Source organism: Streptomyces sp. PA03-6a (genome assembly GCF_033792765.1).
Classification (GTDB): Bacteria; Actinomycetota; Actinomycetes; order Streptomycetales; family Streptomycetaceae; genus Actinacidiphila.
Genome location: NZ_JARAVK010000009.1, coordinates 1 through 56,084, shown reverse-complemented (window position 1 = coordinate 56,084; position 56,084 = coordinate 1). Strand labels below are relative to the sequence as shown.

Sequence of the window (56,084 nt, the reverse complement as noted above, 5' to 3'; positions counted from 1 at the left end):
CGAACAGCATCACCACGTCGAGCTCGATCTCGGGGTGCGCACGGTGGAAGCCGCGCATCAGGCCCGACGCCGCGCCACGCGAGGCGATGATGTCGACGCGCAGCGGACGGCGGCCGGTGCGCACCGACGCGACCGCGCGCTCGGCGACGCGCAGCAGCTCGCGCGCGTGGGGCAGGAACGCCTGCCCGTCGATGGTGAGCTCGGCGCCGCGCGCCGTGCGGGTGAACAGCCGCACGCCGAGGCTGCGCTCCAGCGCGGCGATGCGCTTGGAGACGGCCTGCTGGGTGACCGCCAGCTCGGCGGCGGCCTCCTGGAACCGCCCCGCGTCGGCGGCGGCGACGAAGGTCCGGACGGTCTCGATGTCCATGCCCGACACCCTACGGCCACAACCATTGGTTGTGGCCGCCGGTTCTGCGGTTGTTTGATCCCAGGCCGCGGGTCTCGCTTTGATGAGTCCGATCGCGGACCGGTTGTGCAGGGTGAGTGGCGAGGGGCGTCGGGCATGGGGAGCGGGCACCGGCTGGGACGGCGGTTCGGGTGGCTGTGGGCAGCGTACGGGACCAGCGCGCTCGGCACGTGGCTCGCCTTCGGCGCGTTCCCCCTGATCGCCATCCAGGTGCTGCACGCCGGACCGGCCGAGGTCGCCGCGCTCGCCTCCGTGGGGTCCGCGGTGGGCGCGGCCGTGGCGGTGCCGCTCGGCCCGTGGGTGGAGTTCCGCCGCAAGCGGCACGTGCTGATCTCGATGGACCTGGTGCGGTTCGCGGCGCTGCTGACCATCCCCGCCGCGTTCGCGCTCGGCGTCCTCACCTTCCTCCAGCTCCTGCTGGTCTCGGTCGCCGTCGCGGCGGCCGACATCACCTTCCGCGCCGCCTCCGGCGCCTACGTGAAGACCCTGCTGCCGGCCGAGGACCTGCTCGTCGCCAACGCCCGCTTCGAGTCCACGGCATGGACGACCACGATCATCGGACCACCGCTGGGCGGCGCGGCGATCGGGCTGCTCGGCCCGGTGGCGACGGTGGTGGCCGACGCGGTCAGCTACCTGCTCTCGGCCCTCGGCATCCGCGCGACGGGCGGGCACGAGCCGCGGCCCGAGCGCCGGGAGGCCACGCGCATGCGGAGCCGGGACCTGCTCGACGGCTGGCGGTACATCCTCGCCGACCGGGCACTGCGTCCGTTGTTCTTCAACACCGCCCTGTTCAACGGCCTGGTGATGGCCGTCCAGCCGTTGCTCGCCGTCCTGATGCTCGGCAAGCTCGGGTTCACAGCATGGGAGTACGGCCTCGCCTTCGCGGCGCCCTCGATCGGCGGGCTGCTCGGTTCGCGGCTGGCCCGGCCGCTCGTCACCCGGTTCGGACAGCGCCAGGTCCTGGTCGTCACGGGGGCGCTGCGCGCGCTCTGGCCCGTCGGCCTGGCCTTCCTGGGGCCGGGCACCGGAGGGCTGCTGCTGGTGATGGGCGTCGAACTGGGGCTCATCTTCTGCTGCGGGATCTTCAACCCCGTCCACGCCACCTACCGCCTCGAGCGCACCGCGACCGACCGGGTCGCCCGCACGCTGTCCGCCTGGGCGGTGACGACCAAGGCCTCGACGGCGCTCCTGACGGCCGTCTGGGGCGTGCTGGGAGGTCTGCTCGGGGCGCGCACCGCCATCGGCCTGGCCGGCGTACTCCTGCTGGCGACCCCGCTGCTGCTCCCCCGCCGCGCGGCAGCGCACCCGCGAGAGCCGGAGCCGGCACCGAGCCGCCCCTGACGGAGTGCGCGGTCCCGACCGGCATCCCGCACACGGTGATCGTTTCAGACGGTACGTCAATGTGTCGTACACGGGTGCTTGTTGTGGACATGATCCATAGAACAGACTGGCGTCGATTCGCACAAAGAATCGAATCGCGGTGACGTGATCACCGCGGCCGCGTCCGACCGCCCGGACCGCCGCGCCGGTGGCGGTCCGCCGTACGCACCACACCAACGAGGGGGAACCATGTCCGTACGTCCGTCGCGCAGGTCGCTGACCAGCGCCGCAGGCGCTTTCGCCTTAGCCCTGGGCTCGACGCTCGCGGGCGCCGCCGTCGCGCCGACCACCGCCGCCGCCGACACGGGCGACCGCACGTCGACCGTGGCCTGCGCGTCCCTGTGGGTCAACGACTCCGGTGGCACGACTCACGCCAGGCTCCGGAACTGCTCCGTCACCTGGGGCAAGAACATCTTCGACGGCTCCTACTGGCAGACGGTGAAGTTCGAGCTGTACGACGCCCTCACCGACGGCGTCTGCGCCAAGTCGAACGTGATCCTGTCGCCCACCGGGGCGAGCTCGCAGGCGAGCGAGTGCAACGGCGTCTACACCGCGAAGTCGGCGACCTTCAGCGGCCGGGCCACCAACATCTTCATCAGGATCGCCTACGGCTCCAACTCGACCTACGGCAAGATCAGCACGAACGTCGCACCGCCGTCCGGTTTCTGACAGCCGCCGCCGGCGGGTTCGCCTCCACCGGAACCACGCCGGCGCCAACGGGAGGGGATCAAGCATGCGATCGACACGCAAGGCGAAATGGGCGGCACTGGCCGCCGGAGTGCTCGCCGTGCCGGCGGCCCTGGTCGTGAGCACCGCGGGGCCGGCGACGGCCAACGCGTCCTGCGGTCAGGGCGCCTGGGGCACGGACGGCACGGACGTGCGCATGCCGCCGGGCGTCAGCGCCAACATGCGCAGCGGCTCCAGCACGGCGTGCGGGGTCGTCGGCTGGGCCGACAACCAGGACGTCCTGATCTACTACTGCTGGACGTCCGGCCAGAACGGCACCTGGACATACCTCTACAACCAGCACGACGACCGCACCGGATGGGTGAAGGACTCACTGCTGCCCTACAACGGGTCCAACCAGTACTGCGGCTTCTGACAGCCGACCCGGCACCCCGGCCCCCGGCGGCGCCGGCCCGCACCGCGCACGACGCATCGGTGCGGGCCGGCGCCGCATCGCGGATCGTCAACCCTTGCGCCGCTCGTCGGTGTGGTCCGCCTCCCGCTCCGCTGCGGTGGCGGACCAGTTGGCGAGGATCGTCAGGGCGTCCTCGGCGGCGGACCCGGAGGGCGCGCTGTAGACGACCACGCTCAGACCGCTTTCGTCGGGCAGGCTCATGGTCTCCTGGTCGAGTTCCAGGTCGCCCACGAGCGGGTGGTTGAGGCGCTTGGTGGTGTCGCGGAAGACATGCACGTCGTGGGATCCCCACAGCATGCGGAAGGCGTCGCTGCGGGTGGACAGTTCACCGACCAGGTCCGTCAGTTCCCGGTCGTAAGGGTGCCTCCCCGCCTCGACACGCAGGGCGCCGACGGCGAAACGGGCCATGCGTTCCCAGTCGGCGTAGAACCGACCGGCCGCGGGATGGAAGAAGGCGAACCGGGCGACGTTCGCTCCGCAGGTCGGGTCGGCGTACATCTCCGCGTACAGGGCCCGGCCCAAGGGGTTGGCGGTCAGCGTGTCGAGGCGGTTGTTCATCACGAACGCCGGCATCCGCGGCATCCCCTCGACGATCCGCGCCACGCTCGGCCGCACCGCGGGCCGGCTCTGCTGCGGTACCCGTGCCCGTACCCGCGCCGCGGGCGCCGGTCCCGCGGCACGGGCGAGGTCGTACAGGTACATGCGCTCGGTGGCGTCGAGCCGCAACGCCCGGGCGAGGGCGTCCAGCACGCTGTCGGAGACACCTTTGAGGTTGCCGCGCTCCAGGCGCGTGTAGTACTCGACGCTGACCCCGGCGAGCGTGGCCACCTCACCCCTGCGCAGCCCGGGCACCCTCCGCTGACCGTACGTCGGCAGTCCGGCCTGCTCGGGGGTGATCCTGTCGCGTCTGGAGCGGAGGAAGGCACTGACGGCGTCCCGGTTGTCCATACGGACAGGGTAGGCAGGCCGCGCGAAGCGTGGGGGACCCTGGCAGTACCCCTCACGGCAGGGACTCCCCCGCCCCGGCCGTCCGGCGTTGCATGGTCTGTGCCCCGACCCCTCGGGGCACCACCCCCATGGGTGGACAGGACCGGAAGGACACAGACGATGAACAAGGCGACCGAGACGGTGATTGAGAGCCCCGCGGATGTCGTGCGGGGGCTGTACGCCGCGCTGAGCAGGGGCGACGTACCGGGTCTCCTGGAAAGGCTCGCCCCTGAAGTGATCGTCGACGAGCCGAACCAGCTCCCGTACGGCGGTGTGCACCAGGGCCGCGAGGTGTTCGTGCAGTCGGTCCTCGGCGCGATGATGGGCTACGCCGCCGTCGCCATCACCGCGGCCGAGGTGTACGAGGGCCCGGCGGGCGTCGTCGGCACGCTCACCGGAACGCTCACGGCCCGCACCACCGGTGAGGAGTTCCCGCTGACCATGGTGGAGATCCACCAGGTCGAGGACGGCACGGTGCGCAAGATCGACGTCTACACCAAGAACCCCCAGGAACTCGCCGCGTTCTACGCGCGGGCCGAGGCCGGAATCCGCTGACGACCGCCCCGAGCGGTCGGCAGACCGTCCGCCCGGTCTCTGCCGGTCCACGCGGCCCGAGCGGCCCTCCTGGTCAGGGCTGAGCAGACCGGCGCAGACCGCTTTTGCGCCCGCGGAGGCTGCCGGGCGTGCCAGTCTGTGCGGCATGGAGAAAAGTGCGGTGTGGATCGATCTGTCCGAACTCGACCCGGGCAGCCTGTCCGCTGCCCGGTGCACCTGGCACGGCGACCGTGCCCACCCGTGTACGGCCGACCCCGTGACCGGGGTGGTCGACCGCGCCGGGAAGCGGTTCTCGGCCTGCGCCCAAGCGGCCCGCGCCGTCGCCGCGGACCGTGGTGTCCCTCTCCCGGCGGCGGCGCTGTAGAGAAGCAGGGGGCAGGGACACGGTCGTGCTCTGCGACCCGGGTGGTGTGGGGGTGCGCAAGCGCGAACGATCCTCAAGGGTGCACGCGGTACTCGGTGATCAGGTAGTCGGCCTCGTCGTCCACGGAGTTCGTCTCCCAGTCGAGGTGGATCTCGGTGGGGTGTCCGTCGGGAGCGAACACCGCGTCCGCGACATCGGCCTCGTCCGCCCGGGCCTGTCGCAGCTCGGTGAGGAGGTCGCGCAGGGTCCGCACGTTCTGCGGCTCGCGGGCGATGGTCCGCCGGGCCGCCTCGTCGAGACCTACCGCCTCGGCCACCTTCCCGTCCGCCACGGTGATCCGGTACTTGCCCAGGCCACCGCGCTCGCCGCCTTCGGAGAGCAGCGTGAAGGAGTACCGCGCCGGCTCGGCCCATCGGGGCTCCGGGGCCGCTTCGGTATCGGAGCCGCAGGCGGTCGCGGCCAGCGCGAGCGCTGACACCGCGGTGAGCAGGAGTGCGTGAGGTCTCGGCATCGGCGTGCCCTTCCGTGGTCGGCTGTCGCTCCGACGCGACGGGCGGCGATCCCGGTCCGCGCCGAGGTGCGCGGTACGGGTGTCGGCGGCGCTGTGCCAACTCAGTCCTCGATCAGAGCCTTTCCGTAGTGGGCCATGGAGCGGTTGTACCGCGGCAGATGCTTGGCCAGGGCGATCAGGACGAGCGACAGCCCTTCGCGCTCGCGGCCGAGTGAGGCGAGGCACAGCGCGGTGACGGCATCGAGAGCGTCGTCGAGGTGGTCCGAGCCGTGGGCGCGCTCGGCCTCCAGCATCGCCAGGCCCGCGGCCGCATCGCCGGTGTTGCGCAGGGAGCTGGACATCTGGATCACGGCGCGGCGGCGGTTCTCGCCGGTCAGGCCGCCGCGTTCGAGCGCCTCGCGGTAGAGCGGGACGGCCAGGCCGGAATGGCCCCAGGAGTCGCGGGCGCAGGCCCTGTGGAACAGGCCGTCGGCATCTCCTTCGGGCAGTTCGGCCACGAGCGCGTCGATCTGCGCGAGGAACGCGGCCTCCTCGTGGTCGTCGATGACGGCGAACAGCGCGGCGGCGCGGCGGTTGACCTCGGCATACCGGCCGCCCGGCCCGGCTTGGTCGGTGACGTCGTGCATTGCCGTACTCCCTTGATTCTCCGGTGGGTTCGACCGGTGCCGGCCGAGGTGATCAATCCTGGCCAGGCGGTTAGGATCACCACCAGTGATTCGGTACGGGCCGAATCACCGTCGCCGGCGTACGACGCTCGGGACACGGAACCCACGGGGGTGTGCGTGGCCATCAGCCTCGGCTTCGGGCCGTCCGACCTGGCCCGCTGCCGGTTCGCCTACTCCCCGGTCTTCGAGACCCTCGCCGCAGTACGGATCACGACCGGACCGCAGGGCCCCGGGCCCGGTCCGCATCACCGTCGGTGGCTGCAGGAGGCGCTGCCCCGTCTTCAGGCGGTCGACCTGCGGCCGCTCACTCTGCTGCAGCCACGTCGCGGCTACACCCCGGACTTCCTCTCCCTGCCCCCGCTCACCTCCTCCCCGGACTTCGACGGCGAGCTCACCCGGATGGCAGCCACGCCCGCTTCCGTCGTGCGCCGCGAGATCGAGATGTCACTGCTCGACACCCCGGGCGCCCAGGCCGACGGACGCGGACGGCTGCTGCTCGGCGACCCGGCCGACGTGCTCGGGCTCCTGACACAGTTGGTGCGCGCGGCGTGGCAGGCGCTCGTCGAGCCGGTGTGGCCGCAGGTGCGCGCAGCGCTGGAGGCCGACATCGCCTACCGCTCGCGGCGACTTGCCGAAGGCGGTCTGGACGGCCTGTTCGCCGATCTCGACCGGACGTTGCACTGGACGGGCGACACCCTCGTACGCGACCCCGGCGGCAACGAGCACGTCGCGCTCGCCGGGCGAGGCGTGCTGCTCATGCCCAGCGTGTTCAAGTGGGACGAGGCGATCGTGATCACGCAGCCGCCGTGGCAGCCGGCGGTCGCCTACCGGGCCCGGGGCCTGGGCAACCTCTGGCAGCCGACGCGTGAACTCCCGAGCGCCGCCCTGGCACGACTCATCGGGGGAACCCGTGCCGCCCTGCTGACGGCGCTCGACGAGCCGGCGTCGACAACACGGCTGGCACAACGGCACCAGCTGGCACCCGCCACGGTCTCCGAGCACCTGAGGGTGCTGCGGGACAGCGGGCTGGTCGTCGGGGCGCGACACCGTCACGAGATCCGTTACCGGCGTACACCGTTGGGGTCGGCGCTCGTCCACGGCAACGAATAGCCGATCAGCACAGTCCCCTCGTCACGCGCTCAACCCCTACCGCCGTTCGCCCTGTGCCGCCACCGGTTTCATCCCCTGTTCGGGACCGGTGGCGGCGCATCTCAGGCGACGGCGCCCTCGTCCGGCGGAACGGACACCGCCGGGCACCGGCTCACTGAAGGGGGTATCCGCCCGGACCGGCGAAGACCGCGTCGGCGACGGCACGTTCCTTCCCGTCCGACGGGGTGTTGGCGAGCGCGTTCTGCCACACCAGGGTGGTCGAGCCGCCACCGTCCATGTTCAGGGCGTCCACCGCGCCGAGGTCGCGGAGCAGGTTGGCCATCTCCAGGCGGGTCGCGCCCTTGCTGGCGCTGCCCCGGTCGACCGTCACGAGCATCATCCGACCGTAGCCGTCGGTGCCGATGGCCGTGCGCGCCACGGCGGAGTCGGTGGTCCCCGCCGGCTGGACGTACTCGACCGCGGTGTTGCGTACCAGCAGGTCACCGCCGGCGGTCGCGTTCAGCGAGGGGCTGAGGGGGATGTCGTCGCCGAAGCGTGTGTCGACGAGCGTCTCGGACACCTTCAGCTGGGAGCCGACGGCAGCGTTCGCGCGGAGCCAGACGGCTCCCTCGCCGATGCCCTGGAGGATGCGGCCGCCGACGGGGACGGCGCGGCCGCCGCGAGGCTCGTAACGAGCGAGGACCGTGTCGTTCGCGTCCAGCACGACTTCGATGCCGCCATCGAGGCTGATCGTTCCGGGCTCGTTCGGATGGTCCGGGTCGTTCCCCAGGGCCTTGGCGGCGGTGGTGGGCGTGTTCGCGCCGTATTCGGGGGTGAAGGACACGATCTCGCTCGGATCGGTGCAGACGCCGTTCTCGTAGGTCTCGTCGGCGTCGGCTTCCGCGGCCCCCTCGCAATGGGCGTTGCGACCGGGGAAGCGGTTGATGCCGTCGAGTTGCCGCGGCGGGACGGAGCCGTCCTTCGGCTGCACCGTGAGCGTGGTGTTCAGCTCGGTGATGTACACCCGGCCGTGCTGCAGTACCAGCGCGGAGCCCACCGGCTTGTCGCCCTTGCCCCTGACGGCCTCGCTGAGCAGCCGCCCGTTGCGGATCACGACGCCGGCGACGTCGCCGCTGTAGGGCGGAGCGGACGGATCGGTGGCGTCGATGTCGAAGAAGCCCCCGTTGACCCCGGCCCGGGGGCGGCGCAGCAGGTTGGTGGACACGCCCTGGAGCATCGAGGTGGTGGTCTGGGCGGCAGCCATGCCGCTGCCGTACGTCCCCTTGAGGGTCAGCGGCGCCTTGTCCGGGTCGACGAGCACCACGTTGACCTTGTAAGGGCCCGAAGTGCCAGTGTAGGCATAGGTCGTTCGGGTGACCCCGGGTACGCCCGTGTCGTCGTCGTGTGTGCCCGAGTTCAGCAGGTCGAGGGTGAGGATCGTCTCCGCCTGGGCGCCCGAAGTCTGGGCTCCGGCGGGTGCGGCCACCGTCGAGGAGGCCAGGATGAGCGCGGCGGCACCCAGGCCGGCCACCCGGCTCGCGTTCAGTCGTCCGCGGTTCAGCATGCGCTCGTCCCTTCGACCAGCTTGTGGGCGGAGAAGCTGCCCGCGTACGGCTGCGGTATCACGGTGGCGTCGGTCTTGAGCACCACGTAGGTCCGGTACGTCGTGCCCGCGTCGGTCCACGAGCCCCCGTAGCCAGGATCGCGGTAGAAGCACACGTGCAGGTTGGTGTAGTTGGCGACGGACACCACGCGGTTGTCCCACGAGGCGTCGTACCGGTCGACGTCGCCCTGGGAGGTCGTCATGGCGCCCCGGCCGCTGGGCTGCGTGAAAAGGCAGAGGTTTCCGTCGGGGCACCGCTCGAAGCCCGTGAAGCAGCCGCTCTTGGACTTCGCCGACTTCTGCGAACTGACCCGGTCATCGAGCTGGGTGCTGGTGTCGGCCAGGTTGCCCTGGAAGCCGGGACGGATCGCCTGGACAACGCTGCCGTAGTAGGTGTCCTCGTAAAGACAGGCCCAGTACGGCGAGTTGTTGTGCACGGAGCTGATCTGGTTGTCCCACTGTGCGGTGTGGACCTGGATCGCGGCGTCCGGTGCCGAAGGGAGTTCCCGCCCCTGGCCGTCGGTGTCGGTGTAGACGCACACTCGGCCGTCGGGGCAGTCCTGCCATTCGGCAGCGCTTGCCTGGAAGCCCGCCAGCGCGGTCAGGAGCAGGGCCACGAGGGAGACCCCGAGACCTGCTCGGGTCAGGGTTGGTTTCACAGGAAAGGCACTCTTCCTTCGTCGGTGGGATGCGTAGGACGCTCGCCGGTGAGACCGTCCGGGCAGCCGACGACCACCTGGCGGCGGAGAGCGTCAGGACATGGCACCGCTTCCCGGCATGATCACAGAACGAGTGTTCGGGCCGCACCTTACCGTGCGGGGCGGGGCGCTGACGGAGCGAAGTCCCCTACGTGGGCGCCGGCATGGGCGAGTGCACGAGGCCCTTCGGGGCCACCCCCGCCCGGCGGATGCGTCCCGCCCTCCTGGAAGGGAAGCGCAGGGTGCGGCGATGCACCCCGGTCACCGGTGCCGCGGCTCTCCGCAGGCTCGTCTCCCCTGGGGCGCGGGCATGCTTTCCCGCGTCCTGAAGTCCTCCAAGACGCGGGCCGTCGCCCCTGAAAAGACCGGCGGTCCCGGTTCGTCGAGCGCCGATATGCTCGCGGGCGTGACGCATCAGGGATCGCCGGGCACGGGCGACGGTCCGCCCACCACAGCGCGGCTGCGGGCAGTGCTGGCCCGCGCCGCTCGCGTCGAGATCGTCGAGGGACCGCCCCACCAGACCGACTCCGCCGACCTGCCGCGACTCGTGGTGACCGGTGGCGAGATCGCCGACCTCGCTCGGGTGCTGTCCATCGTCGACGGTGGGACCGGCGACCTGTGCCGGTGCATCGGCTGGCCGACGATCCTGATTCACGACCCGAGCGGCAGACTGATCGCGCGCTGGTCCCTGCACCACCGGACCGGTCTCCGAGGGCTCGGTGATTGCGACGCCGACCTGGAGGACGGACCGGCACTCACCGCATGGCTGGCGGAGCGAGGCCTGACCGGATCACAAAGGGTCCAGGCCGAACTGGCCGTCCAGGAGAACGAGGCCGAGCAGCGCCGGATGCGGTGGATACACGCCGCGCCGGCAGGGCTGTCCGATGCGGCCGCGGACGTGGCCGAGGCGCCGGGTGACGACCTTCTGGCCTGGTCAAGCCGACTGCGGGAGGCGGAGAAGCGGCTCGTCATGCGTACCCGCCGTCACTACCCTGACGCGATCGAACGGATTCGCGTCCTACTGGCCTGGGCGGGGGTTCGGTCCAGGGAGTCCTCCGGCGGCTCCATGTGGTACGACCTGGCGGTGCTACGCCAATTGCTGGCCGAGGACGCCCCGCCCACATCCTGCTCGCCGCACTCACCGTGCACCCGCCAGACCCGGCTCAGCTCGACGGTGCCGCCGAACTGTTCGGCTCACTTGAGTGGACGAACGCCCACGGCCGGAAGCTTCCCGAGCCCCTGAAGTCGATACTGATCGGACACATCAAAGCCTTCGGTACCGACGCGATGAGATTCCGCATGGACCACGGCACCTACGGTGCCCAACGGTCCGTCTGACGGCTTCCCGCGGTGACGTGCCGCGGCGTGGTCCGGACGCAACGCTCACCGATTGACCCGGGGACGGAACAACTGGAAGCGGCGTGCCGAAATAGAAGCAGCGTGCCACCGTCCATATCTCCGGCCTGTCGTGCGGTATGCGGCCATGAAAGAAAAGTGCAGTGCTCCGTGAAGGTATCCTGCACTCTCGCAGCGAACCCCCGTATGACTGTTGACCTGCAGATATGCAATATGCGGGCGCCAGACGGGCGGAGCGCGGGAAGAGGTGCCTTCGCCATGGCGCAGGATTCCTCCGTTGACCGTCATTTGGCCCAGGCTTAATGTTCCGGCATGCCTGATCGCCCCCACTCCGCAATCGTCGATGATATGGACCGCCGCATCATCGCGGCGCTCCAGCTCAACGGCCGTGCCCCGTGGAGTGCGATCGCCCATTGGGCGGGCGCCAGCGAGACCACCGTGCAGCGCCGGTACCAGAGCCTGCGCGAGCGGGGGCTCGTCCGCGTCGTGGCGACCCTGGAACTCGACCGCACCATGTCCGGTTCGTCCATGCTCGTCCGTGTCCAGGCGCGTCCGGGGAAGGGCCTGGAACTGGCGCGGTTGCTGGCCGAGTGCCCGGAGGTGCGTTTCCTGGCGGTGGTCACCGGCGCGGCGGACCTCATCGTGGATTTCGTCGCCCAGGACAACGACCAGTTGATGCGCCTGCTGTACACCGATCTGCCGGGCGCCCACCTGATCACGGGTACGGAGTGCGTCGCCGCCATCCGCAGCTTCACGTCACCGGCCCACTGGGACACGGGCCTGCTGCCCCCGCAGGCCCGCGACGCGCTGCGTCCCGTAGCGCTGGCGGCGCCCTTCGAACGCACCGGGTGGGACGAGGCGCCACAAGCGCTGTCCGATCTGGAACGGGAGGTCGCCGGGTCCCTGTCCTCGGACGGGCGGCTGCAGATGAGCACGCTCGCACGGCAGTTGGGGCGCAGCGAGTCCAGTGTGTCCCGGGCCCTGGAACGGATGGTCAACCGGGGGGTGCTGTACTTCCGCACCTTGGTCGACCCGGCGCTGCTGGGTTTCGAGGCCGAGTTCATGGTCTGGTTGTCGGTCGAGCCGGACCGGCTCGACGCGGCCGGACGGCAGCTCGCCCGCCATGCCGGGACGAAGTTCCTGTCCGCCGCCACCGGCAGGTTCAACCTGGTCGGGCACGTCGTCCTGCCCCACCGCACCGACGTGTTCCGCTACACGGCCGAGGTCGTCGGCGCCCTGCCCGGCCTGGTCGCCTCCGAGATCACCCTGCATCTGGCCACCCTCAAGCACGCCTGGACCAAGATGACGATCCCGGCCTGACCTGCTCGGGTCCGGGCTCTCCGGCGGTCCGACCGCCGCCTTCCCCGCCAGGGCACGCCGCTTCGGCGTCGCGCTCCTCGCGGATCTCTTCCTCCTGTCGTTCCCGACGAAGTGGAGACCTCCCATGCCCGAAACGGACAGCACCCCGCCCGCGGAGAGTTGGCGGTGGCCCGAGAGCGAATGGCGCCGGCACGTCGACGCGGTGCGCGCCGGACGGCGCCTCACCCCCGCCCAGTGGCCCGGCGGGGCTCGCGTCGCCGTCGCCGTGTCCTTCGATCCCGACCACGAGACGATCCCGCTGCGTGACGGAGAGACGAGCCCCGGCCGGCTCGCCCAGGGCGAGTACGGCGCTCGCGTGGGCGCACCCCGCATCCTGGCGCTGCTGGAGAAGTACGGCGTGCCGGCGACGTTCTTCATGCCGGCCGTGTCCGCCCTGCTCCACCCGGAGGAGGCCCGTTCCTACACCCGGACCGGCCATGAACTGGCCGTGCACGGCTGGATCCACGAACGCAACACGCTCTTGTCGGCGGCCGACGAGCGCGCCCTGGTCGAGAGGTCCGTGGACACGCTGACCCGGCTGACGGGTCAGCGACCGGTCGGTGTCCGCACCCCCTCCTGGGACTTCTCGCCGAGCACGCTGGAGACCCTCCTCGGCTTGGGGTTCAGTTACGACTCCTCGTTGATGGCCGACGACGAGCCGTACGAGATCCTCGCAGCCGGGCAGCCCACGGGGCTGGTGGAGATCCCCGTCGACTGGATCCGCGACGACGCCCCCTATTTCACGATGGACCGCTACGGCTCCGTCCGGCCGTACACCCGCCCCCGCGACGTCCTGGAGATCTGGACGGACGAGTTCGACGCCGCCTACCGGGACGGCGGGGTCTTCCAGCTCACCCTGCACCCCCACGTGATCGGCCACCGTTCGCGCCTGGTCGTCCTGCGTGAACTGCTCGACCACATCGCAGCCCACCCCGGCGTCTGGTACGCCACCCACGCACAGCTGGCGGAAGCGGTGCGCCACGACATCCCGTCTCGCGGAACGGAGAGCAGAGCATGACCGCACAGCAGGACCGGACCGCCCCAACGGGCGCCGAGCCCGCCGCGCGCCTGAACGCGCGTCAGGTGAAGGCCATCGCCGCGGGCGCCGTCGGCAACACCATCGAGTGGGTCGACTGGGCCCTCTACGCGATCTTCGCGAAGATCATCTCCACCGAGTTCTTCCCCTCCGGCGCCGACGACGTCGCCTTGCTGTCCACGCTGGCGATCTTCGCCGTCGGCTTCGTCATGCGCCCGGTCGGTGCCGCGGCACTCGGCGTCTACGCGGACCGCAACGGCCGCAAGAAGGGCCTGACGCTGACCGTGGGTCTGATGGCGGGCGCGTCGTTCGTCATCGCGCTGACCCCGTCGTACGGCAGCATCGGCGTCGCCGCCCCCCTCGTGCTCCTGCTGGCCCGGCTGGTCCAGGGGTTCTCCGCCGGAGGCGAGTTCGGGTCCTCCTCGGCGTTCCTGGTCGAATCCGGGGTCCGGGGCGGCCGCGCGTTCGCCGGCTCCTGGCAGCAGGTGTCCGTCGGCGGCGGCGCACTGATCGCCTCGCTGCTCGGCACCCTGACGACATCCACGCTGGACGACGCGGCCCTGCACTCCTGGGGCTGGCGGGTGGCCTTCGCCGCCGGCGGCCTGCTGGGACTGGCCGGCCTGTGGCTGAGGATCTCGGTGGAGGACACCGACTCCTTCCACCGGGCACGGAGCGCGGGCCTCACCCGTTCGAACCCCCTGCGCATCATGGTCACCGAGCATCCCCGCGCGGCCCTGCGCGTCGCCGGCATCACCATCGCCGGCACCCTGACCTACTACATCTGGGTCAACTACCTGCCCACGTACGCCAACCTGACCACCGGCATACCCCTGAGCAAGGCACTGCTCTCGCAGAGCCTGTGCCTGGCCGTCTTCATCACCTTGCTGCCCCTGGTCGGCCGGCTGTCCGACCGCATCGGCCGCAAGCCCACGCTCGCCGGATTCGCCGCCGGGTTCATCGTGCTGAGCTGGCCCCTGCTCCACTTCCTCGACGCCAGCTTCACCCGCCTGTTCCTGGTGCAGCTGACGGGCATGCTGCTGATCCTGGGCTACTCCGCCAACTGCGCGGTCATCATGGCCGAGCAGTTCCCTCCCGAGATCCGCGCCACCGGCATCGCCCTCCCGTACGCCTTGGCGGTGGCCCTCTTCGGCGGCACCGCGCCCTACGTGACCACCTGGATGCACGACCACGACTACGGCGGCTGGTTGTGGCTCTACGTCTCCGCCGCCTCGCTCGTCTCCCTCGTCGTCTACCTCACCATGCCCGAGACCAAGGACAAGGAGTTCGCCTGATGCCCCACGCCGTCATCACCGGCGCCGCCGGCGGGATCGGGCGGGCGGTCGCCCGGCGGTTCGCGCAAGGAGGCTTCCGCCTGACGCTCGCCGACCTCCCGGGCGACGCGCTGGAGGACACCGCCGCAGCGCTGGGGGCCCATCCCGTTCCCGGGGACCTCACGGAGCCCGACACCGCCGGCGCTCTGGTCGAAGGGGCCCGGGCGGCCGGAGGCCCGATCGCCGTCCTGGTCAACGCCGCCGGTGTCTACCCCTCCCTGGACATGGCCGACGTCACCGCGCGGACCTGGGACCGCTTGTTCGACCTGAACCTGCGCGCGCCGGTGCTGGCCACCGCCGCGTACGCGAGGCAGGCACGGCAGGACGGGGCCGGGGGCTGCGTCGTCAACATCTCGTCCGGATCGGCGCTGCGTTCCCGCCTCGGCGGCGGCCCCTACGCGACGTCGAAGGCCGCGCTGGAGATGGCCACACGCGCCGCCGCCCTGGAACTCGGTGCCGAGGGCATCCGCGTCAACGCCGTCAGCCCGGGATTCGTCCCGGTCGGCAGCAGCATCAATCCCGTCTCCGCGGAGTACGCCGCCGCCATCTCGGTCAACCCGCTCGGACGTGCGGGAACGCCGTCCGACATCGCCGAGGCCGTCTACTGGCTCAGCACACCGGAGGCCTCCTGGATCACGGGAGAGGTCCTGCGGGTGGACGGCGGCTCCAGCGCGGGAACCCTGCACCTGCCCCGCATCCAGGAGGGACACACCGCATGACCGAGGGCACCTACACCGTGGTCGGGGGCGGCGCCATCGGCGGCGTCCTCGCCCACCGCCTGGTACGGGCGGGACAGCGCGTCCGGCTCGTCGACACCGATCGTGCTCACGTCGAGGCCATCCGCGCGCACGGGCTCGCGCTGGCCCGTGACGGCCGGGAACCCGAGGTCGCGCACGTCGAGGCGCTGCTGCCGGAGGAGTACGAGGGCCCGCTGCACCACGTGCTGCTGGCCGTGAAGGCACAGGCGACCGACACGGCACTCGACTGGATCGCCCCGCGCCTCCGCCCGGACGGATGGGTCGCCTCCCTGCAGAACGGGTTCAACGAGGATCGCATCGCCGAGCGGGTGGGACCGGACCGGACGATCGCCGCCTTCATCAACGTCTTCGCCGACGTGACCGAACCCGGCGTGGTGCGCGACGGCGGCACCGGCGCCCTCGTCCTGGGCGAGATGCGTGGCAGGCCGGTCTCCGCGCGGGTCCGCCGACTGGTGGCCCACCTCTCGGTGGGCGCCGACGCGGTGGCCAGCAGCAACGTGGACGGCTATCTCTGGGCCAAAGCGGGCTTCGGCGCCATGCTGGCCGCCACGGCGCTGGCGGACGCGCCGATGGCGGACCTGATCGACCGGCACACCACGGTCATGGCCGCGGTCGCCGCCGAGGTCTTCGCGGTCGCCGACACCCTCGGCGTCACCCTGGAACCCTTCGACGCCTTCGAGCCCGACGCCTTCCGCGCCGGCGCGTCCCCGCAGCGGGGACGCGCCGCGGCAGACCGGCTGACGCGGTGGCTGCGCACCCAGCCCAAGAACCGCAGCGGCATCTGGCGCGACCTGGCCGTCCGTGGCCATCCCGTCGAGGTGACCACGCACTACGCCGAGGTGTTCGCCCGGGCCGACCGGCACGGCATCCCCACACCGGTGCTGCGCGCGGTGGTCGACGGCCTGAAGGAGCTCGAGAAGGACCCCGCCACCATGTCCGAGGAGCGGCTCGAAGCCCTGCGGCCCCTGGCCGCCAGGGGTGACGACGCGACCCGGCCCCCCGGGCGGGACGTGCCGCACCTGCCCGCGGCCGGCCCCGGGGACGCCGAGCGCATCCGGTCGTGGCTCGCCGGCCGGCACGAGGAGATCGTGGCGGACCTGGCCGCCTACACTGGGCTGGAGAGCCCCAGCGACGACCGGGAGCTCCTGGGCACGTGCCTCGACTGGCTGCGGCGGTGGCTCGACGAGCGCCTGGGGACCGACTGCGAGCAGGAAGTCCTGCGCCGCCCTGACGCGGGCGACATCCTGATCCGCCGCCACGCCGGCACCGGGGGCGCCCCCGTACTGCTCCTCGCGCACTACGACACCGTCTGGCCCGCGGGCACCCTGGCGGCACGCCCCTTCCACGTCGACGGTGACCGCATCACCGGGCCCGGCGTCTTCGACATGAAGGCCGGCCTCGTCCAGGCCGTCTGGGCGCTGAAGGCCCTGGACGCGCTCGGCCTGCCCCGGCCGGCCGTCACCCTGCTCCTCAACGGTGACGAGGAGACGGGGAGCCGGGCATCGCGGGACGTCATCGTCGACGAGGCCCGGCACAGCCGCGCCACCCTGGTCTTCGAGGCGTCCGCCCCCGGCGGAGCCCTGAAGACGGCACGCAAAGGCGTCGGCCTGTTCCGTGTCACCGTCACCGGGGAGGAAGCACACGCCGGTCTGGACCCGGAGCGCGGAGCCAGCGCGGTGGACGAACTGGCCCGCCAGATCCTGGATCTCGCCGGTCTGCGGAACCACGACGCCGGCACGAGCCTCAACGTCGGCGTCGTCACCGGCGGCACCCGGCCCAACGTCACCGCCGGCCACGCGGTCGCCGACATCGACGTCCGCGTCTCCACACAAGCCGAGGCGCAGCGCATCACCGCAGCCCTGGACGGCCTGCGGCCCCACGATCCCCGCACCACCGTCACCGTCACCGGCGACTGGAACCGGCCGGTCTTCACCCGCACCACCGACGTGGCCGCCCTGGCCGGACTGGCACGGCGCTGCGCCGGGCTGCTCGGCGAGCGGCTCGACGAGGCGGGTGTCGGGGGCGCGAGCGACGGCAACCTCGCCGCAGCCGCGGGCAGCCCCGTCCTGGACGGACTGGGCGCGGTCGGCGACGGCGCCCACGCCGTGTCCGAATACGTCGACGCCGGCCGCATCGTGCCACGCGCGGCGCTTTCCGCGCTGATCCTCACGTCTTTCGCCTGAAAGACGCGGCAGCACCACGGCGAACGTGTGTGGGCGCCGCCATGGCGGCGCCCACACACACCTTCGTCATGGGGAGGGCATCGGTGGATTCCCCCTCCCGCACCTCATTTCCCACTGTTCTCACGTATTGAGGAGACACCTTCGTGAGCACGCTCTTCGAGCCTTTCACCCTCCGGTCGCTGACCATTCCGAACCGGATCTGGATGGCCGCGATGTGCCAGTACAGCGCCGCGCCGGACGGCGACCAGGCGGGCGTGCCGAACGACTGGCACTTCACACACCTGGCGGCCCGGGCCACCGGCGGCACCGGACTCATCATCACCGAGGCCACCGCGGTCAGCCCCGAGGGCCGGATCAGCCCGTACGACCTCGGCATCTGGAACGACACCCAGGCCGAGGCCTTCCGCCGGATCACCGCCTTCCTGAAGTCCCAGGGCACCGTGCCCGGCATCCAGCTCGCCCACGCCGGCCGCAAGGCCTCCACCGAACGCACCTGGATCGACCGTGGCGCCCCCATCACCCCCGACGCCCAGCACGGCTGGACACCCGTCGCACCGAGCGCGACCGCCTTCAAGGAGGGCGCGACGACTCCCGAAGAGCTCTCGGCCGATGAAATCGCCGCCGTCGTCGAGGCGTTCGCCGACGCCGCCCGGCGGGCCCTGGACGCCGGGTTCCAGGTCGCCGAAGTCCACGGGGCCCACGGGTACCTGATCCACCAGTTCCTGTCCCCGCACAGCAACCGCCGCACCGACGCCTACGGCGGCGACTTCGCCGGCCGCACCCGCTTCGCCCTGGAGGTCGTCGACGCCGTACGCGAGGTCTGGCCTGCCGGCCTGCCGGTCTTCTTCCGGGTCTCCGCCACCGACTGGCTGCAGGAGAACGACGATGCGCGCGACGGTTGGACCGCGGAGGAGACCGTCCGCCTCGCCAAGGAGCTCCGCTCCCGCGGCGTCGACCTCCTCGACGTCTCCACCGGAGGCAATGTGCCCGATGTGAACATCCCGGTCGGCCCCGACTACCAGGTGCCCTACGCGCAGCGCGTACGCGAGGGGGCCGGCATGCCCGTGGCCGCCGTCGGCATGATCACCGAGCCCGGTCAGGCGCAGGCCATCGTCGGCTCCGGTGGTGCGGACGCCGTCCTCCTCGGCCGCGAGCTGCTGCGCGACCCGTACTGGGCGCGCCACGCGGCCACGGCACTGGGCGGGCAGGTCACGACCCCCGTCCAGTACCACCGCGCTTGACGCTGGCGGCCCGGCGGCAGGGGGCCCGTGGTGTCTCCTGCGGTGAGGCGGGCAACGCAGTCCGGCCGGCAGGCGTGTCCCTGCCGGCCGGGCCGTCGTGCCGGTGCGGGTCTCAGCCGTTGGCCGCGGCCTCGAACTGACGGCGGACGCTTTCCGAGATACGGCCGCGGTCGCTGATCTCCACGCCGTTCGACTTCGCCCAGGCGCGCACCGCAGCATTGTCGGCACCGACCTGCGTCCGCTGCTGCGGCACTCCCCTGCCACGGCTGCGCGACTGCTTGCGGGCAGCCTTCTGGAACGGAGCGAGCGCATCGCGCAACGCAGCCGCATTGTCGTCGCTGAGGTCGATCTCGTACTCACGCCCGTCGAGGCCGAAGTTCACCGTCTCGTGAGCGGTACCGCCGTCGATGTCATCGACCAGCAGAGTCTGCACGCGCTGCGCCATTTTTCTTGTTCCTTTCCCGAACAACCAACGTGACCCTACACGCAATCGGGATAGGTGACCTGGGCGAGTTGCGTGACGGTTGTTGATGCGTTTGGAAGGCTCACTCCCCGGCAGGTCAGCGTCATTTCCGATCCGCTCGGCACCGGAAGTGCCGAGGGGCACGTTCTCGTGAATCCGGAAGGACCGCGGGATCGGACATCCCTCGGCGACGCGCCGGGCGAAGGCCGGTCGTTCGAGACAACACGTGTGCCCGCCGCGTTCACCGCCCGCAAGGCAGGGGGCGAAATATTCGGTGAGCATGCGGTCGGCCGACGCCGTCGCTGCACCGTACCCGACAAATCCCGGTCCGGACGGTGAGAAGTCACCCCTGCGGCGCATCACGGGCGGCCGGCGCCGTCATCTCTTCGACCACGGTTCGTTAGCCGGGAAGACCCAGGACATCACCTGTTGGTCCGCCACCGTCGGTGCCGCCCGAACTCAAGTGACCGGCGTCCTGCCGGAAGGGAGCTTCCCGTGGTCCTCACCAGGCCTGCCGGCCGCCGCGTCGGCGTGCTGCTGGCGACGGGTGCCGTCTGTGCTGCGACGGCCCTCCCGGGCTGCTCGTACGCCACGCGCAGCACGGGGGCTGCGGCCCCCTCTCGCTCGGCGTCCACCGTCACCGTCGACACCATGACATCCGACTTTCCCGCCCGGGCGAATGATCGCCTTTCCGCGGGACCAGGGCCGTGCACCGAACTCGAGGCCCATCTGGGCAACAGCCAGGTCGACGCGGGACATCAGCGGGATCTCATCGTCCTCATCAACACCTCGACCCGGCCATGCGCGCTGTGGGGCTATCCTCCCGTTGCCGTGGCAGGCAGGAATGGCAGTCGCGTCGCGATCAGGATCACGCACGATGGCGGCGACGCCTTCTACACCGAACCCGCTCGCCGCCTTGTCGTGCAGCCTTCGGGTGAAGCCTCGTTCAACGTCGCGTGGCAACGCGTGCCGGAAGGGGTGAGCGACGTCTGCCGCGCCGGCTCCGCATACGTCGTGGGCGCTCCGATCGCCGCCCGCACGGCGTACCTCCCCATCGACGTTTCACCCTGCTCGCGCGGCCTCCTGGCAGTGTCGGCTTTCGTCCCCGGCAACGTGGGAATCAACGCCTAGCCGGTCGGTGGAGGCCGATTGCCCGGCCTTTCCCGTGGATGCCGGCTCAGACGCATATGGGTCCCGCTTCGTCCGTCCACGGGGCCTGTCACCGTCCTGACCTTCGCACCGTCTACAGCAGTCAGACCTGGCGCGCCGTCACCCGTCGAGCCGAATGCAAGCTGACACGCCGTGCACGCACCGGACTCGGCTCGTATGGTCGGTACGCAGGCAGGACCGACCCTGAAGATGCGCAGACAGGGTTGTACCAATGAGGTACGGCCGCTTCCCGAGTGGGGGCGGCCGTCCGCATCAGGGGCGCGGGGCGCACTGCCGTCAGTAGCGTCGGCCTCACCTTCGGGCGTACCCGACCGGGAGCTCTGGCCCTGCTGCCAGGGTACGAAGCCGCAGTTCAGGGGCACCTGGCACGGACATTCCCACGCCCCGAGCACGGACCGGGCCCGCCACGCTCGTGCGGGTCGGGTCCGTCCACGGCTTCAGTCAGATCCGCGGAAGACCCCCTCGGAATCATCGTGGGCCCATGCCGCGTACTCCTCGAATCCCAGGTTGGCGATACTCAGGTTCGCGTGGACCTCGTGGACCCCCGCTGGGGTGGTGCGGAATTCCCGGCCGAACTCGATCAGCTGCTCGTAGTCCTCATCGTCCTCGCAGTCCTCTCGCCTCAACGTCGTGACCGCCAGGAGCGAGTGGCTTTCGGCCTGCATGGTCGTCCGGTCGGCGAGGAATACGACGGACAGGTCCTCCGCAGCGCGGACCGCCTCCAGCACCTCGCCAACGGCCGCTCCTGCCCAGGCCGGATCGTTGATGACGTGGACCTGAGCGTCGTACTGCTCGTCTCCCCAGGGTTTCACCAGTGCCGCTGCCACGTCCTGCCACGCCGATTCGTCGTCGTAGTCGGTCCTGACGACGAGGGCCTCGAACTCATCCCGTCCGGTCATGGCGGGAAGTGGTCGCATGAAGGCTCCTCCTCGGTGGCGATCCGCAAACTGCGTCCGACCCTCTCATGCGCCTTTCATCGACCGGGAACTCGGTTACAGAAGAGTGCGAACGAGACCCGGGCACCATGGCCCGCTCGAGCGTTCTCACCCGGTTTACGTGACCCTCGGCCACACCGGAACTCCTCGGGAGGGCGGGCACCGTGTTGCCCACCCTCCGTCAGAGCGCGCCGTGCGCCCGGCGCTTGACCGGCGCCGATTCAGGTCGTCCCGCGGCGCTGCCGGGCCGCTCGCGACTGCCGACCGAGGCGGATGGCGAGGGCGGCCACGCCCGTCAGGCTCGCAGTCTTCGCCCACAGCGTCCCGGAGGCGTAGGCCAGCATGAGCGGCGCGAAGAAGGTGAACAGGTGCATCGGGTCCGCGCGCCCGGACTCGGTCACCCCGGGGCCGGCCGGCGCCTGGAAGGCGGTGACCGATCCCACGACCATCGGCACGCCCAGCGGCCTGCGAGAAGGCACCCCAGGACGACCGGCCACGGTGCATGGGCGAGCGGCGCATAGGTGCGCTCGCCGTCCCAGGGCAGCGGATCGCGCGGCCACACCGCCGGCAGCGCCGCCGGCAGCGAGGCCGCCACCGCGACGATGCAGGGGATCAGCGCGGCCAGCACCCGCCCCGCCGGGCGGGCCGAGTCCAGGCCCGTCCGCATCCGCAGCGCGTGCCCTGCCACGGCCGCCGTCTCGCGCAGCGCCTCCAACCGGCCCACGCCACTGGTGACGTCCAGGGTCGCCGCGATCTCCGCACCGTGCTGCCGGCGGTACGCGGCCGGATACAGGCCGATCACCGGGTGCCGTCCGCCCACCGGGCGCTCCCCCGCCTCGACCTCACGGTCGCTCATGCGCTAGCTCCGCCCTGCACCGGCCCGGGGCGGCCCAGCCCGATGCGGCGGGCGGCCTCGCGCGCCGTCGCGCGCAGTCCCTTGACTCCTCCGACCGCTCATTTACCTTGCCTGCAATCGACTTGTGCACAAGTCAATCTGGCGCTAGATTTCTCGGTGTCGGCGGCGCCCCAGCGGCGCACCGGCGAAGGACACGACCCGCACTGCCCAAGGAGAAGAACCACCATGAACGACACCTCCGCCCGCCCCGCCCCGCACAAGCCCACGGTCGTCCTGGTGCACGGCGCGTTCGCGGACTCCTCCAGCTGGAACGGCGTCATCGAGCACCTGCGTCAGGCGGGACTTCCAGTCCTCGCGCCGGCCAACCCGCTGCGGGGCCTGGCCGGTGACGCCGCGTACCTCGCCAGCGTGCTGAAGAGCGTCGACGGACCCGTCGTGCTCGCCGGGCACTCCTACGGCGGCGCCGTGATCAGCCAGGCCGCCGACGGAGATCCGAAGGTCAAGGCCCTGGTGTACGTCGCCGCCTTCATCCCCGAGAAGGGCGAGAGCGCCCTGGAGCTGTCCAACGCCTACCCGGGGAGCACCCTCGGCCCGAACCTCGACGCGGTGCCCTTCCCGCTGGCCGACGGCGGCACCGGGACCGACCTCTACATCAAGACCGACAGCTTCCACGACCAGTTCGCCGCCGACGTGCCGCAGTCCGTGACCGACCTGATGGCCGCCACCCAGCGCCCGGTCGCCGCGGCGGCCCTGGAGGAGACGGCCACCGCGGCCGCCTGGCGGTCGATCCCCTCGTGGAGCCTGATCGCCACCGCGGACCGCAACATCCCGCCGGCGGCGCAGCGCTTCATGTCCGAGCGCGCCAAGGCCCACACGGTGGAACTCGACGCGTCCCACGCGGTGTCGGTCTCCCAGCCCGAGGCCGTCGCCCGCATCATCCGGCAGGCCGCCGAGAGCGCCACCCGCTGACCAGGCTTCCGGCAGATGTTCGGAGGAGTTGCCCAGGCCCGTGGCAGTCACTAAGTTCGATCGGGTGACTGCCGGGTCGGCCTTGAGCCATGCACGAGTCGGGTTGCCGGCCTCGGCGTGAGCGCGAGGCGGGCAAGAGCCCCGCCCTCCTTCCGAGTCTCCTCGCGGCGCCCCACGCGGTGCCCGTTCCCAGCGAATCCGAGACCCGGAGACCGATGTCACCCATGCCGAACGAGCAGCAGAACCCGTACGCGAACGAGCCGCCGACGGCTCCCGCCCGATTGGACCACACCGCTGTCCACGCCCGGGACCGGCAGTTGTCGGCCGAGTTCCTGGCCGTGATGCTGGACCTGAAGGTCGGCGCGCCCTTCGGTCCGTTCCTCCCCGTCGAGCTCGGCAACGGCGTCACACTCGACTACTACGCGAAGCGTGACGAGCCGATCCAGTCGCAGCACTACGCGTTCCTCGTGTCCGAGGACCAGTTCGACGAGGTGATCGCCCGCCTGGAAGCGGTGGGGGTCACCTACTACGCCGACCCCGGCCATGCCGATCCCGGCCGGATCAACCGCCTGTTCGGCGGTCGTGGCGCGTACTTCGCCGACCCGGACGGTCACAACATGGAGGTCATGACCCGGCCCTACGCCCGTCCGTAGGCGACGGCGGTCGACCCGCCGTTCCTCCCGGCCCCGGGCGGTGAAGCCCGGGGCCGGCCGAGGGTGGGGCCGGTTCGCCAGTGCGGTGACCGCATAGGTTCACCGGGTGGGTGGTCGGGAGCCAACCCACGCGGTCACAGCACCAGGGGCGTCCATGTTCCGAACGCGGCGGAAGCGGCCGCGCGCACCACCGGTCCGGTGACACGGCGACTGGTCGGCGGAGTGGCCTGGGTACAGTCGCCCGATGCTGTGTATCGACTCTCCGATCGCCACTGCCCGGCTGATACTCCGCCCGTTCCGGCCCGAGGACGCGCAGGACGTTTGCGAGTACCAGCGCCGGCCCGACGTCGCCCGCTTCATGCGATGGGAGCCGCGCGGACCGGAGGACGTCCGGGTGGTGGTGGAGCAGATGGCCCGGGAGACCACACTGGTCTCGGACGGGGACTGTCTCAGCCTGGCGGTCGTCGAGCCGGGCACGGGGACGGTCGTCGGGCAGGTCGAACTGGTCCTGATCAGCGCGGAACACCGCCAGGGCGAGCTCGGCTACGTCTTCCACCCCGCCCACCAGGGCAAGGGCTTCGCCACCGAGGCCGCCTTCGCCGTCCTGCACCTGGCATTCGACGCACTGGAACTGCACCGGGTGATCGGCCGCTGCCACGCGGACAACGCCGCCTCCGCCGGGCTCCTCGAACGGCTGGGCATGCGCCGGGAGGCCCTCTTCATCGGAACGGAGTTCTTCAAGGGGGCATGGCGCGACGACCTGGTGTACGCCCTGCTCCGGCGGGAGTGGCGGGCTTCAGCCGTCCACCGGAGCACGCCATGCACCCTTGAAACAGGCACTGGCACTTGCCCTTGAGTGAGATCAACGAGCAACCCGGCGAAGCTATGTGGTCGTCACAGCACTAGACGATTAGTTCCGATGTGGCTCAGTGGTCGTAGGCGGTCAGTGACCTGGTGATGGGTGCGCCGATAGTGCGGTTGTGCCAGATCGCGCAGGTCATGGCCAGGATTCGCTGGGCCACGCGGACACCGACGCCTTCGATGGTTCGGCCGCCGTGCTGCTCGAGGTCAAGCTGGCCTTTGAGGGTGTCGTTGACCGACTCGATGAGCTGCCTCACGGTCTTGAGCAGGGCTTCCGCGGGCTGTTGGGTGCCGCGGTTGCGGTAGGAGGGCCTGAGCAGGCTGATGTCGCGTGCGGCGAGGAAGCGGTCGAGTTCGGCGGCGATGTAGCCCTTGTCCGCCAGGATGAGCAGGCCGGGCCGATGGGCGGACAGGTGGGGTTCGTTGTCGATCAGAGCGGCCAGTATCTGACGTTCGTCGATCTTCGGGTCGGCCAGAGCCCAGGTGACCGGCAGCCCGGCCGGGGTGCACACCAGGTGCAGTTTCAGGCCCCAGTAGAAGCGGGAGTGGGACTGGCAGTAGCCGTAATTCGCCCAGCCGGCCAGGTCGGACCGTTTGACGGTCTGGCGTGAGCGGGCGCATTCCACGGGCGTGGAGTCCACGATCCACACCGGGTCCAGCCACAGGTCGGTGTCTGCTGCCAGGGACCGGATGGCCTGTTTGACCAGGCCCAGGGCGGCCCGCAGGCGCTTGTTGTAGGCGGGTCGCTGGGGCAGATAGGGGAACAGTCCGTGCAGATGAGCGTGGGCGAAACGCAGCCAGCGGGCCTCGCAGTGGAAGCCCAGCATGGCTTGGGCAACGGCCAGGGTGACCAGTTCGGCGTCGGTCAGCCTCGGCGGCCGGCCACGCCACCGCGAGGTCTTCAAACGGTCGTCGATGTGCACGTACAGTGCAGTCAAGAGGGTGTCTAATTCGGTCGTCACAACCCGATGTTGGACACCCTCCCTAACTCCTGAGAACCCTGCATTCGGAACTAATCGTCTAGTCCTGCATGAGGTTCCGCACGTACCGCAGCACGCTGTACCAGACGGAGTCCTCGTCCTCCATGACCGCGGCGTCGGCACGACGCATGCGTGTCAGCAGCCTGTCGCGCGCGCCCTGCGGGTCGACGCCCTCGTCGGTGGCGGCCTCGGGGTCGTAGTCCGGCCGTTCCTCCTCCAGCGCGTGGAGGAAGAACGCCAGCGCATCCACCGTGCTGTTGAGCAGGTGCGGTCCCCCGTCCTCCGGAACGCAGTACACGGCCCCGGTCCTGGTGTCGGCGACGACGTCGTCCATGCCGATCCCGCCGAGGGACAGCCACGACGACATGTCGAAGGGGCAGTTCGGGTACTTCTCCGAGACGGCCTGCCAGGCCTCGCCGCCGATGCGCAGGTCGCCGTCGATGAGCCGCTGGTCCGCCATGAACCAGCCGATCCGGTCCGGAAGGCCCACGTCCCTCAGAAAGACCCGGGTCGGCTCGTGGATGACGCCGGCGAGCGCCGCGTCATCCACGGTCACCAGTTCATCGGGGCCGAAAACCGACTCCATCGCGACGCGGTCGACCAGGGGACTCATTTCGCAACTCCCGGCCCTTCACCCGGGGGCGCTTGACGGCCGACAGTGATGACGGTCTTGCCGCGGGCATGGCCCCGCTCCACGTGGCGCATCCCCTCGGCAGCCTCGGCCAGCGGGTAGGTACGGTCGACCACGGGGGCCAGCAGGCCCGCCTCGATCAGCGCGGTGACGGCGAGCAGGTCCTCGTGGGTGGGCCCGGCCGGGGCCGCCGGGAGGATGACGCGCAGCCGCTGCCGGACGAACGCGTTGGCCGCGACCACGCGCAGCGTGGAGGCGACCGCGCCGAACATGCGGCCGGGTGAACCGCCCCCGTTGGCCACCAGGATGCCTTCAGGCGTGAGTGCCCGGCGCAGCCGGGCCGGCGGGTGGTTGCCGACGTTGTCCAGGATCAGGTCGTAGCGCGCGCCCGACCGGGTGAAGTCCTGCCGGGTGTAGTCGACGACGTGCGCGGCGCCCAAGGAGCGTGCCAGGTCGGCGTTGCCGGGGCTGCACACCGCGGTGACCTCGGCGTCCAGGGCCGCGGCGATCTGCACGGCGAAGTGGCCCACGCCTCCGGCGGCGCCGTTGACCAGCACCCGCTGCCCGGCCTGCGCCCGGCCCACGGTGCGGATGCCGCGCAGCGCGGTCACCGCCCCCATCGGCACCGCCGCCGCCTGTTCGAAGGTCAGCCCCGCGGGTTTGGGGACCACCAGGTCGGGGGTGGTGCGGGCGTACTCGGCGAACGAGCCCGGGCAGAAGCCCAGCACCTCGTCACCGGGTGTGACGCCCTGCACGCCTGCGCCGACCGCCTCCAGGTGCCCGGCCGCGTCGATGCCCGCCACCGGTACCTTCGGCCGGGTCGCCCCCATGCCGCCCATCAGCCGCGCCACATACGGGTCGCCGCGCATCATGTGCCAGTCGTACGGGTTGACGGCCGCCGCACGCACCCGCACCAGTACCTCGCCGGCTCCCGCCTCGGGCCGCTCGACGTCCTCCAGGCGCAGGACTTCCGGCGGACCGAACCTCTTCTGGACGATCGCTTTCATCGAGCTCCCCAGCCCCTCGTCGCCGACCGCCCGGAGCGGTACGCCCGGACGGTACGCCACTCAACTCCCTTGTCACGCACCGTAGGTGTACGGCGTACACCCGTCAAGAGGCGCGGGCAGGGAAGGCCGCTCGGGGGCGATCCTGCCGCCGCGTCAGACCCGGTTCCGGAGCCGCTCCAGGCCGTCCAGCATCAGGTCGAGGGCGAACTCGAACTCCAGCTGGTCGTCGCAGCCGGCACCGACGACGGACTGCTCGTCATGGGCGACGGCCATGGCCAGCTCGGTGACGTGCGGGTAGCGCGCGGCCATCTCCTCGGGTGGCGGTGCGTCCGGATCCGGCTCGCCGCCCGGGCTGTCCTCGAACAACTCCTGGGAGAAGCCCAGGACACGGCTGCCCATGACGTGCATCGCATGATGGACCAGGTCCAGTGGGAAACCCCCGGCCCTGAAGATCCCGATCATCGAATCCAGGTACGCCAGCACCGCCGGCGTCGGGGTCGTCCGCGCCTTCATCCGCGCCTCGATCACCCCGGACGCCCACGGATGACGCAGCAGCATCCGGCGCGCGGACAGCACGCGCCCCCGCACCGCACCCTGCCAGTCCGCCCCGGCGACCGGCGGGTCGATCTCACCGACCACGGCATCGATCATGCCGTCGAGCAACTCGTCCTTGTTCGCCACATGCTTGTACAGCGCCATCGGCACCACACCGAGCGCCCCCGCGATCTTCCGCATGCTCAGCGCCGCGACCCCGCCGTCATCGGCCAGGGCCACAGCGGCACCCAGGATCCGCTCCCGGCTCAACGGCTTGCGGGGCCGCGTCGTGGCTCCGGGCTGCATGGCGATCTCCACCGTCCCCCTCTCAACTGCTCCACCGGGCCTGCCCCGACCCGTCCCCACCGGCACACGCCGGCAGGCCGGGCCCCATCCTCCCCCACACCCGCTGCCGGTGCGTGTGGGGTCAGCTGTCGCTGCGCCGGCGCGGGTGCCGGACGGCGGCGAGGGCGGTGCAGGCCGCGGCCGCCAGGAGCAGGAACGTTGCCCCCTCTCCGTAGTAGCCGGACCTGCTCGCGATGACCGGCCCGACGCACAGGATCGCGCCGTAGGACAGCACCTGGGCGGCCGTTCCCGACCGGTAGAACACCCCCACCGCGCACGCCACGGCCAGCAGCAGGAGAATCACGATGCCCGGCATGTCGTCGCGCACCCACAGCAAGGTGGCCGGTGCGACCGCGGCGAAGGCCCCCGCAAGGCCCGGACGCAGGCACGTCAGCATCAGCGCGGTGAGCCACGCGGCGACCAGCGCCGTCATGGCCGAGCTCGAATAGGCGTAGGAATCCCACGTGGAGACCACCACGGGCAGCGCCAGCAACGTCGCCACGAAGGGGGCCAGCCGTTCGCCCCGCCACAGGGAGCCGATCTTCACCCCGCCCGGTGCGGGTGCGGCGGGGGGCGCCGCCGCGCCCGTGCCCGCCACCGGAGGGATCGTCGGCGCCGACGCGGGCTGAGGGGGCACCGGCGGTGCCGGCTGCGCGACACGCGCTGCCGGGGGCGGCCCGGCCGGCACCGCCACCTGCTCCTGCGACCCCGCGAGGCGGGTGCCGCCGGCCGTGCCCGCCAGGCTGCCGCCGCTGTGCAGGTTCCCCAGGGCGTCGCGCAGGGCGCCCATGCCCAGGAACCGCTGCCCGGGCTGCTTGGCCAGCGCGCGGAGCACCACGGAGTCGACGGCGTCGGGCAGTTGCGGGCGCAGTGCCGAGGGCGGCACCGGGTCCTTGGCGAGGTGCTGGTTCATCACCGCGAACGGCGAGTCACCGGTGAAGGGCGGCCGGCCGGTGAGCAGCTCGTAGAACAGGCACCCCAGCGAGTACTGGTCGGTGCGCGCGTCCACCGCCGTGCCGTGGATCTGCTCCGGTGAGAGGTAGGCGGGCGTCCCCACGGTCATCCCGGTCGCGGTCAGCCGGGTCGCCGTGTCGGCGACGACCTTGGCGATGCCGAAGTCGAGGATCTTGACCTGGCCGTCAGCCGTGATCATCACGTTGGACGGTTTGACGTCGCGGTGGACCAGCCCCTGCGCATGGCTGTGGGCCAGGGCGTCGGCGACGTCCCGCATGATCGCCGTCGAGCGCTCCATCGTGAGGGGACCGTCGCCCAGCACCTCGGCGAGCGTGCGCCCCTCGATGAACTCCATGACGAGGTAGGGAACGACCTCCTCACCGCCGGTGTCCTCACCGACGTCGTGGAGCACCGCGATCCCCCGGTGGGTGAGCGAGGCGACCGTACGGGCCTCCCGGCGGAATCGGGTCCGGAACTCCTCGTGCCGGGTCAGCTCGGGGGGCAGCACCTTGACCGCCACGGCACGGCCGAGCTCACGGTCGATCCCGCGCCAGACCTCGCCCATGCCGCCCCGGCCGACGGTCTCCACCAACTCGTACCGCCCCGACAGCACACGCACGGCGTACCTCCCGCCCCGTTCCCCACACACCCCACCCAGGTGACTTGCTGTCAGCCTATAGACGTACTTGTCACGTGTGGGCCGTTTTCCACAGGCTTCGGTGGGGGCGCAACGGCGTGAAGGGCGGCGCCCGGCGGGACCGGATGCTCCGCGATCACACGATGCGATGCCGGAGACCGCGACCGTCACAACAGTGTCATTGAGGCGCCTCGGTCACGGCCGTCTTCCCGCCCCGAAACGCCCCCCGGAAATGCGCGAATACCGCCCCATACTCGGCATCACGCCTCCCCCTTCCCCACAAACACACTGTTCATCTCGGCACCAAGACAGTGTGATACGTTCATCGGGCATCGAGTTCAGGGGCGATGCGACCTGGACCATGACGGTCACTCAGGACGGGCTCCGCTGGGGCCTGTTGGCCGGGCCGCCCTTCACTGACGGTCCGTTTCGTGCCGCTCCTCAGCGTGGACAGGTGGCGTGACCTCGTCACCCCGGAATCGGGATTCAATGACCAAAGACTCAGTACCGCGCCGGAAGCACGCTTCCCGCCGTCCCATCGCGCTCGGCGCGGCGATCGTCGCGGTGGCGGGAGCCATCGCCGTTCCCGTCGTGGCCCAGGCTGCGGAGGACACCCCTCGGGCGGACACCGCACTCCAGAGCAACTTCGCCGCCGCCGCGGCCGAGTACGAGAGCTGCTGGGCGCTCCGGTCGCGGGCCGGCACGGCGTCGGCACGGTGGGTTCCGCCGTGACCATCGCCCCGGGCTTCGCCCGCAACAAGCAGACCATGGAGCTGTGCCCTGAGGACGACGGCAGCGACGCAACCGAGGAGTGCACCACGGTGCGCCAGGCGTCGAACTTCGTCTACGTGCGCACCGAGCCGCGTGCGGACGCCCCGCTCTTCGGCGAGCAGTCGATCCACCCCGGTGCCCCCGGCACCAACCGGATCAGCGACTGGGGCAGCACCGCCCAGGCGGGGCAGCAGTTCGTCGTCGCCGGCAAGAAGGGCGACTGGACCGCGATCTGGTTCAGCGGCAGCAAGGTGTGGTTCCACAACCCGCGCGGTGTCAACACGATCCCCACGCGCGACGTGACGATCGTCAGGCCCGCCGCGGCCGTCCCGGTGAAGGTCTACGGCACCAGCTACCCGGACGCCGCCGAGTACCCCGCCGGTCTCTCGCCGTCCACGCAGGCTCCGCTGAGCATGTACGGCATCCCGGCGGGCCAGGCCTACGTCTCCACGGCGGCCCCGGCCCTGACGGACGACTTCTTCCCCTCCAGCGGGAAGGTCGTCTTCGGCGCCAAGAAGATGTACACCGTCCAGTACGGCCACAAGACCGCCCTGATCTACGCGGATGACGTGACCGCCAAGGGACGTCCGTCCCACCACGGCTCCTGACCCGGTCCTCGGGCAGGTCCACCGGGGGGTCCGGCACACACTGGTGTGCCGGACCCCCCGTGTATCGCGGGCGTATCGAAAAGCGCATACGCCACCGCAACGGCCCCGCGTCTCCAATGGGGGCGTGAACGACAACGCATCCCCGTCAGCACCGCTCCGCCGCATGCGCAGCTTCGTGCTCCCCGGCCTGGTGGTCCTCGGCGTGGCGGTCGCCGCGTTCGTCGTGCGGCGGCCGCTCATGATGTCCGCTCCGATGTGCATGGCAGGGCGGTGGCACGGCTGCTTCGACACGTTCAACGGCGTGGTGCTCATGACGTTGGTCGCGCTGCCGTTGGCCTTGCTGGTGGTGTGGGTTCTGGCGCGCGGTCGGCGTGCCGCCGGCGGCAGATCGGCCTGGCGGACGTCGCTGGCCGAGGTGGGCATGGTCCACGGGACGGTGCCGTTCCTGTGGCTGACCATGATGCCGGGCGGCGGGGCCGGCGTCGTCCCCGCCCGGGTGAGCCTGGTTCCGCTGCGGGACCTGGTCACGATGGGGCCGCTCGGGATCGCCGGCAACCTGCTGGTCTTCGCGGCGCTGGGGTTCTTCGCCCCGATGCGGTTCGCGGCGCTGGCGTCCGTGCCACGGATCCTGGCGCTCGGGGCGGGCTGCTCGGTCCTGGTCGAAACCGCGCAGTACGTCCTGGAGTTGGACCGGGTGTCCTCCGTGGACGACGTCCTGGTCAACGCCGCGGGCGCCGTGCTGGCCGCGCTGGCGTCGCGCCGCTGGTGGCGCACCACGGCGCAAGCGCCGTCGGAGCGGCCTCGCCCCGCGCCGGCACGGGCAGGCTGAGGTGGGCATACGTCGGCGATACGTCGTGGTGCCTAGGCTTCGGACATGCGCGTACTGATCGTGGAGGACGAGCCCTACCTGGCGGAAGCCGTCCGTGACGGTCTGCGGCTGGAGGCGATCGCCGCCGACATCGCAGGCGATGGCGACACCGCCCTGGAACTGCTCGGCGTCCACTCCTACGACCTCGCCGTCCTCGACCGCGACATCCCCGGCCCCTCCGGCGACGAGGTCGCGCGGCGCATCGTCGCCTCCGGCAGCGGCATCCCGATCCTCATGCTCACCGCCGCCGACCGGATCGACGACAAGGCTTCCGGGTTCGGGCTCGGCGCCGACGACTACCTCACCAAACCGTTCGAGCTGCGGGAGCTCGTCCTGCGGCTGAGGGCGCTCGACCGCCGACGCGCGTACGCCCGGCCACCCGTCCGCGAGATCGCGGGCCTGCGGCTCGACCCCTTCCGCCGGGAGGTCTTCCGCGACGCACGCTACGTCGCGCTCACCCGCAAGCAATTCGCCGTGCTGGAAGTCCTCGTCGCCGCCGAAGGCGGGGTCGTCAGCGCCGAAGAGCTACTGGAACGGGCCTGGGACGAGAACGCCGACCCCCTCACCAACGCCGTGCGCATCACCGTCTCCGCGCTGCGCAAACGACTCGGCGAACCATGGATCATCGCCACGGTGCCCGGCGTCGGCTACCGGATCGACACCGGCGCGCGTACGTAGACGCCCGGGGCCCGGCGCCCGCCCACGGGGAACCGGGGCCCCGGAGGCGCCGTCGGCGCCGAGGCGGCGGCCGGTCAGGCCAGGTTGCCCGCCGGGATCCGGGTCGGGGCGAACCACTGCTGGATCCAGTTCGGGTAGGCGAGCGGCGGCCGGCTGACCTCGTCGAGCTCGGCGAGGTCCTGCTCGGTCAGCGTCAGGCCGACGGCGGCGACGTCGTCCGCGAGTTGCTCCACCGTGCGGACGCCGACGATCACGCTGGTGACGGCGCGCTGCGCCAGCAGCCAGGCCAGGGCCACCCGGGCCGGGCCGACCTCGTGCCGCGCGGCGACGTCCCGGACCACGTCGAGCACCGCGAAGCCCCGCTCCTCGTCGAACGGTACGAAGTCGAAGCCGTTCCGGGCCCGGCGGGAGTCCGGTTCCGTGGTTACCCCGCCGCGGTCGAACTTGCCGGTCAGGAATCCGCCGGCCAGCGGCTGCCACACCGTCAGGCCCAGCCCCGAGTCCTCGGCCAGGGGCACCAGGTCACGCTCGGCGTCGCGGGCCACCAGGGAGTAGTGGGTCTGGTTGGCGACGAACGCCGCCCGGTGGTGCAGTGCGGAGATGCCCAGCGCCTTGCTGATCTGCCAGGCGGCCAGGTTGGAGCAGCCGATGTAGCGGACCTTCCCCTGGCGTACCGCGTCGTCGAGGGCGCTCAGCGTCTCCTCCAGCGGCGTCACGTGGTCGTAGTTGTGGATCTGGTAGAGGTCGATGTAGTCGGTCCCCAGCCGGCGCAGGCTGTCCTCCAGGGCCCGCATCACGTGCAGACGCGACAGGCCCTGGTCGTTGGGCCCCGGCCCGACCGGAGCGAGGAGCTTGGTCGCCAGCACGACATCCCGCCGGCGCCGCCCGACCGCCCGGCCGAGCAGCTCCTCGCTCTCTCCGTCGGCGTAGACGTCCGCGGTGTCCAGGAAGTTGATCCCGGCGTCCAGTGCCGCGCCGACCACCCGGTCCACGTCCTGCTGCCCAAGTGCCCCATGGGGGCCGTACACCGGGTGGTCCTTGCCGCCGAACGTCATCGCGCCCAGGGAGATCTCGGAGACCCAGACCCCGGTGTGTCCCAGCAGACGATATTTCACCAGTCACTCCTCATCGCACACGTGCTTGCTCGCGCAGGCGACCGGGAGCCCCCAACCTTTCCGGTCACTGCATCCGGACATCGCGTCCGGAAATTACGCTACACGATGTCCGGACGCGGTGTAATGTGACGTTCGCTGCCGGGCCCTCCGCCCCGCGACGACCTCAGGATCCGGACATGCCTTCGATCACCCGACGCCGCACCGCGAAGGTCGGCCGCCCCACCTCCGCCGAGGCGGACGTCCTGGACGCCACCCAGCGCCTGCTGGCAGGCGGCGCGAACTTCACCGAACTGGGCGTGCAGCAGATCTGCACCGAGGCCGGCGTCGCCCGCTCGACCTTCTACAGCCACTTCCGCGACAAGGTCGACCTACTGCTGCGCCTGGCCGGCCGGCTCATGGCCTCGTCCTTCGACCTCACCTCGGCCTGGCAGCCCTCGGCCGGCGTCGAAGGCCTCGAGGAGGCCTTCGTGCACGTCATCGAGGTCTACCGCCGGCACGCCGCCGTCCGGCGGGCACTCGCCGAGGTCGCCACCTACGACACGGCCGTACGCGACTACTTCACCGCCGAACTCCACCAGTTCACCGACTGGACCATCAAGATCCTCCGCGACGAACAGGAGGCCGGCCGCACCCCCGCCGACCTCGACCCCGTCAGCGCCACCCGGATCATCGTCACCGGCGGCGAACGCGCCCTCACCGACCAGGTCACCACCGGAGACCCCGCCGGCGACCCCGCGTTCGCCCGCGAACTGGCACGCACCTGGTGGCACGGCATCTACCGCCGCCCCCTCGGCTAGGAGCGTGTCCCAGTAACGAGGGTAGGCATAGCCGACAGACTTACGGGCTGTTTGCCACACCCGTAGGTGGGCGGGTCAGCCACGTCCTGGCAGGATCGGGGTCGTGATCGACGTTCCCGCAGTTTTCGCAACCGCAGCGGTGAACCGAGCGGGCCAGAGCGGAAAAGAGTGGGTCGACTCCTTGCCCGCACTGGTGGAGAGCCTCTGCGCACGGTGGGGCTTGGCGGTGGACGGCACACCGCTCCACGGCCACCTGGGCCTGGTCGTCCCGGTGCGGCGTGGCGAGGAGCCCTGCGCGCTCAAGGTGTCCTGGCAGGACGCCACGACGCTGCATGAGGCACTGGCTCTCGCCGCCTGGGACGGACAGGGGACAGTGCTGCTGCTTGACCACGAACCGGCCACGGGATCCCTGCTGTTGGAGCGGCTCGATGCTGGCCGCACCCTCTCCGACATCGACGCCGACGAGGCGGTCACCGCCGCCGGGCTCCTGCTGCGGCGCCTGTCCGTCCCGGCCCCGCAGGGCTTTGCTTGCTTGCGAGATCTCGCCGCCGGGCTCCCCGCCCGCTTGAACCTTCAGTGGGAGCAGCTCGGTCGTCCCTTCTCCCGGCGCCTGGTCGATGCGGCAGCCGGCCTCGCTGCCGAGTACGGTCCCACGACGGCTGGTCAGTTGGTCAACGGTGACCTGCACTACGAGAACGTGCTGGCCGGCTACCGTGAGCCGTGGCTGGCCATCGACCCCAAGCCGCTCACCGGCGATCCCGAGTACGCGGTGGCGCCTTTGCTCTGGCGGCGGTTCGCGGACATGGAGGGGGTTGCCGGCATCCGAACCCGCCTGGCCACCCTTGCCGAGGTGGCCGACCTCGATGCCGACCGGATACGCGCCTGGACGCTGGTGCGCACGGTGGACTACTGGCTGTGGGCCCTGGGGATCGGCCTCACCGAGGATCCGCAGATGTGTCGGACCGTCGCCGGTGCTCTCTTCCCCACCCTCCGGTGATCAATGAGAACCGCTCAACCGAGGCCGTGGTCCGGAGCGGATCAGATCGGCGCCGGGGCCGGGGAGGACGCCGGACAGGTGTGGTGTGCGCCGATCCGGCATGCGGTCGACAGGGCAGTCTCCGTCGCCGCGATCGCTTTGAGTAACGTGTGGAGCAGGTCTCAGCCGGAAGACCTACCGCCGCCGGAAATCCATCGTTGAACGCGTCTTGGGGCAGGTCATGACCTGCCAGAACGGCCGCAAGCTCCTCCTGCATGGCGAGGACGGCGCCCGCGGCGAGTGGCGACTGCTCGCCGCCTGCCACAACCTCCGCAAGATCTTCCGACACGCCGGGATCGCCGCCCTGGCCGGCTGACCGTCCAGACCCCCCTGGCCGCCACGAGCCCTACCAGCCGAGCACCTGCCGGGCAGCACCCGGCCACGGCCTCACAGGTGCCCACGGGGCGTCCGCAGCCCGCCGACGGTACTAGGGTGGGCAGTGGAGGTCTGTGACACAGCCCGGAACGGGTGACGGAGCAGGGAGACCCGCGACGCGGTACGCGGTCCGCCGCAGGCCCGGCCGCCATGAGCGGTGACCGGCCCGGACCGCGGGCATGCCGCCGGCATTGGGGATGGACCAAGGGCGGTTCTGAACCATGAGAAGCACACATCGGCTTGAGCCCAACTCGGCGAACCTCGGCGGCGGCCCCGTTCTCGCGGCGTGGGAACGGTTCGTGCAGGGCGAGGACCACGTCCCCGGTGTCCGGCCCCTGGTGGCGATCTCCTGGCAGCGCTGCCGAGAGCAGTACCGAGTCGATCCCCACCTCACGAAGGCTCCGCCGGCCGTCACGAAGCCCGACCACACGCCCGAGCACGACGTGGTCCTCGCCGAGCTGGGCTTCCGGGCCGCCGCCGTGGCACATGAAGTGGGCAACCTCGGTGGGGTCGTCTCCGTCACCGACGCCACCGGCCGGATCCTGGCCGCGTGGGGTGATCACGCCACGCTCGCCCGAGCCGACGACTGCAATCTGGCGCCCTGGTTCTGCTGGTCCGAGTGCGCGGTCGGTACGAACGGCATGGGCACGGCGCTCGAGGCGCACGGCCCGGTGCCGATCAGGGGCGCGGAGCATTGGTGCCAGGCGTTCCACAACTGGGTGTGCGCGGGCATCGCGGTGCGTGACGTGGTGACCAGGGAACCGATCGCGGTCCTCAACGTCTCCTTCTGGCGCAACGGGCTTCCCGCGGCCGCCGAAAGCTGGCTGGCCGGCGCCGTCACCATGACCCGGTACCCGCTGAAGAGGCGCGCCCGGGACAGCGGCGCGGAGTTGGTCGCGGCCTACACCCAGGCCAGGGCGACGTCGGGTGCGGCGCTCGCCGCCGTGGACACCGCGGGTAAGGTGGTGATCGCCGACGACATGGCGAGCGTGCTCCTGGGCGTCCCCGCGTACACCCCGGCGATCGACCCCACCCTGCGCTGGAACCCCGGGCTGCCGGAATTCATCGCGGCCGCCCGGTATGCCAGCAGGCAAGGGGCCCACGATCCCGACTGGGTCGGCTCGACGCAGATCTTCGCCCACCTGGCCGACGAGCCGACGACGATCACCATCCGGCCCGTCTTCTCCTCCGGGCACCTGATCGGGAACCTGGTTCTGTTCGGGGTTTCCGACGGGGCGCGGCTCCCCCAAAGGGAGGGGGCGTCCCACCCTCGGGTGCCGCCGCGCCGACTGGTCGCGATGCGCGACAACCGGATGGTGCTGCTGCGACTGCCTGAAGTCTCCTTCGCCGAATCGCACGGAAACGACGTGTGGCTCTCCACCGATCAAGGTCGATTGCGAGCCGCCTCCCTGAGCCTGGACAAGCTCGACAGCGATCTGGCGGATGTCGGCTTCCTGCGGGTGCACCGCCGTTACGTGGTCAATCTGAGCCGCATCCGGGAGGTCGAGCGCGGGCTCAAGGGCGAGTTGTCCCTGGTCATGGACGACCGGACGAACGAGATGGTGCCGGTTTCCCGGCGGAACGCGCCAGCCGTGCGTCGCGCGCTGAACATCTGAACCACGACGCACCCTCTGATCCGGAAGGAGATCCCCGTGTCCGACATCCCGCACGCCGTTGCCGGCGAGACGGACTCCGGCAACGCGGGCGGCCTCGGCCTCTCCGTCACCGGGTACCGCGGACGGCCGATCGCAGGCGCGAGCAACCGCGACTGGTGGCCGAGCCGGCTCGACCTGAGGGTCCTGCGGAAACACCCCGCCGAGGCCGATCCCATGGGCGAGGACTTCGACTACGCGGCGGCGTTCCGCACGCTGGACCTCGACGCCCTGGCGCGCGACGTCGACGACGCGCTGACCACGTCGCAGGAGTGGTGGCCGGCCGACTTCGGCCACTACGGGCCGCTCGTGATCCGGATGGTGTGGCACTGCGCCGGGACCTACCGCATCCACGACGGCCGCGGTGGCGCGGGCGCCGGAATGCAGCGGTTCGCGCCGCTGAACAGCTGGCCGGACAACCGCAACCTCGACAAGGCGCGCCGGCTGCTCTGGCCGGTGAAGAAGAAGTACGGCCGCAAGATCTCCTGGGCCGACCTGATGGTCTTCGCGGGCAACCGCGCCCTGGAGACGATGGGTTTCACGACCTTCGGCTTCGCCGGCGGCCGGGCGGAGGTGTGGGAGCCCGACGAGGACGTCTACTGGGGTCCCGAGCACGCCTGGCTCGGCGACGAACGCCATGGCGGCGTCCGGGAGCTGAAGCGCCCCCTGGCCGCCGACCAGATGGGCCTCATCTACGTCAACCCGGAGGGGCCCAACACCGTCCCGGACCCGCTCGCCTCGGCACGGGACATCCGCGAGACCTTCCGGCGCATGGGGATGAACGACGAGGAGACCGTCGCGTTGATCGCGGGCGGCCACACGTTCGGCAGGACCCACGGCGCGGCCGCCCCGGACGCCCACCTCGGCCCCGAGCCCGAGGGCGCCCCGCTCGAGGAACAGGGCCTGGGATGGAAGAGCAGCTACGGCACCGGGAAGGGCACGGACACCATCTCCAGCGGGCTCGACGGTACGTGGACGCCCACCCCCACGACGTGGGACAACAGCTTCTTCGAGACCCTGTTCGGCTACGAGTGGGACCTGGAACTGAGCCCCGCCGGTCTGTGGCAGTGGGTCCCGCGGGACGGCGGCGGGGCCGGTACGGTCCCGGACGCCCACGACCCGTCGACGACGCACGCCCCGACCATGCTGACGACGGACCTGGCGCTGCGGTCGGACCCGGGCTACGAGCCGATCTCACGGCGCTTCCTGGACAACCCGGACCAGCTGGCGGACGCGTTCGGGCGGGCCTGGTTCAAGCTGACGCACCTCGACATGGGCCCGGTCCAGCGCTACCTCGGACCGCTGGTCCCCCGGGAGACGCTGCCGTGGCAGGACCCGGTCCCCGCCGTGGACCACGAGCTCGTCGGGCCGGCGGACATCGCCGTGCTCAAGAGCCGGCTCCTCGCCTGCGGGCTGTCGGTCTCCCAGCTCGTCTCGACCGCGTGGGCGTCTGCATCGACGTTCCGCGTCAGCGACAGGCGCGGCGGGGCGAACGGCGCGCGCATCCGCCTCGAGCCGCAACGGGGGTGGGAGGTCAACGAGCCCGACGCGCTGGCACAGGTGCTGCGCACCCTGGAGGGGATCCAGGAGGCCTTCAACGCCTCCCAAGCCGGGGACGAGAAGATCTCGCTGGCCGACCTCATCGTGCTCGGCGGGGCCGCCGCCGTCGAGCGGGCCGCCGGGACGGCCGGCCACGACGTGCACGTCCCCTTCCTCCCGGGACGCACGGACGCCACGCAGGAGTGGACCGATGTGGAGTCCTTCGCCGCCCTCGAGCCGACCGCGGACGGGTTCCGCAACTACCACGGCAAGGCCGACCGGCTGCCGTCGGAGCACCTGCTGGTCGACCGCGCCAACCTGTTGGACCTGAGCACGCCCGAGATGACCGTCCTGGTCGGGGGCCTGCGGGTGCTGGGCGCCAACCACCGTCAATCGCCGCTGGGCGTCTTCACCGCGAAGCCCGGGTCGCTGACCAACGACTTCTTCGTGAACCTGCTCGACACGCGCACGGAGTGGGAGCCGGTGTCCGCGACCGCCGAAACCTTCGTGGGCCGCGACCGGGCGACCGGCGAGGCCAAGTGGACCGGCAGCCGCGTCGACCTCGTCTTCGGCTCGAACTCCGAGCTGCGTGCCGTCGCGGAGGTCTACGCGAGCGACGACGCACGGGAGAAGTTCGTGAAGGACTTCATCGCCGCGTGGGACAAGGTCATGTGCCTCGATCGGTACGACCTCGCTTGATCCTCCCAACGGTGGCACATGGGGGACGAACGGTAGCCGGTCGCGGGCGAACGGCATGAGCCGGCCCGCACGCGCGCTCACCCTTGTCGGTGTGATCCATACGGCGTAGCGTGCTTATTGGGTAGCAAATTGTCCGCTTTTCGGAGCAATTCAATCCACCCGCGCCGAATTCCACGTCAATTCGGAGAACGTTTTCGAGGGAAGGTGTGTGATCGGCCGCGGAGCACCGCCGCCGGCGGAAGTGGACACAGCGATTCGGCATGAGGAGGGTGAAGCCCCGATGACGACCATGCAGGAGCGATCCGACCTGCTGGACAAGATCGGGTTGGCCGAACAGAACAAAGCAGCACTGGGTCAAGTGCTGGGAACCGGTTGCATCGGATATGCCGCCGAGAAACCGGACGGCACCATGCAGGCCACCATTCGAATCCACCCGGATGAGCTGATCTGGGATCCATCAATTCTGGTCATGCCCCATGGAGGCGATATCGAGCTCGAGCTCATCAACGACGACCAGAACACCCACTGCGCGCTCCTGCCGAGCAACGGCGACCGGAAGTTCATCTGGCTGGTGAACCATTCGCGCGGACGGGCGACCCTCAACCTCGACGGACCGGGCTACTACTGGTACTGCTCGCCCACGGGCAACGACGAGGGCCGGGGGTTGACCGGGGCCATCGTCGTCCTGGGGGAGGCTCCGCCGGAGGCTCGCCTCGACCGCCCCGAGCAACCGCGGCCGTAGGAAGGAGGAGGAGATGTCCCTCGACTACGTGGACGCGGGCGAGGCAGTCGACCAGGGGTTGCTGAGCGGCAAGGTCGCGGGCGGGGAGGTCGCGCCGCCGGTGGTGGCCGGCCTCGACTACGAGCGCATGCTCAACGCCCGCCAGGAGCCGCACAACTGGCTCACCTACTACGGCGCCTACAACGGGCAACGCTACAGCCCGCTGGACCAGATCAACACGGAGAGCGTCAAGCGCGTCGTCCCCGCATGGGTCTTCCAGGCGGGCACGACCGGACTGATCGCGGGCGCGTCGACCTACTCGTTCGAGGCCGCCCCAATCGTCGTCGACGGGGTCATGTTCGTGTCCGGCTGGGACGGCTGGGTCTGGGCCCTCGACGCGAAGACCGGCGTGGAGATCTGGCGGTACAAGCACGCGGTCCCCTTCGACGTGTCCTTGTGCTGCGGGAACGTGAACCGCGGGGTCGCCGTGGCCCAGGGGAAGGTCTTCTCCGTCACGCCGAACGCCCGTCTGCTCGCACTCGACGCCACCACCGGAAAGCGGGTCTGGGACAAGACCTACGGTGATGTCCGGGCTGGGGAGAGCGCCACACTCGCCCCGTTGATCGTGAAGAACATGGTCATCGTCGGCAGTTCCGGCGGCGAGTTCGGCGTACGCGGCCACCTCGACGCGTTCGACCTCGCCACCGGCGAGCACCAGTGGCGCTGCTACACGGTGCCCAAGCCCGGGGAGCCGGGCTCGGAGACCTGGCCCGCCAACGGCGAGGCCTGGGCGCGTGGTGGGGCGAACTGCTGGGTCACCGGCACGTTCGACCCGGAGACGAACCTGCTGTACGTCGGCACCGGCAACCCGGCGCCCGACTTCGACGGAGGTGTCCGCGAGGGCGACAACCTCTTCACCGACTGCGTCATCGCCGTCGACGTCGACAGCGGTCAGATCCGCTGGCACTACCAGTGCACCCCGCACGACGTGTGGGACTACGACAGCATCGCCGAGTGCATCCTGTTCGAGCGGGACGGGCGCAAGCTGCTGGGGCACTTCGACAAGAACGGCTACTTCTTCGTCCTCGACCGCACCAACGGGGAGAGGGTCGGGATCACCCCCTTCGTGGACCGCATCACGTGGGGGGCCATCACGAGGGACGGCCGGGTGACGGCCAAGTCGTACCCGGACAAGGAGGGAGAACCCGTCCACTTCTACCCGGGTCCGGCCGGTGCGAAGGAATGGACCCACGCGGCCTACAGCCCGAAGTCCGAGCTGTTCTACGTGCCCGTCCAGGACACGGGTGCCACGGCCACCCGACGGCGCCGGGAGTTCAAGGAGAGCATCCCGTACTGGGGCGCGGGCGTTCAGGTGGACATCGAGGACATGGCGGGGTCCGTCAGCGCGTTCGACGCCGACGGCGAGGAGAAGTGGCGCTGGCGCAACGAACTGCCCATGTGCGCCTCGGTGCTGGCCACCGGTGGTGACCTGGTGTTCGCCGGTGAGCCGTCCGGCGAGTTCAACGCGCTCGACGCCCGCACCGGGCAGGGGCTGTGGCAGTTCCAGTGCGGGAGCGGCCACCACAGCAGCCCGACCACCTACATGGTCGACGACAGGCAGTTCATCGCCGTACCGGTCGGCTGGGGCGGGTGGGCCGAGGGATTCCTCCCCGGCATGCTCGGCGCGGGACACGGTAGCGCCCTGATCACCTTCGCCCTCCCGGAATGGTCGTAGCGCGCGACCAGAGCTTGCCACGACCGGCCAGAGAGGAGGTGAGTCCATGGAACCCCAGCTTGCTGTGTGGGAGACGCCCGAGTTCGAGGAGATCGCGGTCGCGGCCGAGGTGACCATGTACGTCGCCCGGCTGGAGGACTAGCGGACGTGGGGCATGCCGGACCGGTTCCGGCGCCCCGACGGCTCGGGACGCCGACAGGCGGCCGGGCCGACGACGGACCCGGACATTCGACGAACGGAGTGCCGGCGTGTTGGTGCGAGTGCTGGGCTCAGCGGCGGGGGGCGGGTCCCCGCAGTGGAATTGCGGCTGCCCCGTGTGCGCCGCGGTCCGCTCAGGGGCCGGCCCCCCGCGCACCCAGTCCTCGATCGCCGTCAGCGCCGACCGCTGCCGGTGGTTCCTCGTCAACGCCTCACCCGACCTCCGCGCCCAGTTCGAGGCCTTCCAAGGCCTGCACCCGCAGGGCGACCGGACGACGCCTCTGGAAGCGGTGCTGCTCACCGACGCCGAGCTGGACCACACGCTGGGTCTGCTTCTGTTGCGCGAGGCCCATGCCCTGCGGGTGTACGCCACGCCGGCGGCACACAAGACCCTGTGTGACGGCTCGGGCATCCTGAGCACGCTCCAGCACTACTGCACCGTGGAGTGGCGGGCGGTGATCCCCGGCACCGACCTGGCTCTGGCGGACGGGCTGTCCTGCCGTGCGTTCGACGTACCGACCGCCAAACGCGCCCGGTTCGGGGCCGAGGCGGACCACGGCCGCGTCGTGGGCTACCGGCTGACCGACGAACGCAGCGGGGGGACACTGGTCTACCTGCCGGCCGTGCAGTCGCTGACGCCGGCGCTGTGCGCGGAGCTCGAGGGCTGCGGATGCCTGCTGTTCGACGGGACCTGCTGGCGCGACGACGAGCTCGTACGGCTCGGACTGGCCGGCAAGACGGCCCGGGAGATGGGCCACCTGCCCATCGACGGCCCGGACGGCAGCCTGGCCCGGCTCCCGTCGCTGGCCGCGGGACGGACGGTCCTCGTGCACGTCAACAACACCAACCCGATCCTCCTGGAGGACGCACCCGAGCGGCACATCTTGCGGGAAAGCGGCATAGAGGTGGCCACGGACGGCCTCGAGATCCAGGTGTAGAGCCGTGACGACGACAACCACGAGAACCGGCGCCGACGACTTCGTCGAGGCGTTGCGGGCCCACTCGCGGCGGTACCACGACCAACACCCCTTCCACGTCCGGATGAACACAGGCCGGCTGAGCCATCGGCAGATCCGCGGCTGGGTGGCCAACCGCTTCTACTACCAGGAGAACATCCCCCGAAAGGACGCCGCGATCCTTTCCAACTGCCCCGACCTGGACGTGCGCCGCCGCTGGATCCGACGGATCACCGACCACGACGGCAGCGCCGCCGGCGAGGGCGGCATCGAGGCGTGGCTGCGCCTCGGCGAGGCCACCGGGCTGACCCGCGACGAGGTCCGGGACCACCGGCACCTGGTACCAGGCGTGCGGTTCTCCGTCGACGCCTACGTGAACTTCGCCCGGACCCGCCCGTGGGTGGAGGCGGTGGCGTCCTCGCTCACGGAACTGTTCGCGCCCGACCTGATGGCCGCGCGCCTGGCCGCCTTCGAGCGCTGGTACCCGTGGATCGACCCCGACGGCCTCGCCTACTTCCGCACCCGCTTGGAGCAGGCCCCGCGCGACTGCGAGCACGCCCTCCACGTGGTCACGTCGCACTGCCTGTCCGCCGAGTCGCAGGCGCGCGCCGTCGACGCGCTCTCGTTCAAGTGCGACGTCCTGTGGAGTCTCATGGACGCCGTCGACCAGGCCTACCCGGAGTGACCGCCATGGACCCGACACCCCCAGGAGCGACCCGGAGCAGGACCAGGACCGGGCCCGGCGTCGAGGTGTGCGGCCCGGACCGGCCCCGGCTGGCGCGTCATGTCCGGCTCACCTTCTGCCGGACCAGGCAGCGTCAGGTACTGCTGCACCCCGAGACGGTGGTGGTCCTGAACGGCAGCGGCGCGGCGATCCTCGAGCTGTGCGACGGGCAGCACACCGTGGCCGAGATCGTGACGGAGCTGGGTGCCCGCTACCAGACCGTCCCGGATGACGAGGTGCGGAGGTTCCTGACCCGGCTCGTCACGCGGCGCTGGATGGAGCTCACCGATGGATAGCCCCTTCGGGTTGCTCGCCGAACTCACCTACCGGTGCCCGCTGGCCTGCCCGTACTGCTCCAACCCGCTGAACATGGCCGGTTACCAGGACGAGCTGGCCACGGACGAGTGGCGGCGGGTGCTGGCCGAGGCCGGCGACCTGGGCGTCCTGCAGTGCCACCTGTCGGGCGGGGAACCACTGCTGCGGCGCGACCTGGTGGAGATCACGGCGGCCGCCCACCACCTGGGCCTCTACACCAACCTCGTGACCAGCGCCCTCGGGCTCTCCCACTCGAAGGCCGAGCAGTTGCGGGCCGCCGGCCTGGACCACGTGCAGATCAGCATCCAGGCCGACGAAGCGGCCGCGTCCGACCGGATCGCCGGCGTCCCGTCCTTCGAGCGCAAGATCGAGGCGATGCACGTGGTCAAGGAGCTGGGCTGGCCCCTGACCGTGAACGTGGTCCTGCACCGGCACAACATCGACCGGGTCGCCGACGTGCTCGACCTGGCCGAAGAGGTGGGCGCCGACCGGCTGGAGCTGGCCAACACCCAGTACTACGGCTGGGCCTGGCGCAATCGTGCCGCGCTACTGCCCAGCCGGGCCCAGCTCGAAGCGGCCGAAGTCGTCGTGCGGGCAGCCCGTGAGCGGTTGCGGGACCGCATGGACGTCATCTACGTCATCTCCGACTACTACAGCCGCTACCCCAAGCCCTGCATGGGCGGCTGGGCGTCCCGGCAGCTGACCGTCACGCCGAACGGCGACGTCCTCCCCTGCCCGGCCGCCCAGTCCCTGCCGTTGCCGAGGGCCAGCGTACGTGAGGACTCGCTGGCGTGGATCTGGACCGAGTCCCCGGTGATGACCGCGTTCCGGGGAACCGACTGGATGCCCGAGCCCTGCCGGAGCTGCTTCCGGCGGGAGCTGGACTTCGGCGGCTGCCGTTGCCAGGCGTTCCTGCTCACCGGCGATGCGGCCCGCACCGACCCGGTCTGCCACCTGTCGCCCGACCATCACCTGGTCGCCCGGGCGGTGGCGGCCGCCAACGCCGGATCACGTTCCGACGATCCTCCGCTGGTCCCCCGACCGCACCGGGTTCGCCGGCCGGACCGCATCCGGGGCGGCTAGCCGCCGAACCACAACGGCAGCGCGGCAGCGGCGATGATCAAGGTGACCCCGCTCAGCAGGTCCGAGCGGATCCGGATGAGGCGCGCCGCGAACCGGCCCAGCTGCAGCCCGACCAGCGACATCACCGCCGTCATGATTCCGAAGACGGCGGCCGAGAACCACGGCGAGAGTCCGAGGATCCCCAGGCTCGCCCCGGCGAACAGGTTGTCCAGGCTCAGCGTCAGCGGGATGCCGAACAGCGCCCACGGATGGTCCAACTCCTCCGGCTCGGGGTGCCGAAGGGCCGAGACGACGAGGTAGAGCCCGTACCCACCCAGAGCGGCCGCACCCACCAAGTCTGCGACGTCGCCGACGGATTCCCCTATCCGGCGACCGATCAACAGCCCGACCAAGGGCATGACCGCGTCCCACAGCCCGAAGGTGAGCGCAACCTGCACCGCGCGCTTCAGACCGAATGGCACGGTGCCGAGCGCGATCGACACCCGGAAATTGTCGAGACTGAGTACGAAACCCAGGACCAGTATTTCCCAGATCATGGCGATGTCGCTGCCCGATGACGACCGATGACGGCGGGGCCGAATCCGCCGCGCGGAGTGACCGCCAGGTTGGAAACAATATCCCGGACGTCCCGCGCAACAAATCCGCGGAACCGACTTCCGGAGCACTGTCAACACTACTCGCCGCGGCGCGCGCGGCCAATTGGTCCGCGGAACCGCCCCGCCGCAGCACCCCCTCCCCTGGCGCGCCTGCGGCCGTAGGGAGAACCCGAGGCGCGGGGAGAGGGGGTACCGGAGGACCGATGCCGGCGGTTCAGACCAGCTTCGCCCGGAAGATCTGCTGCGTCTCGTCGCGCTGCGTGCGGGTCGCGCCGCGGTCGCTGGTGAACACCACGACGCCACGGTGCAGGGCGGGCCAGGTGCCGTTGCCCTGGTGGCTCACCTGGGTGGCTTCGGACCAGCCCTTCGCGCGGTCGAGGGTGGCGGTGAAGACCTTCCAGCGCCAGTCGGTCGAGCGGGAGTCGTACCAGACCGCGCGGACCGTGCCGTCAGGGTCCACTCCGAGCTTGGCCCGCTGGCTCATGGCTTCGGCGTCGAGGGCGACGTTCTCGAACGCCGTCCAGGTCGTGCCGCCGTCGGTGGAGCGGCTGGCCCGGAGCTGGAGGTTGGAGCCGGAGCTCTGGAGCGCACCGCTCTCCCAGATCGCGACGAACGTCCCGTCCCGGTCCACGGTCAGGCCCGGGTGCCTGTCCGAGCGGTCACTGACCCTGCTGACCTGGACCGGAGTACTCCAGCCGCGGCCCGGCGCCTTGCGCACCGACGCCAGGACCTGCCAGTTGTCCGGGTCGGTACCGCCGGCGGCCGGCTGGCCCGCGGGCGGGGTGTGGCCGGTCCACAACGGGTCCGGGTCGTAGCGGTCGTCCTGCCAGCTGATCACGGCGTGCTTGCCGTCGTGGACGGCGACGACCGGGAACAGCGAGGCGGGGTAGCGCGGCGAGCGCGCATCGCCGGGCACGCCAGGACCGGTCGCCTTGCCCGCCGCGGAGATGTTCACCGCGGCCTTGTCGATGCCGACGATCTGCGCGTACACGTCGAACGCGCCTTCGCCGTTGTCGGACCAGGCGACCAGCGGATGCTTGTCGTCGACCAGTGCCAGTGCCGGGTGGACGGCACGCCCCTTGCCCTTGCTGATCTTGGTCGGGGCCTTGAAGGAGCCGCCGCCGTCGGCGCTGTGCGCCAGGAGGATCACCGGACGGTGCGGCTGCTCCTTGCCCTGCTCGTCCTGCCAGGCCACCCACACGTCATGGGAGGTCGCGACGATCCGCGGGAACCGCGCCGTCGCCGAACGGCCGGACAGGGTGACGGACTTGGTGATCCTGCCCTTGCCGTTGAGCCGGCGGTAGACCACCTTGCTCGCCTGGTCCTCGTGCACCTCCGCCACGACGTGCGTGACGTCGCCCACCACCGCGACATCGGAGAAGCCGGTGAACGTGCCCAGGTCGCCGGTGACGAACGCCGCCTTGTCGTGGGCGGTGTCGGCGGCCGGGAGCGCGATCTCGGGCCGGGGGTCGGCCGGAGCACCGACGGAGACGAAGACGGGCGAGGTGGCACCGCGGAGCTGGTCGGGCAGGTTCGGGTCGGCGTCGGAACCGGAGGCGCTGCCGGGGGAACGGGCCTCGGCCCGGTACCAGCCGTGGTCGGTGCCCTTCAGGACGAGCGGCAGTTCGTAGCTCTCGTTGGCCCGTTGCGGCCGGTAGCTCGCGATGGGGCCCGCCGAACGACCGGGCGCCGCGTAGACGTGGACGGTGGTTCCCTTGCCGCCCCTGACGTTCACACGCAGCGTGGCCTTCTTGGGCAGCTTGCGGTCGGCCACGACCACCTCGTCGCCGCCGATCGCCTCGAACACGCCGTCACCGTCGACGTCGGCCTCGATGGTCAGGAACGGCCCCGCGGTGTTCTGCGCGACCGTCGTACGGCCGCCGCGGAACCCGTCGAGGATGCCCAGGACCGAACGCTTCGCCGCGAAGACGTGGGTGGTGGGCGTCCCGGGGGCGTCGATGTCCCACAGCTCGCGGAAGTGGCAGTCGCTCGCCGCCGCGACCCCGAAGCGGAAACCCGCGTTCCAGCGGTTCTCCGCGTACTCGACCTGCTCGTCCGGACCGGTGGACACGTTGAGCACCTCGACGAGGTCCGCGCCTTGGACGCTCGCGTTGGCGTTCGGGCCCGTCGCCGGCGTGTACTCACCGTCGTCGGGGTGCGCCTGCGACCACACCGCCCCTTGCGCGTGCACGTCCCAGACCGACTGCTGCACATGGCGGAAGGCCGCGGAACCGGCCGGGTTGGCGCCGTCCACGATCACGTCCACGTTGCCCAGCACGATGGCGTGGGGCGAGCCGTTCGCCTCCTCACCCGGGAGCAACAGCAGCTTGGACGACTTCCACTGGGGGTCCCAGACCTGGTCGTACGTCCGGTGGTCGGTCAGGGGCATGAAGTCGAGGCCGGCCTTCTCACCCTGGGCGATCTGGTCGCCGACGGGAAGGTTCCCGGGGAGGGTCTGGTGCGAGGTCTGCCGGGGTCCGCTGCCGTCCGACGAATGGTCGTCGTGGACGTGGGTGTCACCCGCGAGCCACTTGCCCTTGGGCGCCTTGGCCCGGTTGAGCACGGAGCTCCCGCCCACCGTCTTGACCTTGCCGTTCGGCTCGAGGGCGGATCCGCTGACCGCCTCGGCGGTGCCCGCACCGACGCCGACCGCCGCGACGGCGGTACCCGCCATGACCACGAACCGCCGGCGGGAAAGGCCCTCGGGCTCACGGTCCGGCCCGGTGGACCCTCTTGTCGTCTCCATGTACTGCGCCTTTCCGTGCACCGTTCCCCTGTGGATCGGTGTGAAGTCCCCGAGACGCTAAAGCGCGCCTTTTTCCGCGAAATGAACGAGCAGCGAACCATTCGCACCCATTGCGGGTATGTGGCATCACTTGCCGCCCGGACGATTCCCCCGTGCACGCGCCGAAAGGGACGACCGACCGGCCCGGAGCCATGCGGAAGGGCATCGCGAGGTCGCGGGCGCGGGAGCGGCCGCCTCCAGGCAGCGCTGATGAGCCGGTTTCCACGACCGGCCTCGCAGGGAGCCCAGCCGTCCTCCCTGCCCCGCCACTGTGACAGCCGGTCCGTGTGCCCTGCATGCGTCAAACGCCCCTATGGGTGTGGCTGCCCTCCGGGTCAAACGGCTCCCCTGGGCATTCCTCGGAACCTCGGCACGTGGTACCGGGCCGGTGGTCAACCGTGCCGCCACTGCTCCGCGTCCTCGCGCCAGGCCTCACCGGCCGACCTGGACAGCACAGCCGCGCTCGGTTCCTCGACACGGGTCAGGGCGACCATCGCCAGGTCGTCCTCGGGAAGCGCGCCTGAGTGCTCGACGACGTCCTCGAGGATCTCCCCCAGCACATCCGGCAGGCACACGTGGCCCGGTGTGCCCTCGCGGATCCACCGCCACGTCGTGGCGCGTTCCAGCAGCGGGTAGCACCGCCCGGCGGCGTCGCGGGCCTCCATGAGGCCGTCGGTGTAGAGCAACAGCGTGTCCCCGGGACACAGTTCGAAGCGTTCCTCCATGGCTCCGCAGTCCCGCAGACCGTACAGGCCCAAGGGGGGAGCCGGGCAGCCCGCCACCAACGCGACGCTCCCCCGGCGGGCCCGTATGGGCGGCGGATGGCCGTGGTTGACCATGCGGGCGAACGGCTCGCCGTCCCGCACCTCCAGCAGAAGCGCCGTCACGAAACGTTCGTCCTTCTCGCGGGAGAGGTCGTCGCTGTCGGCCAGGTGGAACAGGAAGCTCTCCTCCAGCCGCGCCGAAAGCTCCGCCAGGGTCGCGGCGCGCGGCGCCCACTCCCGGAAGGCACCGAGCACCGCCGCGACGTCCTCGAACGTGGGCAGGCCCTTGCCGCACACGTCACCGATGATCAGGCGGGTCGCCTCGCCCGCGCGCGCGACCGCGTACAGGTCACCGCCGACCTGTCCCCGGCCCCCGCAGGGACGGTAGATGGAGGCGAGCCCCAGCGCGCCGATGCGCCCGGGGAGCGGCCGCAGCAGGACCCGCCGGACGGTGTCGGACACGGCGTGCGCCCGCGCCGCCCGGCAGCGGTAGCGGTCCTTCACACGTCCGAGCACCATCGCCGCGGTCCCCGCAGTGATCAGCGGCGCGAGGCCGCACGCGAGGCTCGGGTGGGAGTACAGCGGCAGGATCACACACACCGCGCACACCGCGAGGATCCACGCCACGACGCTCGCGACGGCCAGGTACCGCAGCGGTTTCCCCTCGTCCCGCCGCTCCTCGAACTGTTCGACGTCGGTCATCAGCGTCACTCCCTCGCGGTCTTGCGCGGGCCGGGAGCCGACGGATCCGCGAGCGGCCCCGGAACCGCGCATTGGCGTCCCACTCGTGACGGGACAACTCGACCGTAGGGAGGAGTACGGCCGAGCCCCTTGCCCCGTCGTGCACAGGCCTTTGCCCGTCCGTGCAGTGCCCGGCACCGTGGCACCTGGACCACTTGGGTACCGCCGGACCGCGGCGGCACAGGTGAGGGTGTTCAGCGGCACACGTGACGGTGTTCAGCGGCAGCGGGTCACGCCCGGCGGGCCGCCCAGACCGAGCGCTCGGTACGGACGCCCACGTCGGTGCGGCGCGGGATGCCGTCGGGACCGTCGGCGTCGAGCAGCCGGTCGAGGGCGGTCAGGTCGCCCGCCGTCAGGGCGGAGGCGACGGTGGTGCGCATGCGGCGCAGGCTGCTGAGTGCGTAGCGGCGGACGGTGTCGGTGGGGGGCGGGGCGACGTCGATGGTCAGGGTCCGTTCGCCCTCGATGGTGAAGCCGGCCTTCGTCAGCTTGGTCCCCCAGTCGGCGCCGCGGTGGGGGATGCGCTCGGCGTGGTGGTGGTCGAGTGCGGCATGGCAGCGCTCCTCCAGGCCCGGGGCGTCCCGCGGGGCGTCCCCGGGCAGGAAGCGGGGGAAGCCGGCCAGCTCGACGACGGCGAACAGTCCGCCCGGGGCGAGCAGGTCGTTGACCTGGCGCAGGGTCCGGTCGGGCTCGGTCATGTGGTGCAGGGAGGCCGAGGCCCACACCAGTTCCGGGGTGCCGAGATCGGGCCAGGCCGCCGCGTCGAGGTCGGCCTCGACCAGGTGCACGCGGTCGGCCACTCCGGCTGCGGCTGCCTTGGCCTGCAGGCGGCGCAGGTGCGGGGCCGAGGAGTCGACGGCCGTCACCTGTGCCGCGGGGAAGCGCCGAAGGAGGGCGAGGGTTCCCGCTCCCGTCCCGCAGCCCAGGTCCACGATGCGGCGGGGGCTGGTCTCGACGGGCAGCCAGGCCGTGATGGACGCGTTGTGTTCGGCGAGCACTTCGGCGTCCAGGTCGAGGATCTCCGCCTGAACGGCCGTGTCGTGCTCGTGCTCGTGGACGTGGGGCGCGGCATGGTCCGCTGCGTGCGGGTGGGGGTGATTCATGGCGCCCACGCTAGGCGAGCCGTCCGCGGGAGGCCCCGCGGCTTCCGGAATGCGCAAGGCGATGCCCGGCCGCGCTGCGGCAGGCGCAAACCGTCACGGTCTCGCCTTGCCGGTGGGCTCGCCGCGCTGGTGGCCGCGGCGGGCGTCGCGGTCGAAGATGCCCAGGATCTCGCAGGGTCCGCCCTCGGCCCCGATGGCGTGCGGGAGCATCGTGGGGAACTCCGCCGCCTGGTTGGTCTCGATCCGCAGGCGGCGGTTGCCCAGGAGCAGGACCGCGGTCCCGGACAGGACGACGAGCCATTCACGGCCGGGGTGGGCGCGCATGCCCGAGGGTTGGTCGGGCGGCGGGTTCGTCATGCGCTGCCGGATGACGGTCATGCCGGGTTCCGCCTTGACGGGCCAGCGCATCTGCCCGCGCGCCCGGTCCACCGTCGGGTGCGAGACGACGTCGTCCGACGCGGTCTCCACCAACTGGTCCAGGGAGGTGTCCAGGGCGCGGGCGAGGGTGACGAGCTGGTCCAGTGCCAGGCGCCGCTGCCCGTTCTCGATGCGGGAGAGCGTGGACTGACTGACGTTGGCGCGCGCGGCCAGGTCCTCCAGGGACCAGCCCTGGGCCACGCGCAGGGCGCGGATGCGCTTGCGTACCAGGCTGTCCAGATCACCATCGTCTTGCGTCATGAGCAAGAGTCTATGCGTGCGCGGCAAGGCCTGCCCAGCATCGCCACTGCTCGGCCCCGCCAGGGCCGGGGCCGCGAGCGGGGGCCGCGAGGAGATCCGCCGCTACGGCGGCACGGACGCGGCGGCCGTGAGGGGGCGTGGCCGCCGCGGCTGCGCGCATCGTCGTCCGGCTACTGGGTCACACCCTTCTGGATCTCCCAGAAGCGGAAGATGGTGGACGGGTCGAGGGTCCACTCCAGGCCGTTGATGTTGTCCTTGGACACCACGTACTGCTTGCCCTGCCACAGCGGGATGATCGGGACGTCGTCGGCGACCGCGCCCTGCAGTTCCTCGAAGTCGGCGCTGGTCGCGGCGCGGCCGTCCTCGGCGGCGGTGCGCGGGATCAGCTCGCCGGTGATCTTCTTGTTGACGTAGTTGTTGGACAGCACGTTGCCGTCACCGAAGAACGGGGCGGTGAAGTTGTCCGGGTCCGGGTAGTCCGGCACCCAGCCGCGCACGTACACCGCGTACTTGCCGGCCTCGATGTCCTTGGCATACCGGTCGGCGTCGGCGCTCTTGACGTCCACGTCGAACAGCCCGCTGTCGTTGAGCTGCTTGGCGATCGCCTTCAGCTCCGCCACCGTGCCCGGCCCGAACCGCACCGGCGTCGCCCACAGCGTGAACGACACCTTGCTCGTGATCCCCGCCTGCGCCAGCACGGCCTGCGCCCCGGCCCGGTCGCCGCCCTCGCCGTAGCGGTCGAAGAACGCGGTGTTGTGACCGGTGATACCGGCCGGCACGATCGAGTACAGCGGGGTCGCGGTGCGCTGGTAGACGTCCCGGATGAACGCCTTGCGGTCGATCAGATACGCCACCGCGCGCCGCACGGCCTTGTCGCCCACCACCGGGTCCTTGAGGTTGAACACCAGGTGCTGGACCTCGGCGCCGGTGCCCTCCACCACCTGGATCCCGGTGTCGCCGGCTATCGAACTGGCCTGCAGCGAGGCGATATCGGCCGAGTCAAGACCACGGTAGGCCAGGTCCACCGACCCGTCCTCCACCGCCTCCTTCAGCGCCGGCTCGTCACCGAAGAACTTCATCGTCATGCCGGAGTTACGGACCTGCGCCGTGCCCCGGTAGTCCCCGTTGACCGAGAACACCGCCTGCTTGCCGGCCTCGTAGGAGTCCAGCTTGTACGGGCCGGAACCGGTCGCCTTGTCGTCCGTGCGGAGCTTGTCCGCCGGGTACTGCGTGTGGTCCACGATCGACCCCGCACCCGAGGCGATCTTCATCGGGAACGTCGCGTCGGAGTACTTCAGGTGGAACACCACCCGCTCCGGCGAGGGCGTGTCGATCGTCTTGATCGCGTCCAGCAGCACCGCCGGACCGTTCTCGTCATTGATCTTGATGGTCCGCTCGAAGGAGTACTTCACGTCCTGCGACGTCAGCGCCTCGCCGTTGCTGAACTTCAGACCCTGCCGCAGCGTGCAGTCGAAGGTCTTGCTTTCCGCGTCGGTGAACTTGCAGCTCTCCGCGGCCTCGGGCTCGGGCTTGGTAGCGCCCCTGGGGAAGCTCAGCAGCGACTGGAAGACGTTGTTGAACACGATCCAGGAACCGACGTCATAACCGGCGGCCGGATCAACGGCCGTCACCTTGTCCGTGATCCCCATCGTGACGGACTTCCCGGAGGCCTCGCCGTCCGACCCTCCCGTACCGCAGCCGGCGACCACGACCGCCGTCAAGGTCGCGGAGAGCGGGAGCGCCAGTCGCTGGACTCGATTCCTCACAAGACTTCCCTCACTACTTTTTGGTGAACCTATCCCTGCTCACGCGCATACAGAAGGAATTTCCGGATTCGCGCCAGCCGGTCCCTCATCCTGCCAGGCCCACCGACGGCTCCCGAACCCGGGGTGACCAGCCCGAACGGCGCCAGGCGGTGGCGCGTTCGGATCGCGGGCCGTCAATCCCGGGCGACACACGTGCAGGAGCCACTTACTAAGCGTTCGCTTTTTGCTTCCGAATTGCCGCGCACTGGCTCGGTCATGGATATCGCCCGCACCGCGTGCCGACGAAGCAAAAGGCGGCCCGTACCCACAAGGGGTACGGGCCGCCTGGTTCACCGGCCGGCGTCCGCCACGCTCGGTCCTGGAGGACGCCCGGGCGTCATCGGCGGAGTGCCTTGAGTGCCTGACGGACCAGTGTCGCGCGGTCGGACGCCGAGGTGACGTGCTCGAGCCCGAAGCCCAGCAGCACGGTGTCGTCCGTCGTGACGGCACCCTGCGTCAGCGGGCCGGTGCGCACCCAGTCCCGCTGGGCCGGCGGGCTGCCCGCGGGCGGGCCGGTGACGGTCCAGGGGCCGAGGGAGGTCTCGAAGCCCTCGGTCTCGGTGACCGCGCCGCCGATGACCAGCGAGGTCTCGTCGGCCTGGACGCCCTGGCCGCCGGAGCCCGGGTCGGTGACGTAGCTGAGCGAGACCTCGACCTTCTTGCCCGCGTAGGCGCTCAGGTCGAAGTTCACCGGCTGCCAGCCCTGGGACGCGCCCGTGAAGCTGTTCCAGGCGCCCGAGGTGCCGGTCGCCTTGCAGCCGTCCGCGCCCGGGGTCAGGTAGTGCGTCAGCCACGGGTGCTCGCCGATGTAGAACCCGGCCTCGCACTCGGCGGGCACGGTGGTGCTGGTGGCGCCACCGGCCTCGGGGAGGGTGGTCCAGTCGTCGGCGCCGACGGTGTGGACCTCCAGGATCGCGTTGTCGTAGCCGGGCTCGGTGCTCCACAGCAGGCGGGAGCGGAGGGTGGGCGAGTCGGCCGCGCTCACGCCGGTGAGGTCGATCGTCCGGGTGAGCCGGTTGTAGGCGTCGTCGGTGTGGACGGCGGCCGCCATGTACGAGCCCGCGTAGGGCGCGTCCGAGCCGACGGAACCGGTGTAGCGGCCGGCTCCCTTGCTCGCGAACTTCGGGAAGGTGGCGGGCGCCAGCCAGTCGGAGGTCACCCGGTAGGTGCCCGCCGTGTCCAGCGGGTTGCCTGTGGCGGCGCCGAGCGGACCGGTGAAGCCGGCCAGTGCGCCCGTGCCGCCGAAGCCGGTGGCCCCGGTGGTCGACGTGCGCGAGTACGCGCCCAGGTAGTACTGGCTGAAGTCGTTCGAGGGCGTGCCGTCGGCCAGGGCCACGTTGCCGCCCGCCCGCTCGCCCGCCTCGATCAGCTTGCCGCCCTCGTTGAGGTAGGCGCGCAGTTCGAGCTGGGTGGGATTGCCCGGCAGGGCCGCGCCCGTGTAGTGCACGACGGTGCGGAAGTGCGCGAGGACCCCGAGCGCGTCGGGCGCGCCCTGGGTGGCGACGTCCCACACGGCCGCACGGTGGCCGTTCGCCTTCAGGGCCTCGACGTACGCCGTGGTCTGCGTGGCGGGTGCGCCTTCCTCGGCGACGACGAGGGTGTCGGCCGAGGGACGGGCGGCCACGGTGTAGGTGAAGTGGTCGCTGGAGACCTTCTTGCCGCTCTTGGTCCGGGCGGTGAACCACACCTCGACCTTGTCGCCGACGTCCCCGTCGCGGACCTTCGCGCGGTACTCGTCGAAGTAGAGGTTGTCCTCACCGCCGTAGGTCTCGCCGCCCCGCCAGGAGCGCAGCGCCTCGTCCTTCGTGCGGCCGCCGTTGACGCGGTAGTTGAGCTCCTTGCCGCGCAGTGACTTTCGGGCGACGACCGCGACCTCCTGGTCGTTGCCGCGCGCGTAGGAGGTCGTGAAGGACCCCGGGGTGAAGTCGGCGGCGTCCAGGCCCACGGAGGAGGAGCTGCTACTTATACACATCGGACCCTGCAGACGAAAATGCCGACGATAAGCCCCGTGTAATTTTGGTATTAAAAAAAAAAAAAATAAGAGAGAGTACTGACGATATGCCAGCACAAAGATATATAAGAAC

General features: G+C 70.9%; 54 protein-coding genes and 2 pseudogenes (1 of these 56 running past the window's edge). 33 read left to right on the top strand and 23 right to left on the bottom strand.

The annotated features are described in order from the left end of the window. Window positions 1–367, bottom strand: the 5' end (the start) of a protein-coding gene (locus tag PV350_RS04090; RefSeq protein WP_500332850.1) for a LysR family transcriptional regulator. 569 nt of this gene lie to the left of the window's left edge; 367 of the gene's 936 nt are visible here — the first part of the coding sequence; the start codon lies at window positions 365–367; the stop codon falls past the left edge of the window. Between the two features lie 135 nt (window positions 368–502). On the opposite strand from PV350_RS04090, the gene PV350_RS04085 reads away from it, so the two are divergent. From PV350_RS04085 to PV350_RS04075, 3 genes are all read left to right on the top strand, one after another. Beyond that, window positions 503–1,747 (top strand): MFS transporter, encoded by a 1,245-nt coding sequence (locus tag PV350_RS04085; RefSeq protein WP_499516299.1) that lies wholly within the window; start codon window positions 503–505, stop codon window positions 1,745–1,747. Window positions 1,748–1,975: 228 nt separating this feature from the next. Then, the gene (locus PV350_RS04080; RefSeq protein WP_500332849.1) at window positions 1,976–2,455 is read left to right on the top strand and encodes a hypothetical protein; all 480 of its coding nucleotides are present in this window, start codon (window positions 1,976–1,978) and stop codon (window positions 2,453–2,455) included. A gap of 64 nt (window positions 2,456–2,519) precedes the next feature. Continuing rightward, window positions 2,520–2,888, top strand: a complete 369-nt coding sequence (locus PV350_RS04075) for an SH3 domain-containing protein (protein ID WP_499516297.1) — start codon at window positions 2,520–2,522, stop codon at window positions 2,886–2,888. A gap of 87 nt (window positions 2,889–2,975) precedes the next feature. Here the strand turns inward: PV350_RS04075 and PV350_RS04070 are convergent, their stop codons facing one another. Beyond that, complete coding sequence (locus PV350_RS04070; RefSeq protein WP_500332848.1) at window positions 2,976–3,875, bottom strand: helix-turn-helix domain-containing protein; 900 nt, start codon at window positions 3,873–3,875, stop codon at window positions 2,976–2,978. Between the two features lie 159 nt (window positions 3,876–4,034). Between PV350_RS04070 and PV350_RS04065 the strand changes: the two genes are divergently transcribed. Both PV350_RS04065 and PV350_RS04060 read left to right on the top strand, forming a co-directional pair. Further along, window positions 4,035–4,469: a nuclear transport factor 2 family protein gene (locus PV350_RS04065; RefSeq protein WP_500332847.1), complete on the top strand. Its 435-nt coding sequence runs from the start codon at window positions 4,035–4,037 to the stop codon at window positions 4,467–4,469. Between the two features lie 145 nt (window positions 4,470–4,614). Next, window positions 4,615–4,833 carry a hypothetical protein gene (locus PV350_RS04060; protein WP_500332846.1) on the top strand — a complete coding sequence of 73 codons (219 nt, stop codon included), beginning with the start codon at window positions 4,615–4,617 and terminating at the stop codon, window positions 4,831–4,833. 73 nt (window positions 4,834–4,906) lie between these two features. Here PV350_RS04060 and PV350_RS04055 read toward each other — a convergent pair whose 3' ends face one another. Together PV350_RS04055 and PV350_RS04050 are read right to left on the bottom strand one after the other, a co-directional pair. Beyond that, on the bottom strand, window positions 4,907–5,344 hold the full coding sequence (locus PV350_RS04055; RefSeq protein ID WP_499516293.1) for a DUF6174 domain-containing protein: 438 nt from the start codon (window positions 5,342–5,344) through the stop codon (window positions 4,907–4,909). Between the two features lie 101 nt (window positions 5,345–5,445). Then, entirely contained in the window at window positions 5,446–5,970 is a 525-nt protein-coding gene (locus tag PV350_RS04050; protein ID WP_500332845.1) for a tetratricopeptide repeat protein, read from the bottom strand. 156 nt (window positions 5,971–6,126) lie between these two features. Here PV350_RS04050 and PV350_RS04045 point away from each other — a divergent pair, with 156 nt between their 5' ends. Beyond that, complete coding sequence (locus PV350_RS04045) at window positions 6,127–7,119, top strand: ArsR/SmtB family transcription factor (protein ID WP_500332844.1); 993 nt, start codon at window positions 6,127–6,129, stop codon at window positions 7,117–7,119. Window positions 7,120–7,270: 151 nt separating this feature from the next. Here the strand turns inward: PV350_RS04045 and PV350_RS04040 are convergent, their stop codons facing one another. Further along, the gene (locus tag PV350_RS04040) at window positions 7,271–8,662 is read right to left on the bottom strand and encodes a phosphodiester glycosidase family protein (protein WP_500332843.1); all 1,392 of its coding nucleotides are present in this window, start codon (window positions 8,660–8,662) and stop codon (window positions 7,271–7,273) included. After that, window positions 8,656–9,360, bottom strand: coding sequence for a peptidase inhibitor family I36 protein (locus PV350_RS04035; RefSeq protein ID WP_500332841.1), 705 nt, complete (start codon window positions 9,358–9,360; stop codon window positions 8,656–8,658). The genes PV350_RS04040 and PV350_RS04035 overlap by 7 nt, the downstream gene beginning before the upstream one ends. A 349-nt stretch (window positions 9,361–9,709) precedes the next feature. Here PV350_RS04035 and PV350_RS04030 point away from each other — a divergent pair, with 349 nt between their 5' ends. From PV350_RS04030 to PV350_RS04000, 7 genes are all read left to right on the top strand, one after another. Then, window positions 9,710–10,642: a hypothetical protein gene (locus PV350_RS04030; RefSeq protein WP_500332840.1), complete on the top strand. Its 933-nt coding sequence runs from the start codon at window positions 9,710–9,712 to the stop codon at window positions 10,640–10,642. Window positions 10,643–11,091: 449 nt separating this feature from the next. Further along, complete coding sequence (locus tag PV350_RS04025) at window positions 11,092–12,075, top strand: Lrp/AsnC family transcriptional regulator (protein WP_499517044.1); 984 nt, start codon at window positions 11,092–11,094, stop codon at window positions 12,073–12,075. Between the two features lie 124 nt (window positions 12,076–12,199). Next, a complete protein-coding gene (locus PV350_RS04020; protein ID WP_500332839.1) occupies window positions 12,200–13,132 on the top strand; it encodes a polysaccharide deacetylase family protein in 933 nt (310 codons plus the stop codon). Then, window positions 13,129–14,442, top strand: coding sequence for an MFS transporter (locus PV350_RS04015; protein ID WP_500332838.1), 1,314 nt, complete (start codon window positions 13,129–13,131; stop codon window positions 14,440–14,442). The genes PV350_RS04020 and PV350_RS04015 overlap by 4 nt, the downstream gene beginning before the upstream one ends. Then, a complete protein-coding gene (locus tag PV350_RS04010) occupies window positions 14,442–15,200 on the top strand; it encodes an SDR family NAD(P)-dependent oxidoreductase (protein ID WP_500332837.1) in 759 nt (252 codons plus the stop codon). The genes PV350_RS04015 and PV350_RS04010 overlap by 1 nt, the downstream gene beginning before the upstream one ends. Continuing rightward, window positions 15,197–17,422 (top strand): 2-dehydropantoate 2-reductase, encoded by a 2,226-nt coding sequence (locus tag PV350_RS04005; protein ID WP_500332836.1) that lies wholly within the window; start codon window positions 15,197–15,199, stop codon window positions 17,420–17,422. The genes PV350_RS04010 and PV350_RS04005 overlap by 4 nt, the downstream gene beginning before the upstream one ends. A 143-nt stretch (window positions 17,423–17,565) precedes the next feature. Beyond that, window positions 17,566–18,663, top strand: coding sequence for an NADH:flavin oxidoreductase/NADH oxidase (locus PV350_RS04000; RefSeq protein ID WP_500332835.1), 1,098 nt, complete (start codon window positions 17,566–17,568; stop codon window positions 18,661–18,663). A gap of 112 nt (window positions 18,664–18,775) precedes the next feature. Here the strand turns inward: PV350_RS04000 and PV350_RS03995 are convergent, their stop codons facing one another. Continuing rightward, a complete protein-coding gene (locus PV350_RS03995) occupies window positions 18,776–19,108 on the bottom strand; it encodes a histone-like nucleoid-structuring protein Lsr2 (protein ID WP_499516282.1) in 333 nt (110 codons plus the stop codon). A gap of 669 nt (window positions 19,109–19,777) precedes the next feature. Here PV350_RS03995 and PV350_RS03990 point away from each other — a divergent pair. After that, window positions 19,778–20,257: a DUF4232 domain-containing protein gene (locus PV350_RS03990; RefSeq protein ID WP_499516281.1), complete on the top strand. Its 480-nt coding sequence runs from the start codon at window positions 19,778–19,780 to the stop codon at window positions 20,255–20,257. 476 nt (window positions 20,258–20,733) lie between these two features. On the opposite strand, the gene PV350_RS03985 is transcribed toward PV350_RS03990, so the two are convergent. The 3 genes from PV350_RS03985 to PV350_RS03975 all read right to left on the bottom strand — a co-directional run bounded on the left by PV350_RS03985 (window position 20,734) and on the right by PV350_RS03975 (window position 22,087). Beyond that, entirely contained in the window at window positions 20,734–21,213 is a 480-nt protein-coding gene (locus PV350_RS03985) for a DUF6924 domain-containing protein (RefSeq protein ID WP_499516280.1), read from the bottom strand. A gap of 239 nt (window positions 21,214–21,452) precedes the next feature. Beyond that, entirely contained in the window at window positions 21,453–21,632 is a 180-nt protein-coding gene (locus tag PV350_RS03980; protein ID WP_499516279.1) for a hypothetical protein, read from the bottom strand. After that, complete coding sequence (locus PV350_RS03975) at window positions 21,629–22,087, bottom strand: hypothetical protein (RefSeq protein ID WP_500332834.1); 459 nt, start codon at window positions 22,085–22,087, stop codon at window positions 21,629–21,631. The genes PV350_RS03980 and PV350_RS03975 overlap by 4 nt, the downstream gene beginning before the upstream one ends. A gap of 225 nt (window positions 22,088–22,312) precedes the next feature. Between PV350_RS03975 and PV350_RS03970 the strand changes: the two genes are divergently transcribed. From PV350_RS03970 to PV350_RS03960, 3 genes are all read left to right on the top strand, one after another. Continuing rightward, on the top strand, window positions 22,313–23,056 hold the full coding sequence (locus PV350_RS03970; RefSeq protein WP_500332833.1) for an alpha/beta fold hydrolase: 744 nt from the start codon (window positions 22,313–22,315) through the stop codon (window positions 23,054–23,056). 224 nt (window positions 23,057–23,280) lie between these two features. Then, window positions 23,281–23,709, top strand: a complete 429-nt coding sequence (locus PV350_RS03965; protein ID WP_500332832.1) for a VOC family protein — start codon at window positions 23,281–23,283, stop codon at window positions 23,707–23,709. Window positions 23,710–23,953: 244 nt separating this feature from the next. Beyond that, the gene (locus PV350_RS03960; RefSeq protein WP_500332831.1) at window positions 23,954–24,565 is read left to right on the top strand and encodes a GNAT family N-acetyltransferase; all 612 of its coding nucleotides are present in this window, start codon (window positions 23,954–23,956) and stop codon (window positions 24,563–24,565) included. A gap of 70 nt (window positions 24,566–24,635) precedes the next feature. On the opposite strand, the gene PV350_RS03955 is transcribed toward PV350_RS03960, so the two are convergent. From PV350_RS03955 to PV350_RS03935, 5 genes are all read right to left on the bottom strand, one after another. Further along, window positions 24,636–25,532 carry an IS982 family transposase gene (locus PV350_RS03955; RefSeq protein ID WP_500332829.1) on the bottom strand — a complete coding sequence of 299 codons (897 nt, stop codon included), beginning with the start codon at window positions 25,530–25,532 and terminating at the stop codon, window positions 24,636–24,638. A 58-nt stretch (window positions 25,533–25,590) separates the two neighbouring features. Further along, window positions 25,591–26,163: an SUKH-4 family immunity protein gene (locus PV350_RS03950; RefSeq protein ID WP_499516271.1), complete on the bottom strand. Its 573-nt coding sequence runs from the start codon at window positions 26,161–26,163 to the stop codon at window positions 25,591–25,593. Further along, window positions 26,160–27,188, bottom strand: a complete 1,029-nt coding sequence (locus PV350_RS03945) for an NAD(P)-dependent alcohol dehydrogenase (RefSeq protein WP_499517043.1) — start codon at window positions 27,186–27,188, stop codon at window positions 26,160–26,162. The genes PV350_RS03950 and PV350_RS03945 overlap by 4 nt, the downstream gene beginning before the upstream one ends. Window positions 27,189–27,341: 153 nt before the next feature. Then, window positions 27,342–28,028 carry a TetR/AcrR family transcriptional regulator gene (locus PV350_RS03940; RefSeq protein WP_499516270.1) on the bottom strand — a complete coding sequence of 229 codons (687 nt, stop codon included), beginning with the start codon at window positions 28,026–28,028 and terminating at the stop codon, window positions 27,342–27,344. A 121-nt stretch (window positions 28,029–28,149) separates the two neighbouring features. Further along, window positions 28,150–29,640: a serine/threonine-protein kinase gene (locus tag PV350_RS03935; RefSeq protein ID WP_499516269.1), complete on the bottom strand. Its 1,491-nt coding sequence runs from the start codon at window positions 29,638–29,640 to the stop codon at window positions 28,150–28,152. A 507-nt stretch (window positions 29,641–30,147) separates the two neighbouring features. Here PV350_RS03935 and PV350_RS03930 point away from each other — a divergent pair. From PV350_RS03930 to PV350_RS03915, 4 genes are all read left to right on the top strand, one after another. Continuing rightward, on the top strand, window positions 30,148–30,390 hold the full coding sequence (locus PV350_RS03930; protein WP_500332828.1) for a hypothetical protein: 243 nt from the start codon (window positions 30,148–30,150) through the stop codon (window positions 30,388–30,390). Further along, complete coding sequence (locus tag PV350_RS03925) at window positions 30,387–31,037, top strand: hypothetical protein (protein WP_500332827.1); 651 nt, start codon at window positions 30,387–30,389, stop codon at window positions 31,035–31,037. The genes PV350_RS03930 and PV350_RS03925 overlap by 4 nt, the downstream gene beginning before the upstream one ends. A 124-nt stretch (window positions 31,038–31,161) precedes the next feature. Next, entirely contained in the window at window positions 31,162–31,866 is a 705-nt protein-coding gene (locus PV350_RS03920; RefSeq protein ID WP_500332826.1) for a VanZ family protein, read from the top strand. 45 nt (window positions 31,867–31,911) lie between these two features. Further along, the gene (locus tag PV350_RS03915; RefSeq protein ID WP_499516266.1) at window positions 31,912–32,583 is read left to right on the top strand and encodes a response regulator transcription factor; all 672 of its coding nucleotides are present in this window, start codon (window positions 31,912–31,914) and stop codon (window positions 32,581–32,583) included. 74 nt (window positions 32,584–32,657) lie between these two features. Here PV350_RS03915 and PV350_RS03910 read toward each other — a convergent pair whose 3' ends face one another. Continuing rightward, window positions 32,658–33,698 (bottom strand): aldo/keto reductase, encoded by a 1,041-nt coding sequence (locus PV350_RS03910; protein ID WP_500332824.1) that lies wholly within the window; start codon window positions 33,696–33,698, stop codon window positions 32,658–32,660. 176 nt (window positions 33,699–33,874) lie between these two features. Here PV350_RS03910 and PV350_RS03905 point away from each other — a divergent pair, with 176 nt between their 5' ends. The 12 genes and pseudogenes from PV350_RS03905 to pqqE all read left to right on the top strand — a co-directional run bounded on the left by PV350_RS03905 (window position 33,875) and on the right by pqqE (window position 45,528). Then, window positions 33,875–34,495, top strand: coding sequence for a TetR/AcrR family transcriptional regulator (locus tag PV350_RS03905; protein WP_499516264.1), 621 nt, complete (start codon window positions 33,875–33,877; stop codon window positions 34,493–34,495). A 103-nt stretch (window positions 34,496–34,598) separates the two neighbouring features. Beyond that, window positions 34,599–35,492 carry an aminoglycoside phosphotransferase family protein gene (locus PV350_RS03900; protein WP_500332823.1) on the top strand — a complete coding sequence of 298 codons (894 nt, stop codon included), beginning with the start codon at window positions 34,599–34,601 and terminating at the stop codon, window positions 35,490–35,492. Between the two features lie 166 nt (window positions 35,493–35,658). Continuing rightward, window positions 35,659–35,847, top strand: a pseudogene (locus PV350_RS03895) (transposase); the annotation flags it as partial. 280 nt (window positions 35,848–36,127) lie between these two features. Further along, complete coding sequence (locus tag PV350_RS03890) at window positions 36,128–37,522, top strand: DNA-binding protein (RefSeq protein ID WP_499516263.1); 1,395 nt, start codon at window positions 36,128–36,130, stop codon at window positions 37,520–37,522. 129 nt (window positions 37,523–37,651) lie between these two features. Next, window positions 37,652–39,796: a catalase/peroxidase HPI gene (katG, locus tag PV350_RS03885; RefSeq protein ID WP_499517042.1), complete on the top strand. Its 2,145-nt coding sequence runs from the start codon at window positions 37,652–37,654 to the stop codon at window positions 39,794–39,796. A gap of 280 nt (window positions 39,797–40,076) precedes the next feature. After that, entirely contained in the window at window positions 40,077–40,538 is a 462-nt protein-coding gene (locus PV350_RS03880) for an MSMEG_3727 family PQQ-associated protein (RefSeq protein WP_499516262.1), read from the top strand. A 13-nt stretch (window positions 40,539–40,551) separates the two neighbouring features. Further along, window positions 40,552–42,252 carry a PQQ-dependent dehydrogenase, methanol/ethanol family gene (locus PV350_RS03875; RefSeq protein ID WP_499516261.1) on the top strand — a complete coding sequence of 567 codons (1,701 nt, stop codon included), beginning with the start codon at window positions 40,552–40,554 and terminating at the stop codon, window positions 42,250–42,252. A 46-nt stretch (window positions 42,253–42,298) separates the two neighbouring features. Continuing rightward, a complete protein-coding gene (pqqA, locus tag PV350_RS03870) occupies window positions 42,299–42,394 on the top strand; it encodes a pyrroloquinoline quinone precursor peptide PqqA (protein ID WP_499516260.1) in 96 nt (31 codons plus the stop codon). A 172-nt stretch (window positions 42,395–42,566) separates the two neighbouring features. Beyond that, entirely contained in the window at window positions 42,567–43,388 is an 822-nt protein-coding gene (gene pqqB, locus PV350_RS03865; RefSeq protein ID WP_500332822.1) for a pyrroloquinoline quinone biosynthesis protein PqqB, read from the top strand. A gap of 4 nt (window positions 43,389–43,392) precedes the next feature. After that, complete coding sequence (gene pqqC, locus PV350_RS03860; protein WP_499516258.1) at window positions 43,393–44,091, top strand: pyrroloquinoline-quinone synthase PqqC; 699 nt, start codon at window positions 43,393–43,395, stop codon at window positions 44,089–44,091. A 5-nt stretch (window positions 44,092–44,096) separates the two neighbouring features. Beyond that, window positions 44,097–44,426 carry a pyrroloquinoline quinone biosynthesis peptide chaperone PqqD gene (pqqD, locus tag PV350_RS03855; RefSeq protein WP_499516257.1) on the top strand — a complete coding sequence of 110 codons (330 nt, stop codon included), beginning with the start codon at window positions 44,097–44,099 and terminating at the stop codon, window positions 44,424–44,426. Then, the gene (pqqE, locus tag PV350_RS03850) at window positions 44,419–45,528 is read left to right on the top strand and encodes a pyrroloquinoline quinone biosynthesis protein PqqE (RefSeq protein ID WP_499516256.1); all 1,110 of its coding nucleotides are present in this window, start codon (window positions 44,419–44,421) and stop codon (window positions 45,526–45,528) included. Before pqqD ends, pqqE begins: the two co-directional genes overlap by 8 nt. Here pqqE and PV350_RS03845 read toward each other — a convergent pair. The 7 genes and pseudogenes from PV350_RS03845 to PV350_RS03815 all read right to left on the bottom strand — a co-directional run. Beyond that, window positions 45,525–46,064: a manganese efflux pump MntP gene (locus PV350_RS03845; protein WP_499516255.1), complete on the bottom strand. Its 540-nt coding sequence runs from the start codon at window positions 46,062–46,064 to the stop codon at window positions 45,525–45,527. The genes pqqE and PV350_RS03845 overlap by 4 nt on opposite strands. 274 nt (window positions 46,065–46,338) lie before the next feature. After that, entirely contained in the window at window positions 46,339–48,870 is a 2,532-nt protein-coding gene (locus PV350_RS03840) for a CehA/McbA family metallohydrolase (protein ID WP_500332821.1), read from the bottom strand. A 431-nt stretch (window positions 48,871–49,301) separates the two neighbouring features. Further along, window positions 49,302–50,375 carry a PP2C family protein-serine/threonine phosphatase gene (locus PV350_RS03835; RefSeq protein ID WP_499516253.1) on the bottom strand — a complete coding sequence of 358 codons (1,074 nt, stop codon included), beginning with the start codon at window positions 50,373–50,375 and terminating at the stop codon, window positions 49,302–49,304. Window positions 50,376–50,644: 269 nt separating this feature from the next. Further along, entirely contained in the window at window positions 50,645–51,517 is an 873-nt protein-coding gene (locus tag PV350_RS03830) for a class I SAM-dependent methyltransferase (protein ID WP_500332820.1), read from the bottom strand. Window positions 51,518–51,610: 93 nt separating this feature from the next. Next, window positions 51,611–52,195: a helix-turn-helix domain-containing protein gene (locus tag PV350_RS03825; protein ID WP_499516251.1), complete on the bottom strand. Its 585-nt coding sequence runs from the start codon at window positions 52,193–52,195 to the stop codon at window positions 51,611–51,613. Window positions 52,196–52,365: 170 nt separating this feature from the next. Further along, window positions 52,366–53,961 carry an ABC transporter substrate-binding protein gene (locus PV350_RS03820; RefSeq protein WP_500332819.1) on the bottom strand — a complete coding sequence of 532 codons (1,596 nt, stop codon included), beginning with the start codon at window positions 53,959–53,961 and terminating at the stop codon, window positions 52,366–52,368. A 376-nt stretch (window positions 53,962–54,337) separates the two neighbouring features. Next, window positions 54,338–55,954: pseudogene (locus tag PV350_RS03815) on the bottom strand (zinc carboxypeptidase); the annotation flags it as partial. Between the last annotated feature and the right edge of the window lie 130 nt (window positions 55,955–56,084).

Bases quoted from the DNA above. Each gene is read 5' to 3' on its own strand.
- PV350_RS04085 (WP_499516299.1), top strand. From the start codon at position 503: ATGGGGAGCGGGCACCGGCTGGGACGGCGGTTCGGGTGGCTGTGGGCA.
- PV350_RS04080 (WP_500332849.1), top strand. From the start codon at position 1,976: ATGTCCGTACGTCCGTCGCGCAGGTCGCTGACCAGCGCCGCAGGCGCT.
- PV350_RS04075 (WP_499516297.1), top strand. From the start codon at position 2,520: ATGCGATCGACACGCAAGGCGAAATGGGCGGCACTGGCCGCCGGAGTG.
- PV350_RS04070 (WP_500332848.1), bottom strand. From the start codon at position 3,875: ATGGACAACCGGGACGCCGTCAGTGCCTTCCTCCGCTCCAGACGCGAC.
- PV350_RS04065 (WP_500332847.1), top strand. From the start codon at position 4,035: ATGAACAAGGCGACCGAGACGGTGATTGAGAGCCCCGCGGATGTCGTG.
- PV350_RS04060 (WP_500332846.1), top strand. From the start codon at position 4,615: ATGGAGAAAAGTGCGGTGTGGATCGATCTGTCCGAACTCGACCCGGGC.
- PV350_RS04055 (WP_499516293.1), bottom strand. From the start codon at position 5,344: ATGCCGAGACCTCACGCACTCCTGCTCACCGCGGTGTCAGCGCTCGCG.
- PV350_RS04050 (WP_500332845.1), bottom strand. From the start codon at position 5,970: ATGCACGACGTCACCGACCAAGCCGGGCCGGGCGGCCGGTATGCCGAG.
- PV350_RS04040 (WP_500332843.1), bottom strand. From the start codon at position 8,662: ATGCTGAACCGCGGACGACTGAACGCGAGCCGGGTGGCCGGCCTGGGT.
- PV350_RS04030 (WP_500332840.1), top strand. From the start codon at position 9,710: ATGCTTTCCCGCGTCCTGAAGTCCTCCAAGACGCGGGCCGTCGCCCCT.
- PV350_RS04020 (WP_500332839.1), top strand. From the start codon at position 12,200: ATGCCCGAAACGGACAGCACCCCGCCCGCGGAGAGTTGGCGGTGGCCC.
- PV350_RS04015 (WP_500332838.1), top strand. From the start codon at position 13,129: ATGACCGCACAGCAGGACCGGACCGCCCCAACGGGCGCCGAGCCCGCC.
- PV350_RS04010 (WP_500332837.1), top strand. From the start codon at position 14,442: ATGCCCCACGCCGTCATCACCGGCGCCGCCGGCGGGATCGGGCGGGCG.
- PV350_RS04005 (WP_500332836.1), top strand. From the start codon at position 15,197: ATGACCGAGGGCACCTACACCGTGGTCGGGGGCGGCGCCATCGGCGGC.
- PV350_RS03995 (WP_499516282.1), bottom strand. From the start codon at position 19,108: ATGGCGCAGCGCGTGCAGACTCTGCTGGTCGATGACATCGACGGCGGT.
- PV350_RS03990 (WP_499516281.1), top strand. From the start codon at position 19,778: ATGACATCCGACTTTCCCGCCCGGGCGAATGATCGCCTTTCCGCGGGA.
- PV350_RS03985 (WP_499516280.1), bottom strand. From the start codon at position 21,213: ATGCGACCACTTCCCGCCATGACCGGACGGGATGAGTTCGAGGCCCTC.
- PV350_RS03975 (WP_500332834.1), bottom strand. From the start codon at position 22,087: ATGAGCGACCGTGAGGTCGAGGCGGGGGAGCGCCCGGTGGGCGGACGG.
- PV350_RS03970 (WP_500332833.1), top strand. From the start codon at position 22,313: ATGAACGACACCTCCGCCCGCCCCGCCCCGCACAAGCCCACGGTCGTC.
- PV350_RS03965 (WP_500332832.1), top strand. From the start codon at position 23,281: ATGCCGAACGAGCAGCAGAACCCGTACGCGAACGAGCCGCCGACGGCT.
- PV350_RS03960 (WP_500332831.1), top strand. From the start codon at position 23,954: ATGCTGTGTATCGACTCTCCGATCGCCACTGCCCGGCTGATACTCCGC.
- PV350_RS03950 (WP_499516271.1), bottom strand. From the start codon at position 26,163: ATGAGTCCCCTGGTCGACCGCGTCGCGATGGAGTCGGTTTTCGGCCCC.
- PV350_RS03945 (WP_499517043.1), bottom strand. From the start codon at position 27,188: ATGAAAGCGATCGTCCAGAAGAGGTTCGGTCCGCCGGAAGTCCTGCGC.
- PV350_RS03940 (WP_499516270.1), bottom strand. From the start codon at position 28,028: ATGCAGCCCGGAGCCACGACGCGGCCCCGCAAGCCGTTGAGCCGGGAG.
- PV350_RS03930 (WP_500332828.1), top strand. From the start codon at position 30,148: ATGACCAAAGACTCAGTACCGCGCCGGAAGCACGCTTCCCGCCGTCCC.
- PV350_RS03915 (WP_499516266.1), top strand. From the start codon at position 31,912: ATGCGCGTACTGATCGTGGAGGACGAGCCCTACCTGGCGGAAGCCGTC.
- PV350_RS03905 (WP_499516264.1), top strand. From the start codon at position 33,875: ATGCCTTCGATCACCCGACGCCGCACCGCGAAGGTCGGCCGCCCCACC.
- PV350_RS03890 (WP_499516263.1), top strand. From the start codon at position 36,128: ATGAGAAGCACACATCGGCTTGAGCCCAACTCGGCGAACCTCGGCGGC.
- PV350_RS03880 (WP_499516262.1), top strand. From the start codon at position 40,077: ATGACGACCATGCAGGAGCGATCCGACCTGCTGGACAAGATCGGGTTG.
- PV350_RS03875 (WP_499516261.1), top strand. From the start codon at position 40,552: ATGTCCCTCGACTACGTGGACGCGGGCGAGGCAGTCGACCAGGGGTTG.
- pqqA (WP_499516260.1), top strand. From the start codon at position 42,299: ATGGAACCCCAGCTTGCTGTGTGGGAGACGCCCGAGTTCGAGGAGATC.
- pqqD (WP_499516257.1), top strand. From the start codon at position 44,097: ATGGACCCGACACCCCCAGGAGCGACCCGGAGCAGGACCAGGACCGGG.
- pqqE (WP_499516256.1), top strand. From the start codon at position 44,419: ATGGATAGCCCCTTCGGGTTGCTCGCCGAACTCACCTACCGGTGCCCG.
- PV350_RS03845 (WP_499516255.1), bottom strand. From the start codon at position 46,064: ATGATCTGGGAAATACTGGTCCTGGGTTTCGTACTCAGTCTCGACAAT.
- PV350_RS03840 (WP_500332821.1), bottom strand. From the start codon at position 48,870: ATGGAGACGACAAGAGGGTCCACCGGGCCGGACCGTGAGCCCGAGGGC.
- PV350_RS03835 (WP_499516253.1), bottom strand. From the start codon at position 50,375: ATGACCGACGTCGAACAGTTCGAGGAGCGGCGGGACGAGGGGAAACCG.
- PV350_RS03830 (WP_500332820.1), bottom strand. From the start codon at position 51,517: ATGAATCACCCCCACCCGCACGCAGCGGACCATGCCGCGCCCCACGTC.
- PV350_RS03825 (WP_499516251.1), bottom strand. From the start codon at position 52,195: ATGACGCAAGACGATGGTGATCTGGACAGCCTGGTACGCAAGCGCATC.